At 68.4% G+C, this 55,847-nt stretch carries 50 protein-coding genes and 2 pseudogenes (1 of these 52 running past the window's edge); 27 read left to right on the top strand and 25 right to left on the bottom strand.

What is annotated here, in order from left to right; genetic code table 11:
- The 3 genes and pseudogenes from DAT35_RS27335 to DAT35_RS27345 form a co-directional block, all read left to right on the top strand.
- Positions 1 to 1,409, top strand: a pseudogene (locus DAT35_RS27335) (hypothetical protein); the annotation flags it as partial.
- A gap of 159 nt (positions 1,410 to 1,568) precedes the next feature.
- Positions 1,569 to 2,459 carry a DUF2381 family protein gene (locus DAT35_RS27340; RefSeq protein WP_158501900.1) on the top strand — a complete coding sequence of 297 codons (891 nt, stop codon included), beginning with the start codon at positions 1,569 to 1,571 and terminating at the stop codon, positions 2,457 to 2,459.
- Positions 2,460 to 2,671: 212 nt separating this feature from the next.
- Positions 2,672 to 3,022 carry a DUF2019 domain-containing protein gene (locus DAT35_RS27345; protein WP_108070351.1) on the top strand — a complete coding sequence of 117 codons (351 nt, stop codon included), beginning with the start codon at positions 2,672 to 2,674 and terminating at the stop codon, positions 3,020 to 3,022.
- 363 nt (positions 3,023 to 3,385) lie between these two features.
- Here DAT35_RS27345 and DAT35_RS27350 read toward each other — a convergent pair whose 3' ends face one another.
- From DAT35_RS27350 to DAT35_RS27360, 3 genes are all read right to left on the bottom strand, one after another.
- Positions 3,386 to 4,186, bottom strand: coding sequence for a hypothetical protein (locus DAT35_RS27350; RefSeq protein ID WP_108070353.1), 801 nt, complete (start codon positions 4,184 to 4,186; stop codon positions 3,386 to 3,388).
- Positions 4,187 to 4,273: 87 nt separating this feature from the next.
- Positions 4,274 to 5,017 carry a hypothetical protein gene (locus DAT35_RS27355; RefSeq protein WP_233261742.1) on the bottom strand — a complete coding sequence of 248 codons (744 nt, stop codon included), beginning with the start codon at positions 5,015 to 5,017 and terminating at the stop codon, positions 4,274 to 4,276.
- A gap of 529 nt (positions 5,018 to 5,546) precedes the next feature.
- Positions 5,547 to 6,005 carry a hypothetical protein gene (locus DAT35_RS27360; RefSeq protein WP_108070355.1) on the bottom strand — a complete coding sequence of 153 codons (459 nt, stop codon included), beginning with the start codon at positions 6,003 to 6,005 and terminating at the stop codon, positions 5,547 to 5,549.
- A gap of 451 nt (positions 6,006 to 6,456) precedes the next feature.
- Between DAT35_RS27360 and DAT35_RS27365 the strand changes: the two genes are divergently transcribed.
- From DAT35_RS27365 to DAT35_RS27390, 6 genes are all read left to right on the top strand, one after another.
- On the top strand, positions 6,457 to 7,002 hold the full coding sequence (locus tag DAT35_RS27365) for a PDC sensor domain-containing protein (protein ID WP_233261743.1): 546 nt from the start codon (positions 6,457 to 6,459) through the stop codon (positions 7,000 to 7,002).
- Between the two features lie 4 nt (positions 7,003 to 7,006).
- Positions 7,007 to 8,905, top strand: coding sequence for a methyl-accepting chemotaxis protein (locus DAT35_RS27370; protein WP_108070357.1), 1,899 nt, complete (start codon positions 7,007 to 7,009; stop codon positions 8,903 to 8,905).
- A 135-nt stretch (positions 8,906 to 9,040) separates the two neighbouring features.
- Complete coding sequence (locus tag DAT35_RS27375; protein WP_108070359.1) at positions 9,041 to 9,505, top strand: (2Fe-2S)-binding protein; 465 nt, start codon at positions 9,041 to 9,043, stop codon at positions 9,503 to 9,505.
- A 2-nt stretch (positions 9,506 to 9,507) separates the two neighbouring features.
- Positions 9,508 to 11,739 carry a xanthine dehydrogenase family protein molybdopterin-binding subunit gene (locus DAT35_RS27380; protein ID WP_108070361.1) on the top strand — a complete coding sequence of 744 codons (2,232 nt, stop codon included), beginning with the start codon at positions 9,508 to 9,510 and terminating at the stop codon, positions 11,737 to 11,739.
- Positions 11,736 to 12,872: an XdhC family protein gene (locus DAT35_RS27385; protein ID WP_108070363.1), complete on the top strand. Its 1,137-nt coding sequence runs from the start codon at positions 11,736 to 11,738 to the stop codon at positions 12,870 to 12,872. The genes DAT35_RS27380 and DAT35_RS27385 overlap by 4 nt, the downstream gene beginning before the upstream one ends.
- An 8-nt stretch (positions 12,873 to 12,880) precedes the next feature.
- On the top strand, positions 12,881 to 13,501 hold the full coding sequence (locus tag DAT35_RS27390) for an NTP transferase domain-containing protein (RefSeq protein WP_108070365.1): 621 nt from the start codon (positions 12,881 to 12,883) through the stop codon (positions 13,499 to 13,501).
- On the opposite strand, the gene tsaB is transcribed toward DAT35_RS27390, so the two are convergent.
- The 5 genes from tsaB to uppS form a co-directional block, all read right to left on the bottom strand.
- On the bottom strand, positions 13,488 to 14,222 hold the full coding sequence (gene tsaB, locus DAT35_RS27395; RefSeq protein ID WP_108070367.1) for a tRNA (adenosine(37)-N6)-threonylcarbamoyltransferase complex dimerization subunit type 1 TsaB: 735 nt from the start codon (positions 14,220 to 14,222) through the stop codon (positions 13,488 to 13,490). The two genes, DAT35_RS27390 and tsaB, sit on opposite strands and share 14 nt — an antisense overlap.
- 14 nt (positions 14,223 to 14,236) lie before the next feature.
- On the bottom strand, positions 14,237 to 14,656 hold the full coding sequence (locus tag DAT35_RS27400) for a septal ring lytic transglycosylase RlpA family protein (RefSeq protein WP_108070369.1): 420 nt from the start codon (positions 14,654 to 14,656) through the stop codon (positions 14,237 to 14,239).
- Positions 14,657 to 14,663: 7 nt separating this feature from the next.
- Entirely contained in the window at positions 14,664 to 16,295 is a 1,632-nt protein-coding gene (rseP, locus tag DAT35_RS27405; RefSeq protein WP_108070371.1) for an RIP metalloprotease RseP, read from the bottom strand.
- 82 nt (positions 16,296 to 16,377) lie between these two features.
- Entirely contained in the window at positions 16,378 to 17,205 is an 828-nt protein-coding gene (locus tag DAT35_RS27410) for a phosphatidate cytidylyltransferase (RefSeq protein WP_108070373.1), read from the bottom strand.
- Positions 17,202 to 17,999 carry a polyprenyl diphosphate synthase gene (gene uppS / locus DAT35_RS27415; protein ID WP_108070375.1) on the bottom strand — a complete coding sequence of 266 codons (798 nt, stop codon included), beginning with the start codon at positions 17,997 to 17,999 and terminating at the stop codon, positions 17,202 to 17,204. Before uppS ends, DAT35_RS27410 begins: the two co-directional genes overlap by 4 nt.
- Positions 18,000 to 18,264: 265 nt before the next feature.
- Between uppS and DAT35_RS27420 the strand changes: the two genes are divergently transcribed.
- Together DAT35_RS27420 and DAT35_RS27425 are read left to right on the top strand one after the other, a co-directional pair.
- Positions 18,265 to 19,416, top strand: a complete 1,152-nt coding sequence (locus DAT35_RS27420) for a serine/threonine-protein kinase (RefSeq protein WP_108070377.1) — start codon at positions 18,265 to 18,267, stop codon at positions 19,414 to 19,416.
- The gene (locus tag DAT35_RS27425) at positions 19,413 to 20,369 is read left to right on the top strand and encodes an RluA family pseudouridine synthase (protein WP_108070379.1); all 957 of its coding nucleotides are present in this window, start codon (positions 19,413 to 19,415) and stop codon (positions 20,367 to 20,369) included. The genes DAT35_RS27420 and DAT35_RS27425 overlap by 4 nt, the downstream gene beginning before the upstream one ends.
- On the opposite strand, the gene DAT35_RS27430 is transcribed toward DAT35_RS27425, so the two are convergent.
- Positions 20,350 to 20,763, bottom strand: a complete 414-nt coding sequence (locus DAT35_RS27430; RefSeq protein ID WP_108070381.1) for a secondary thiamine-phosphate synthase enzyme YjbQ — start codon at positions 20,761 to 20,763, stop codon at positions 20,350 to 20,352. The two genes, DAT35_RS27425 and DAT35_RS27430, sit on opposite strands and share 20 nt — an antisense overlap.
- A 39-nt stretch (positions 20,764 to 20,802) precedes the next feature.
- Between DAT35_RS27430 and DAT35_RS27435 the strand changes: the two genes are divergently transcribed.
- Both DAT35_RS27435 and DAT35_RS27440 read left to right on the top strand, forming a co-directional pair.
- Positions 20,803 to 22,017: a DNA polymerase IV gene (locus tag DAT35_RS27435; RefSeq protein ID WP_108070383.1), complete on the top strand. Its 1,215-nt coding sequence runs from the start codon at positions 20,803 to 20,805 to the stop codon at positions 22,015 to 22,017.
- 73 nt (positions 22,018 to 22,090) lie between these two features.
- Complete coding sequence (locus DAT35_RS27440) at positions 22,091 to 22,498, top strand: GFA family protein (RefSeq protein WP_108070385.1); 408 nt, start codon at positions 22,091 to 22,093, stop codon at positions 22,496 to 22,498.
- A gap of 12 nt (positions 22,499 to 22,510) precedes the next feature.
- Here the strand turns inward: DAT35_RS27440 and msrB are convergent.
- A pseudogene (gene msrB / locus DAT35_RS27445) lies at positions 22,511 to 22,969 on the bottom strand (peptide-methionine (R)-S-oxide reductase MsrB); the annotation flags it as partial.
- A gap of 419 nt (positions 22,970 to 23,388) precedes the next feature.
- Between msrB and cglD the strand changes: the two are divergent.
- The gene (gene cglD, locus DAT35_RS27455) at positions 23,389 to 26,883 is read left to right on the top strand and encodes an adventurous gliding motility lipoprotein CglD (protein ID WP_158501901.1); all 3,495 of its coding nucleotides are present in this window, start codon (positions 23,389 to 23,391) and stop codon (positions 26,881 to 26,883) included.
- Between the two features lie 6 nt (positions 26,884 to 26,889).
- Here cglD and pcnB read toward each other — a convergent pair whose 3' ends face one another.
- The gene (pcnB, locus tag DAT35_RS27460) at positions 26,890 to 28,620 is read right to left on the bottom strand and encodes a polynucleotide adenylyltransferase PcnB (protein ID WP_108070973.1); all 1,731 of its coding nucleotides are present in this window, start codon (positions 28,618 to 28,620) and stop codon (positions 26,890 to 26,892) included.
- A gap of 77 nt (positions 28,621 to 28,697) precedes the next feature.
- Between pcnB and DAT35_RS27465 the strand changes: the two genes are divergently transcribed.
- Together DAT35_RS27465 and yjjX are read left to right on the top strand one after the other, a co-directional pair.
- Positions 28,698 to 29,717: an NAD-dependent epimerase/dehydratase family protein gene (locus DAT35_RS27465; RefSeq protein ID WP_108070392.1), complete on the top strand. Its 1,020-nt coding sequence runs from the start codon at positions 28,698 to 28,700 to the stop codon at positions 29,715 to 29,717.
- Between the two features lie 17 nt (positions 29,718 to 29,734).
- Complete coding sequence (yjjX, locus tag DAT35_RS27470; RefSeq protein WP_108070394.1) at positions 29,735 to 30,283, top strand: inosine/xanthosine triphosphatase; 549 nt, start codon at positions 29,735 to 29,737, stop codon at positions 30,281 to 30,283.
- A gap of 28 nt (positions 30,284 to 30,311) precedes the next feature.
- Here the strand turns inward: yjjX and DAT35_RS27475 are convergent, their stop codons facing one another.
- On the bottom strand, positions 30,312 to 31,331 hold the full coding sequence (locus tag DAT35_RS27475) for an aldo/keto reductase (protein WP_108070396.1): 1,020 nt from the start codon (positions 31,329 to 31,331) through the stop codon (positions 30,312 to 30,314).
- A 118-nt stretch (positions 31,332 to 31,449) separates the two neighbouring features.
- On the opposite strand from DAT35_RS27475, the gene DAT35_RS27480 reads away from it, so the two are divergent.
- Positions 31,450 to 32,352, top strand: coding sequence for a LysR family transcriptional regulator (locus tag DAT35_RS27480; protein WP_108070398.1), 903 nt, complete (start codon positions 31,450 to 31,452; stop codon positions 32,350 to 32,352).
- Position 32,353: 1 nt separating this feature from the next.
- On the opposite strand, the gene DAT35_RS27485 is transcribed toward DAT35_RS27480, so the two are convergent.
- A complete protein-coding gene (locus DAT35_RS27485) occupies positions 32,354 to 33,247 on the bottom strand; it encodes a hypothetical protein (RefSeq protein ID WP_233261745.1) in 894 nt (297 codons plus the stop codon).
- A 187-nt stretch (positions 33,248 to 33,434) separates the two neighbouring features.
- On the opposite strand from DAT35_RS27485, the gene DAT35_RS27490 reads away from it, so the two are divergent.
- Positions 33,435 to 35,216 (top strand): serine hydrolase, encoded by a 1,782-nt coding sequence (locus DAT35_RS27490; RefSeq protein ID WP_108070400.1) that lies wholly within the window; start codon positions 33,435 to 33,437, stop codon positions 35,214 to 35,216.
- A 45-nt stretch (positions 35,217 to 35,261) separates the two neighbouring features.
- Here the strand turns inward: DAT35_RS27490 and DAT35_RS27495 are convergent, their stop codons facing one another.
- The gene (locus tag DAT35_RS27495) at positions 35,262 to 35,741 is read right to left on the bottom strand and encodes a GFA family protein (protein WP_108070402.1); all 480 of its coding nucleotides are present in this window, start codon (positions 35,739 to 35,741) and stop codon (positions 35,262 to 35,264) included.
- 239 nt (positions 35,742 to 35,980) lie between these two features.
- On the opposite strand from DAT35_RS27495, the gene DAT35_RS60025 reads away from it, so the two are divergent.
- The 3 genes from DAT35_RS60025 (at position 35,981) to DAT35_RS27505 (ending at position 37,560) form a co-directional block, all read left to right on the top strand.
- Positions 35,981 to 36,541: a hypothetical protein gene (locus tag DAT35_RS60025; protein WP_199243013.1), complete on the top strand. Its 561-nt coding sequence runs from the start codon at positions 35,981 to 35,983 to the stop codon at positions 36,539 to 36,541.
- A gap of 32 nt (positions 36,542 to 36,573) precedes the next feature.
- Positions 36,574 to 36,966, top strand: a complete 393-nt coding sequence (locus DAT35_RS60030) for a GIY-YIG nuclease family protein (protein WP_233261746.1) — start codon at positions 36,574 to 36,576, stop codon at positions 36,964 to 36,966.
- A gap of 69 nt (positions 36,967 to 37,035) precedes the next feature.
- The gene (locus tag DAT35_RS27505) at positions 37,036 to 37,560 is read left to right on the top strand and encodes a hypothetical protein (protein WP_233261747.1); all 525 of its coding nucleotides are present in this window, start codon (positions 37,036 to 37,038) and stop codon (positions 37,558 to 37,560) included.
- A gap of 1 nt (position 37,561) precedes the next feature.
- Here DAT35_RS27505 and DAT35_RS27510 read toward each other — a convergent pair whose 3' ends face one another.
- Complete coding sequence (locus DAT35_RS27510; protein ID WP_108070404.1) at positions 37,562 to 39,001, bottom strand: ELWxxDGT repeat protein; 1,440 nt, start codon at positions 38,999 to 39,001, stop codon at positions 37,562 to 37,564.
- Positions 39,002 to 39,206: 205 nt separating this feature from the next.
- Here DAT35_RS27510 and DAT35_RS27515 point away from each other — a divergent pair, with 205 nt between their 5' ends.
- Entirely contained in the window at positions 39,207 to 40,625 is a 1,419-nt protein-coding gene (locus tag DAT35_RS27515; RefSeq protein WP_108070406.1) for a glyoxal oxidase, read from the top strand.
- 21 nt (positions 40,626 to 40,646) lie between these two features.
- Here the strand turns inward: DAT35_RS27515 and DAT35_RS27520 are convergent, their stop codons facing one another.
- The 6 genes from DAT35_RS27520 to DAT35_RS27545 all read right to left on the bottom strand — a co-directional run bounded on the left by DAT35_RS27520 (position 40,647) and on the right by DAT35_RS27545 (position 47,304).
- Complete coding sequence (locus DAT35_RS27520) at positions 40,647 to 41,429, bottom strand: NAD(P)-dependent oxidoreductase (RefSeq protein WP_108070408.1); 783 nt, start codon at positions 41,427 to 41,429, stop codon at positions 40,647 to 40,649.
- Positions 41,430 to 41,461: 32 nt separating this feature from the next.
- Entirely contained in the window at positions 41,462 to 42,499 is a 1,038-nt protein-coding gene (locus DAT35_RS27525; RefSeq protein WP_108070410.1) for a phosphatase domain-containing protein, read from the bottom strand.
- On the bottom strand, positions 42,496 to 43,524 hold the full coding sequence (gene plsX, locus DAT35_RS27530; RefSeq protein ID WP_108070412.1) for a phosphate acyltransferase PlsX: 1,029 nt from the start codon (positions 43,522 to 43,524) through the stop codon (positions 42,496 to 42,498). Before plsX ends, DAT35_RS27525 begins: the two co-directional genes overlap by 4 nt.
- A gap of 122 nt (positions 43,525 to 43,646) precedes the next feature.
- Positions 43,647 to 45,650, bottom strand: a complete 2,004-nt coding sequence (gltC, locus tag DAT35_RS27535) for an adventurous gliding motility protein GltC (RefSeq protein ID WP_108070414.1) — start codon at positions 45,648 to 45,650, stop codon at positions 43,647 to 43,649.
- Positions 45,647 to 46,480, bottom strand: coding sequence for an outer membrane beta-barrel domain-containing protein (locus tag DAT35_RS27540; RefSeq protein ID WP_108070416.1), 834 nt, complete (start codon positions 46,478 to 46,480; stop codon positions 45,647 to 45,649). Before DAT35_RS27540 ends, gltC begins: the two co-directional genes overlap by 4 nt.
- Positions 46,477 to 47,304: an outer membrane beta-barrel domain-containing protein gene (locus DAT35_RS27545; RefSeq protein ID WP_108070418.1), complete on the bottom strand. Its 828-nt coding sequence runs from the start codon at positions 47,302 to 47,304 to the stop codon at positions 46,477 to 46,479. Before DAT35_RS27545 ends, DAT35_RS27540 begins: the two co-directional genes overlap by 4 nt.
- Positions 47,305 to 47,606: 302 nt before the next feature.
- Between DAT35_RS27545 and cglC the strand changes: the two genes are divergently transcribed.
- The 5 genes from cglC to ybaK all read left to right on the top strand — a co-directional run bounded on the left by cglC (position 47,607) and on the right by ybaK (position 51,893).
- Positions 47,607 to 48,107 carry an adventurous gliding motility lipoprotein CglC gene (gene cglC, locus DAT35_RS27550; RefSeq protein WP_146209903.1) on the top strand — a complete coding sequence of 167 codons (501 nt, stop codon included), beginning with the start codon at positions 47,607 to 47,609 and terminating at the stop codon, positions 48,105 to 48,107.
- An 84-nt stretch (positions 48,108 to 48,191) separates the two neighbouring features.
- On the top strand, positions 48,192 to 49,592 hold the full coding sequence (locus tag DAT35_RS27555; RefSeq protein WP_108070422.1) for a VWA domain-containing protein: 1,401 nt from the start codon (positions 48,192 to 48,194) through the stop codon (positions 49,590 to 49,592).
- A 219-nt stretch (positions 49,593 to 49,811) separates the two neighbouring features.
- Positions 49,812 to 50,273 (top strand): 5-(carboxyamino)imidazole ribonucleotide mutase, encoded by a 462-nt coding sequence (purE, locus tag DAT35_RS27560; protein WP_108070977.1) that lies wholly within the window; start codon positions 49,812 to 49,814, stop codon positions 50,271 to 50,273.
- Entirely contained in the window at positions 50,270 to 51,412 is a 1,143-nt protein-coding gene (purK, locus tag DAT35_RS27565; RefSeq protein ID WP_108070424.1) for a 5-(carboxyamino)imidazole ribonucleotide synthase, read from the top strand. The genes purE and purK overlap by 4 nt, the downstream gene beginning before the upstream one ends.
- A gap of 4 nt (positions 51,413 to 51,416) precedes the next feature.
- Positions 51,417 to 51,893 (top strand): Cys-tRNA(Pro) deacylase, encoded by a 477-nt coding sequence (ybaK, locus tag DAT35_RS27570; RefSeq protein WP_108070426.1) that lies wholly within the window; start codon positions 51,417 to 51,419, stop codon positions 51,891 to 51,893.
- A gap of 3 nt (positions 51,894 to 51,896) precedes the next feature.
- Here ybaK and DAT35_RS27575 read toward each other — a convergent pair whose 3' ends face one another.
- From DAT35_RS27575 to DAT35_RS27590, 4 genes are all read right to left on the bottom strand, one after another.
- Positions 51,897 to 52,910, bottom strand: coding sequence for a zinc-binding dehydrogenase (locus DAT35_RS27575; protein ID WP_233261748.1), 1,014 nt, complete (start codon positions 52,908 to 52,910; stop codon positions 51,897 to 51,899).
- Between the two features lie 103 nt (positions 52,911 to 53,013).
- Entirely contained in the window at positions 53,014 to 53,436 is a 423-nt protein-coding gene (locus DAT35_RS27580; RefSeq protein ID WP_108070428.1) for an arsenate reductase ArsC, read from the bottom strand.
- 37 nt (positions 53,437 to 53,473) lie between these two features.
- Complete coding sequence (locus DAT35_RS27585; protein ID WP_108070981.1) at positions 53,474 to 55,240, bottom strand: hypothetical protein; 1,767 nt, start codon at positions 55,238 to 55,240, stop codon at positions 53,474 to 53,476.
- 94 nt (positions 55,241 to 55,334) lie between these two features.
- Positions 55,335 to 55,847, bottom strand: partial view of a PhoX family phosphatase gene (locus tag DAT35_RS27590; protein WP_108070430.1) — the 3' portion only. Its footprint extends 1,494 nt past the window's final position; the window shows 513 of its 2,007 coding nt (coding positions 1,495-2,007); its start codon lies off the right edge, out of view; it ends in the stop codon at positions 55,335 to 55,337.

A 55,847-nucleotide genomic window follows, 5' to 3' on the forward strand; every position in this document is an offset into this window, starting at 1 on the left:
CGCGGGTGCCGAGAGCGCCGGGTGAGGTGTGCCAGCGCATGCTGCGCAAGCAGCCCGGGGAGAGGTACACGGACGCACGGGCGGTGGACGCGGCGCTGGAAGAGGCGTTGAAGCAAGCGGACGAGACGTGGGAGGTGCCACTGTGCGAGACGTGGGGCCCCCACCACGCCACCACCGATCGGCAGAAGGACATGTGGGCGGGCGGCGACCTGCTGGCGTTGTACGAGCGCCTGGCCTCCTACGCGCAGCGGCCCGTGCGGGGCAAGCCACGTCCGCTGCACGAGGTGTCCACCCTGGGCTCGGCCGGAGAGGAACCACCCGGAGAGGTGGAGCCGTTGCCCACGCCCGCCGTGGAGCCCGCCCCGCCTCCGGCATCTCTCGTGGACGAGGTCCAGGTGGCGCCCGCTTCGCGCGAGGAGTCGGAGAGCGCCGCGCCCCCGGCCGCACCGGTGGCCACGGAGGAAACATCGCCCACGGCCCTGACTGTGGACACGGCGCCGCTTCCCAGCGAGGAGCCCATCGTGGCAACGGAGCCGCCGCCAGCCCCGGCCAGGCCCGCCACGCGCTCGCGACGGGCGCTCCTGGCCGCCGGTGCTCTCTTGGTACTGGGTCTGGGCATGTGGCTCGCCTTGCGTCCGCCCCGTGCCTCCGAAATCCTCACCTTACCAGTAGGGACACCCTGGGCAAACCTACCGCCGGAGTTCTACCCCGTGACCCTGGAGCCGGACAGCCAGGAAGTGGCGCCCTCGAGCAAGCGGCCGGAAGGTGACGGAGGCGCAGCGCCGGAAGCGGCACCAACCCCTGCGCCCGTCGCCCGTGCGACGCCCTCCAAGGACACGCGCGTGAAGACTCCCGCCAAGGCTCCCGCCCCCCAGCAGCCCAAGCCACAGCCGAAGAAGACGAGCAGTGCGGCCGGCACGGTAGGTGCGCTCGCGGCCACCTGCACCCTGGCCTCCGGGTGCGTCGGCCCCACCACCACGCCCCAGGTGCGGCCCACGCCCCCGCCCGCCGCCGATTGCCCGCCCCGCGCCGTGGAGACCATGAAGGAACTGGGCATTCCCCCGGGGACGACGAGGGGCGCCGGTTGGCCGGAGAACGTCTATAACAAGTACGTCACCGTGCATGAGGGCCCGGTCACCACATTCGAAATCGACCAGACCGACACGAAGCTGCCCCCGGGCACCCTGCTCTCCGGGGAGATCTTCTTCGGCGAGACCCGCATCTACGGGCGCTTCACCCAGGCCCGCACGCCCGGTGGTGACACGTACCCCGTGTGCATGGTGCTCACCAATCGCGAGGGGGACATCGGCATCGGACGCATCGGCATCGAGTGGAAGCCAGGTGGAAAACCCGGCACGGCCCAGGTCATTTTCTCTCAAGGGGTGAAGGCGGTGGAGCGCTTCGAGTAGGCGGCCTGACAACGGCTGGCTGGACAGTGGCGAATGAAGCAGGGGCCAACGTCCTGAGTCCCTGGTATTCTGGCCACTCCGGAGGTTGTGCCACCCATGCCCGTCCCGTCCCCCACTGCCGCTCCCCTGTTGTTCGCACTCCTCAGTGGCAGTCCCCTCATGACCCCACCCGTGCCCGCCCCCTGGGACGTAGGGGCCGCGCGCTACGTCGAGTTGACGGCGGAGGGAGCCGGGCAGGAGCACGAGGTGGACATCAGCCCCGGCCGCACCACCAGCTTCGTGTTCAACGCGCTGCTGCTGAGTGGAGGGGTGGTGCTGGAGGAGCGCGAGCTCTTCCACCTCGTGATGGTGGACGAGGCACACGGCGCAATCACGCTCCTGCCCTCGGGCGCGCTGCCGCCGGGCAAGCAGTTGAGGTTGACGGTGCGCTTCGCGGACGGCGCGGTCCCAGCAAGCGTCACCTTCCGGCTGGTACTGCACCTCCACCGGGCGGAGCCGCAGGTGAATGTGTACCGCCAGCCCCGCTCCGCCGAGTCCTACCAGCAGGAGTCCCGGCAGGAGCGCGAGCGGGCCGAGCGGTGCGAGACAAAGCTGGCGCGTGCCGAGGCAGAGAAGAAGAGCCCCGGGGGACTCGTGGGCGCGCTCGAATCCCGGCTGGTGTGGGACACGAAGGGCATCGAGGCGCTGGGCATCTTCGACATCATCACCCAGCCCCTTGAGGAGTTGCTCAGGGTGAAAAAGGCCTACAGCTACCACGCTCAAGGGCGGGTAGCGGTGGACGTGGAACTGATGAACACGGGCTCCCAGTCCTGGACACCGGAGGGAGCGGAGTTGGTGGGCAGGGGCGGAGCAAGGCTCAATGTGTTGCACGTATGGCCCCTGGAGCCGATTGCCCCGGACGAACGGAGGCGCGTGCGCATAGAGGCCGAGGCCACGGAAGAGCAGGCCCGGGGCACCTACGTGCTCAAGCTGTGGGAGGCGGACGGGCCGCGAACCGTCACCGTGCGAGGCGTGACGTTCCCACAGGTAGACACACGGACTCACGACTGATGGCACGGGTGGCATTGACAAGATGCAACAGGTCCTCGTCCACGGCTAGACTTGGCGCGTCCCACCGCCGGAGGAGTCATGTCATCCATCCCCATCCCCTGGAGCAGGATCACGGAGCTCGCGATATTGCTGCGCGCCACACGCGAGAAGCTGGAACTCACCCAACGGCAGGTGGCCGAGACTATTGAGAACATCAGGAATGGAGTGTGGAGATGAATCTAGAGGAACTGGTGGGAGATTTTGCCCAAAACATATCGGCGCAGACTGACGCAATCTGGAGTCGGGATGCAAAAACGGGAAACGAACACGCCAAACGCTACGTTGCTGCCTACAAGAAGTTGCGCAATCACGGCGACGCCGGGCGGGATGCCCTGGCGGTCCTTCTTGAACATCCGCGTATGGATGTGCGCGTAAAGGCAGCGATCTATCTGCTTTCAGAGCGGCCAACGCAGGCATTGCCTGTTTTGGAGGAGGCGGCAAAGAGCAAGGGCATGATTCCCTTCGAGGCATCCCAGGTGTTGAAATATTGGAGCGAGGGCACTTGGAGTCTAGACGTTGATTAGGCATCGCTGATCTCGCCAACTCGAAAAGAGCCGAACCAAGTGACGATATCAAATTCAACACAAAGGCCGCGAAATTGGCATGATTTTGAGAGATCGTGCCTGAAGCTGCGCGCATCGGCCCATCGTGTTCACCAGGATCGGAGCATCGTGCTCAGCGAGCTCGGCCCAGCAGGCTCACGCAGCTCGCGACGTTGCTGCGCGCCACACGCATGAACCTGGGGCTCACCAGCAGCAGGTGGCTAACACCATCGCCATCCCCGCCGGGGTGTACGGCCGCAGCGAACGGGGCGGCATGATGCCCAGCGTGACGACACCCAAGAAGCCATGTCTGCGATTGGGCTTGGACCATCAATTGAGATGCCCCTAATGCCGCCCCAACTCTCTGTCCCAGTCAGCCAACTGAATGGTCACCGTGTACTTGTAGGCGCTGGAGATGGACTCGAACTTCTTCAGGGGAAGCGCGGAGAGGCGCTCGCGCAGGAAGTCCGGGTCGCTAAGCACCTCGCGGTGTTTGAATTCGGTGTCCTCCTCCACCAGGACAGGCATTAGCCGGAGCACGGCCTCCAGGCAATCCTCTCGGGTAGCGCGCGCCATGCGCTCCACCGTCAGGGTCATGTGCTCGCGGATCGAGGCAGGGCCTCCGGGGCACCATGCCTCCAGGGTCTTGCGGTAGATATCATCCATGAGCTCTTCCAGCGTGTACTTCTTACCGAGCCAGAAGGCATAACGAGGGCCCTGCAACACATCCCAGAAGCGGAGCACCGAAGCGAGCCGGCTCGCCGTGCGCTCCGCGCTCCGCGGCGGCGGGGGGGATACGGCATAGTAGAGGGCGCCCCAAGGGGTGCTCAGGCAGAAGGACTCAAAAGCCTCCTCCGTGCGTTGACGCTCCTCCTTCGGGACGCCCTCATCCAAGTTGATGAAGACCTCGCCGAACAGATGCACCCACCAGCGTGTGCGGGCCGAATCGAATTCGGCCGCTGAGCGCACCACCAGCACCTCGTCCGGCGGCACCTGGCGCATCTGCCGGGGTTGGGGAAAGACACCGGTCTTGAGGTACTCCCGAGCCCACCAGCGGCCCTCGGCTCTCACCTTGCGGAGGATGGTGGCGGTGGAGCCGTAAAGTATCGCTGGAAACTCGAGCACCGGGGATTGTTCCGTGGTCATGGCTTTTCGCCCTACCACAGCGGTCAGATGCTCCTCAAGCGCCAAGCTCTTCGCGCGCTGCGAGGGCAGCAGACGCCTTCCGCCCGCTCAGCGGCAGTCCACAGGCAGGTAGACCTGGCCCTGGAAGCCCTTGGGACGTTCGCCCTTGTCATACGCAGCCCGGATCGCCGGCTCGGCCAACTCACCGTGATGCGCTATCTCTTCCCTGGTCAATTCCTCTTCCTTCTGGGCCACCCGCTCCTCCCAGGAAGCATCGGGCTTCTTGCGCCGGTAGCTCCAGCGGTACAGCGTCACTCCGGGCTCTGGCGTACGCCAGGACAACTGCCAGAGTGCGCCCCCGTTCTCGAATTCGAGGAAGAGGGACCCCTCGAAGCCGGTGCCTCCCGCGAGCTTCTTGTCAGGCTCGACGGCCTCATTCAAAGCCGCCAGGTAGCGCCCCGCCTGTTCTCTCCCTTCCCTGCGCGACTCCTCATTGTCCGGCTTGAGCTCGAACAGCACGAGGGCGCGGGTATCGGTGATGTCCGGGCACAAGAGCCTCACGAACTCTGGAAGACGCTCGGGGTTCCCCAACTCCCCCTCCTTCACGATTTTGGAGAGACTCGCGGTGTTGATGAAGACGGTATTTGAGGGATGCCGCACGACGTACTCGTTGCCAATGGCCGCATGTGCGGCCTTGCCAAGAAAAGCGCCCCAGGGCTCCTTGGAGTCCGGCTTACGGCCAGGGAGTATGGAGGAAGGCGGCTCCGCCTGGGCTCCAAGGGCCGCCACCAGCAACAGGAGAAAACCCGCCAGCCTCAAGGTGCTCCTCGTTCTGCTTCCACGCTCTTTCATGTCCAACATGCTCCTTCCGGTAGTGGGGCAACGTTGGAGAGGAAAACATGACGGGCTGACCTGCCGATGACGTGAGCGCGCGCCTGAGCGGGGGCGGCGCTCGCCGGGTGGCGGTGGACGTGGAACTGATGAACACGGGCCCCCAGTCCTGAACACCGGAGGGAGCGGAACTGGTGGGCAAGGGTGGAGCAAGGCTCAGCGTGCTGCGCATGGCCCCTGGAGCCGATTGCCCCGGGCGAGCGGGGCCGCGTGCGGGTAGAGGCCGAGGCCACGGAAGAGCAGGCCCGGGGCACCTGAACATCCGCGTATGGATGTGCGCGTAAAGGCAGCGATCTATCTGCTTTCAGATCGGCCAACACAGACATTGTCTGTTTTGGCGGAGGCGGCGAAGAGCAAGGGCATGATTCCCTTCGAGGCATCCCAGGTGTTGAACTTCGACTTTCGCCATTCTGGGCGCCTCGGAGGAAGAACGAGGCGCCCTCCCAGAAGAAGGTCAGAGAGAACCGATCAAAAAGGGCGAAAGTCGAGCTTAGTCCCCTCGCACCTCGAAGCCGGAGGTGACGTTGTTAGCGTCGGTCTGGAGGAAGGACAGCTCCTCCCCGTTCTTCGTAACGAAGATGTCGAAGTGCGCGGTGACTCCGAGGTTGTCGGTGACCGTCAGGGTGCCGCGACAGTCGGGCTCGAGGGTGTAGGTGCCAGAGTAGGTGAGGCGAATGATCTCGCCCTGGACGCTGACGGTCACCGCACCGGTCAAGGTCCCGTCCCCTTTGAAGAAATCATGACCGGCCTGTGAGAAGGGGACCCGCTCGGTCCCACTCAAGGTGTACCCATCGCTCGCATAGGCGTAGTTGCCCTTCAGCGTGCGCAGCTTGCACTGGGAATTCGTCGCAGGCTCCACCGCCAGAGTCTCGCCAGAGGCCTCGTGTGCAAGTCCCAGAAGACCGGCCGCGAGGACACTCCCCATGACATACCATTGGAATCGCTTCATGCACCCCTCCCTGGTTTCGGGCCACCATGGCCCGATGCACTGCTGACGAAGGATGGGTACAACCCGGGTTTTCTCAAACCGGACCCGGGTAGGCCTCGGCCGTGGAATGATGGACTGCCAAGCCCCTCACGGACAATTGCTGGCATGTCCGGGTGTACCTGCCCGAGGTGTTGCAACTCGAGGACGGAATCACTGACGGCCGCTGGTAGGCACCCACCCCGTGGGCATCCGCCGGAGTCGAGGAGTCCGAGGAGGTTCCGCCGCGGCCTCGGACCCAGAAGCATGCGCCCGCCCGGCGGCCCGCCTTCCCGTCCGCATGGAGGGGGAGCAGGAGCGGCCCGTCAGGAACAGGCCCACGGCACTGAATCCGGTAGACTGGGGTTAGGAAAACCGGTCACGGGAGGGCCCCCGGCCCACTCGCACGCAGCTCCGCACGGCCGGACGGTGATGCATGTCGATGTGGACGCTCGTCTCGTGGGTGTTGCTCGCGCACCTGCCGCCCGATGGCGCGGCTCAACTCGAGAAGGTGGACCGGTTGATGCCCGAGTTGCGGCGGCTCGCCTCGGAGCCCGCGCTGGTGCGCGAGGTGAAGCGGCAGAACGCGCAGCGCGTCCCCCTGGACTCCATCCAGAAGCTGGATGAGGAGTGGCGCGCCACCCCTTCCCTCACCCCCTTCAAGCGCAAGGTGCTGGGCAGTGAGAGTGCCCGCTCCCTCAGCCGCTATCGCGACCGGATGGGCCGGGTGGTGGCCGAGGCCTTCGTCATGGACAACCAGGGCGCGCTGGTCGGCGCCACGCGGCGGACCTCCGACTACTGGCAGGGCGACGAGCCAAAATGGCGCCGGTCCTTCAATGGCGGCCGCGGCGCGGAGCTGCGCGAGAAGCCCTTCTTCGACGAGTCCACCCAGTCCTACGTCGTCCAGGTCTCCCTTCCGGTGAAGGATGGCGCCCGCGTCATCGGCGCGCTCACCGTGTCCATCTCCCTGCTCGAGCTCTGAAACCATGAACCTCCCCTTCCTGGGTGACCTCAAGCTGCGGGGTCGCATCACCCTCTCCGTGGCGCTGCTGTCGGCCCTGTCCATCCTGTCCGTGTCGTTCCTGGGCCTGTCCTTCACACGGCGCACGCTGTCCAAGCAGATCCACTCCACGCTCCAGGTGGAGGCCGAGGGTCTCAAGGATCTGGTGGAGCGGACCCTGGCCGAGCGCGAAGCAAGCGTGCGTAGCTGGTCCGAGGACTCCATCCTGCGCGGCGCGCTGCTCTTCGACACCTACGACAAGAGCGACGCGGTGCTCGCGGGCCTGGTGAAGCGCCACCCGTCCATCAGCGGCTTCGTCCTCCTCGACGAGCAGGGCCGCGCCGTCTCCGCCAGCTCGGAGCAGGTGCGCAAGGCCTTCCAGAACCGGGAGCGCGAGGTCCGCGAGACGGCCTGGTACCGGGCGGCGCTCGAGGGCCGCTTCACCGCCGAGTCGCTCTCCGACGACAAGGACCCCGCCTTCGGCCGGCGGGTGCTGCCCCTGGCCGCACCGGTGCTCAGCCCGCTCAGCGGCAAGCGCATCGGCGTGCTGCTCGCCGCGTACAACTGGAGCCAGGTGGGTGACGTGGTGCGCTCCGCCGTGGAGCGCGCCCAGCGGCGTGGGCAGAGCAGCTTCGCCCTGGAGGTGCGCAAGGCGGATGGCTCGCTCCTCTTCGACTCGCGCCCCGCGGACGCCGCGCCCCTGGAGCACCCCGTGTCCGAGGAGGCCATCAACGGCACGGAAGAGCAGGACGTGGGAGACGGCTGGCACTTCGTGGCCCGGGTGGACGCTCGCGAGGCCTATGCCCCCCTGGCGGAAGCGGCCACGATCGCCCTGGGGCTGATAGGGCTCTTCCTCGGGCTGGCCATCGTGGGCTCGTGGTGGCTGGCGCGCAGCATCGCCCGTCCCATCACCGCGCTGAGCCAGGCGGTGACACACGTCATCCAGGAGGGGGATCTCTCGCACCGCGTGCAGGTGGAGACCCGGGACGAGGTGGGCGAGCTGGCCCAGGCGTTCGCGCGGATGATGGACCACCTGCGCGAGACGACCCTGGGACTCCAGCAGGGCACGCAGGTGCTCACCGGGGCCATGGCCGAGCTGGACAAGGCCGCCGAGTTGCAGGAGCGCAACCTCGCGCGCCAGGCGTCCGCCATCCAGGAGACGCAGGTCACCGCGCAAGAGATTCGCCAGACGTCACAGATGGCGGCGGAGCGCTCGCAGACCGTGCTGGAGGTGGCCTCCCGCGCCGAGCAGGTGGGCAACGCGGGCGAGTCCACCCTGGCCGCCAGCCTCCAGGGCCTCCACGAGTTGCATGAGAAGGTGGGCAAGCTGGCCACCACCATCATCTCGCTCGGCGAGCGCACCCAGCAGATCGGCAGCATCGCCCAGACGGTGAAGGACCTGGCCGACCAGTCCAACATGCTGGCGCTCAACGCGGCCATCGAGGCGGTGCGCTCGGGCGAGCACGGCAAGGGCTTCGGTGTGGTGGCCCGTGAAATCCGCGCCCTGGCCGACCAGTCCATCGACTCCACGGACCGAGTGCGCGAGCTGCTGGATGACATCGGCCATTCCATCCAGGCCACGGTGGTGATGACGGAGAAGGGGCAGCGGCAGATGCAGGACGGGCTCGCCCAGATACGCGCCAGCGGCGAGAGCCTCCGGGAGCTCACCGCCATCGTGCGGGACAACGCCGGGGCGGCCCGGCAGATCGCCGTCGCGGTGAACCAGCAGAACGCGGGCATCTCTCAAATCTTTACCGCCGTGACGGACCTGTCCTCGCTGATGGACGAGACGATGCAGGGCGTCCAGGCCATCACGCGGGCCACGGGCTCGCTGCGCGAGGCGGCCGAGCGCATGGAGACGGTGGCGCGCACGTACCGGGTGTAACACCCACGCCACTGGCGAAGGGGGGCGGGGACCACAAAAGAGCTTGGCGGGGCTCTCGGTCCCCGTTAACTCCTGCACTCCTGAATTTCCACGCTCCGGACGAGCCCCCCCAACCGTCGTCCGGAGGGAGATCGCATGGCGCAGACTCTGAAGGTGAATGGCAAGGAAGTGACGGTCGAGGCGGAGCCCGGAACCCCTCTTCTGTGGGTGCTCAGGGAGAAGCTCGGGCTGCTCGGGACCAAGTTCGGATGTGGCCAGGGCCTGTGCGGTGCCTGTACGGTGCACATCAATGGAGCCGCGGTGCGCAGCTGTCTGCTGCCGCTCGTCGCGGTGAGTGGCGAGGTCACGACGATCGAGGGCCTCAGCTCCGACAACAGCCACCCCGCGCAGCGCGCGTGGATCGAAGCCGACGCGCCCCAGTGCGGCTACTGCCAGTCCGGGCAGATCATGTCCTGCGCCGCGCTGCTCAAGGCCAAGGCCAAGCCCACGGAGGCAGACATCTCCGCGGCCATGACGAACCTGTGCCGCTGCGGCACCTACGGCCGCATCCGCAAGGCCGTGCAGATCGCCGTCAAGCTCAACTCCGAGGGGGAGGTCTGACCATGAAGACCGACCAGGAGAAGAACAACCCGGTGGTCCTCTCCCGCCGCTCGTTCGTCCAGTCGAGCGCCGCGACGGTGGCGGGCCTCGTGCTCGGCTTCCACCTCCCCGGCAACCCGATGCGCCGCGCCGAGGCGTTCGCCGCGGGGGCCTCGGCGGAGAAGGACGCCCAGGGAGCCAAGGAGGCGAACCTCAACACGTGGCTGCGGATCGCCCCGGATGGAATCATCACCATCTACGTGGCGCGCAGCGAGATGGGCCAGGGCATCTTCACGGCGATGCCCATGCTCGTCGCCGAGGAGCTCGAGGCGGACTGGAGCAAGATTCGCGTCGAGCCGGCGCCCTCGGGCGTCGAGTTCAACTACAGCGGCCATCCCATCGAAGTCACCGGAGGCAGCCAGAGCATCCGCAGCACCTGGGAGATCCTCCAGCGCATCGGCGCCACCGCGCGCCACCTGCTGATCACCGCCGCCGCCCAGCAGTGGGGTGTGCCCCCGGAGTCCTGCCATGCCGAGCAGGGCCACATCCTCCACAAGGCGAGCGGCCGCAAGGCCGGTTTTGGTGAGCTCTCCACCCTGGCCGCCGCGCTGCCCGCCAGCGCCATCCCCAAGGAGCCGAAGCTCAAGACGGCCGCCGAGTACAAGATCGTCGGCAAGCCGCACAAGCGCCTCGACACGCCCGCCAAGGTGTCGGGCCAGCCCATCTTCGGCATCGACGTCGTCGTTCCGGACATGCTCTACGCGGCGGTGCGCCACTCGCCCGTCTTCGGCGGTGAGTGCTCGAACTTCGAGGAGCTGGCCAGGTCGATGCCCGCGGGCGCGACGCTGGTGAAGTCCACGGGTGCCGTCCTCGTCGTCGCGGGGAGCTGGTTCACGGCGAAGACGCTCGCCGGAGGCCTCGAGGTCAAGTGGAGCAAGGGCGCCACGACCGGGGTGTCCTCGGAGTCCATCGAGAAGAAGCTCCGCACCGCCGCGAACGGCAAGAAGAACCCCGTCGCGGCGACGAAGGGCGAGCCCGACAAGGCACTGGGCAAGGCGAAGACGAAGCTCGAGGCCGAGTACTCGACGCCCTTCCTGGCCCACACGCCGATGGAGCCCCTCAACTGCACGGCGCACGTGAAGCCGGACGGAATCGAGCTCTGGGTGGGCACGCAATCGCACACCCTCACGAAGATCGTCGTCTCGAGCGTCACGAAGGTGCCGCAGGAGCAGATCGTCGTTCACACCACCTACCTGGGCGGTGGCTTCGGCCGGCGGGCGGAGAGCGACGTGGTGCTCCAGGCCGTCGAGGCCTCGAAGGCGGTCGGCAAGCCCGTCAAGCTCATCTGGTCGCGCGAGGAGGACGTCCAGCACGACTTCTACCGGCCGGCGAGTCTGGTGAAGTTCAAGGCCGGACTCGGTGAGGACGGACTGCCCGTGGCCCTCACTGCGAGCATCGCCAGCCCGTCCATCATGAAGCGCTGGACGCAGTTCGGCGGCGTCGGCAAGAACGGCATCGACGGCACGACGATCGAGGGCCTCGCCGACTTCCCGTACGAGTGCCCGAACCAGCACGTCCAGGCGGCCATCGTCGACACGGGCGTGCCGGTGGGCTTCTGGCGCTCCGTCGGCAGCTCCCACAACGCGTTCTACGTGGAGAGCTTCATCGACGAGCTGGCGCACGCGGCGAAGCAGGATCCGTACAAGTTCCGCCGCGCCCTCCTCGAGAAGTCCAAGCCGCGCTTCGTCAAGGTGCTCGACACCGTGGCCCGGATGTCGGGCTGGGAGACGCCGGCTCCGGAGGGCCGCTACCGCGGCATCGCCATCGCCGAGAGCTTCGGGAGCATCGTGGCCGAGGTGGCCGAGGTGTCGGTCTCCGCGGATGGGCGGCCGGCCGTCCACAAGGTCTGGGTCGCCATTGATTGTGGCCGGTACGTCAACCCGGACACAATTGTCGCCCAGATGGAGGGTGGGGTCGTCTATGGCCTCTCCGCCGCGTTGCGCGGGCAGATTACGCTCCGCAATGGCCGCGTCGAGCAGAGCAACTTCCACGACTACTCGATGCTGGCGCCCCATGAGATGCCGGAGGTCGCCGTGGAGATCGTCGAGAGTGGTGAGGCCCCTGGCGGAGTCGGAGAGCCCGGCACGCCGCCCATTGCCCCGGCCGTGACGAACGCCATCTTCGCCGCGACGGGCAAGCGCCTGCGCACCCTGCCCATCAGCAACCACAAGCTCACCGGGGGCAAGCCGTCGTGAGTGTCAGCGAGCTCCTCACCGTGATGGAGGAGGCCGCCGCGGCCCGCGAGCCGCTCGTGTTGGGGACCCTGGTCCGCACGAGTGGTTCCACCTACCGCCGGGCCGGGGCGCGGCTCCTCGTCACACCGAGGGGCTTGCCCGTGGGATTGATCAGCGGCGGTTGTCTCGAGCCGCAGATCGCCAAGACGGCGCGCGAGGTGCTCACCACGGGCGCCTCGCGCCGCCTTCGCTTCGACATGACGGGCGAGAATGATGGGCTCGTGGGCTACGGGCTCGGGTGCCGGGGTGCGCTCGACGTCCTGCTCGAGAAGATCGAGCCCTGGCGGCTCGATGCCGAGACCCGCCGGCTCCTGTGCGGGATGAACACCAGCCACGCGCCGCGGGCGCTCGTCGTCGCCTTCGATGCCCCACCCGCGCTCGAGGGCCTCCTGGGCACCATCCTGGAGGAAGAGGGAGACGCCGGCCCCCGCTCGTCCGCCACCGCGGCCCTGCGCGAGGCCTCTCGCGGGCTCGCCCGTGAAGCGCTCGCGACGTCGCGCCCCTTGAGGCGGACGTTCAGCCTGCCGGAAGGCAACGTCGAGTGCTTCGTGGACCTCGTGCCGCCCGCCCTCCACCTCACGGTCTACGGCGGGGGCCCGGACGCGGTGCCCTTGATCTCCATCGCCCGTCAGCTCGACTGGCGGGTGACGGTACTGGACCATCGGCCCGCGGTCTGCGACCCAGCCCGCTTTCCGGGTGCCGAGCGCGTGATTCACGCGCATCCCGAGCACGCCGCCGCGCACGTGCCCACCGGGAGCCATTCGGCCGTGGTGGTCATGAGCCACAACTACTTCGTCGACCTGCGCCTGATCCCCGAGCTGCTGAAGCTCGATGTGGCCTATGTCGGGTTGCTGGGCCCCAAACGCCGGGGCGAGCAGCTCCTGCGCGAGATGGCCGATGTGTTCGTCCCGACTCCGGAGCAGCGCGCCCGCCTCTACAGCCCGGTGGGGCTCAAGCTCGGCGGTGAGACGCCCGCCGCGATTGCCCTGTCGATCGCCGCGGAGATCCAGGCCGTGCTCTCGCGCAGCGAGAGCGTCCACCTCCGTCAGCATGACGGTCCCATCCACGTGGCCGAGTCCGACGTGGTGAACTGAAAGCGCGAATGAGGCCCCCGGGCGTCCCGTCCTTCTCCGCCGTCGTGCTCGCAGCCGGCGCCTCGTCACGCCTCGGAACGCCCAAGCAGCTCGTGCGCATGGAGGGTGAGCCGCTGGTGTCCCGGGCCGCTCGCGTGGCGAACGAGAGTGGAGCCCGGAGCGTCATCGTCGTCACGGGAGCGTCCAGCGAAGCCGTAGCGGAAGCGCTCGGCGGCGCCCGCGTCCGGCTCGCGTTCAACGCCGGGTGGGCCGAGGGGCCGGGCACCTCCATCCGCACTGGCGTCGAGGCCCTGCTCGCCGATGCCTCCCGGCCCCGGGAAGAGCCGGCCGTGCTGATGTTGTGCGACCAGCCCTTCGTCTCTCCGGAGCACCTCCGCGCGCTCGCGGAGCACGTGACGCGAGGACATGCTGCCTCGGCCAGCGACTATGGAGGGGACGGCGGTTTCGGAGTGCCCGCGGCGTTCGCGGCGGAGCTGCTTCCCGAGCTCCTCGCGCTGAGCGGGCAGCAGGGCGCCAAACCGGTCCTGATGCGGCACCGCGCCCGCCTGGCGCTCGTGCCCTTCGCCGAGGGACTCCTCGACATCGACACCCCGGCGGACCTCGAGCGCCTCGGCCTCAGTCGTCCTTGAGGCGCGCGGTGGGCGGAGGCCCGGGCAGCGGGGGGAACTTGGGGTTGCGCTCGGGCTCGGAGGCCCGGACGTAGTGCGGCTCCAGGGCGAACATCGCCTGCACCGATTGCTCCTCGGGGAAGCGCACCAGGTGGGCCAGTGCCACCGCCGAGGGGAAGGCGGGCGCGCCCAGCAGCCGTGAGGGCGCCACGCCATGGGACTCCAGCGCCGCGCGGTACTCGGACAGGGCAGGCCCCAGGGCGAGTGCCTCCGGCTCGGCGGCCATGCGCGCGGCCACCTCCTCCGGGCTCATCGCCTCCTCGGGGCCAAGTGCCTCCACGCGCTGCCCCACGCGCCGGTAGGGGCCCAGGTAGAGGTCATCCTTGCGCGCCACCGCGAGCGCGAACAGGGGAGGACCCTCGGGGCCCTCCAGGGCCACGGCCGCGAGCGATGAGGCCCCGGTCACCTTGAGTCCCGCCGCGTAGGCCAGGCCCTTCACGCAGGACAGGCCGATGCGCAGGCCGGTGAAGGAGCCGGGGCCCAGACCGATGGCGATGCCCTCCAGGGACTTGAGCGCCACCCCATGCCGCGCGAGCAGCTCGCCGACGATGCCGGGCAGCACCTCGCTCTGCTTCCTGGGAGGACCCACCACCGCGTGCTCGAGGACGCGGATCCCCTCCCCTTCCCGCTCCACGAGGGCCAGGGACAACGTGAGGGTGGAGGTGTCGAGCGAGAGGAACATGGGGGGCTTCTACCCTAGGAGGTCCGGTCCGCGCAGCGATAGAGGCGCACCCGGGCGAGCCCCTTGTCCATCATGCCGAGCTGCTTCGCCGCGGCGGTGGACACGTCCACCACGCGCCCCTGGACGAAGGGCCCGCGGTCGTTGACGCGCACTTCCACCGAGCGCCCGTTCTCCATGTTCACCACCCGGAGGCACGAGCCGAAGGGCAGCTTGCGGTGGGCGGCGGTAAAACCCTTGGGGTTGAACTTCTCGCCGCTGGCGGTGGGCCGGCCAGCCAGCCCCGGGCCGTAGTACGAAGCGAGCCCCTCTTCCAACCAGGCCCGGGACGGGGGCGGCTTCTCCGGTTGCTCCTCGGGGGTGGGCCGGGTGGCTCGCGTCGCGCAGCCCGCCAGCAGTCCCATCCCCACCGTCACGCCCACGAGCAGTCGCCGCATCTCACCTCTAGCGGGTCACGTCGTTGTAGAAGGCCATCACCATCAGGGCCACCAGCAACACCAGGCCCACGACGTTCGCCATCTCCCGCACCCGCATGGAGATGGGGCGGCGGCGGATGCCTTCCCACACGGCCGCCAGCAGCCCGAAACCATCGAGGATGGGGATGGGCAGCAGGTTCATCACGCCCAGGTTGATGGAGATGACGGCCATCAGGTGCAGGTAGCTCTCCAGGCCCTGCTCCGCGCTCTTGGAGGCCAGCTGGTACATCATCACCGGCCCGCCCAGCGTCTTCGTGGACATCTCGCCGGTCACGATGCGGCCGATGACCTTCACCATCTGCTTGATGATGGTCGGCACGATGACGACGGACTGGCGCAGCGCCTCGGGGACGCTGATGTGCACCGTCACCGTGTCCGCCGGGAGCAGCTCCGCCGAGGAGGGGTACCAGGGCCGCACGCCCAGCTCGAGCCGGGAGGACTCCTGCCCGAACTCGTCCTTGCTGGTGCGCATCGCCTGGGTGAGCGTCTGCGTGTGTTCCTGCCCGTCCGCCGCCGAACGCCAGGTGAGCTGGAAGGGTTTCTCCTTCAGGTTGCTCAGCTCGCCCGCCAGCACGTTGAAGGAGCGCAGCGGCTCGCCATTGAAGGAGACGAGCTTGTCCCCCGCGCGGATGCCGGCCTTCTCCGCCGCGCTGCCGGGGCTGACGGCCACCACGTACAGGTCCGAGGACTCCACGCCCAGGGCCGAGAACCCCTCGCCCTGCTGCCTCGGGACCGACACCTTCGTCACGGAAGGCACCTGTCCCGTCACCGCGCCCACCTCCACCGGCTGCGAGCGCTGCACGGTGAGCTCCAGCGGCCCCTGTGTCCGGGCGACCTGCTCGAAGAAGGCGGCCTCGTCTGGAATCTTCACCCCGTTGATGGTCAGGACCCGGTCGAAGGACTTCAGCCCCGCCTGGGCCGCGGGCGAGCCCGGCGGCACTCCCACCACGGCGGGCTTGCGGGCGGGCTGGATGCCGATCTGCCCCCGCTCCACCGACTCGACGGGAGTGGACTCGACGACCTTGCGCGGCGTCACGTTGGCGATGAACTGCTTGCCCTCGCGCTCCACGGTGATGGGGATGGAGCGCTCGAAGCGGCCCACGAAGGCCCCGCGCAGCTCCTCGAAGGTCTGCACCTTGTCCCCGTCCACGGCGATGATGCGATCTCCGGGGCGGATGTCAGCGGCCGCCGCGGGCATCGCGGGGTCCACGTAGCCCACCCGGGTGGAGATGGCCTCGTGCGCCCCGACGAAGACGAAGAAGTAGATGAGGACGGGGAAGGCCAGACTGAAGAAGGGCCCGGCCGCCACGATGAGGGCCCGCTTCCAGGGCGCGGCGTTCAGGAAGCCCCGCTGGGCATCCTCGGGGCTCACGTCCTCGTAGGGCGAGTCCCCGGCCATCTTCACGTAGCCACCCAGGGGCAGCGCGGCCACCTGGTACTCGGTGTCTCCCTTGGTGAAGCCGAGCAGCTTCGGCCCGAAGCCGATGGAGAACCGGACGACCTTCACCCCGCAGGCCTTGGCCACGAGGAAGTGGCCCAGCTCGTGGACGGTGATGAGCACGCCGAGCAGGAGGACGAAGAGGCCGAGGTCTTGAAACATGGTCCCAACACTAACCGTGGGACCCATGCCCGACAATGCGCTTCGGAGCCCGGAGTCCGGTCGACCGGACAATCGGTGGCTGCTACGGAAGCAGGCCGCGAACGAAAGTGACGTAGACGAACACCAGGGGCGCGTTGAAGAGCAGCGCGTCGATGCGGTCCAGGATGCCGCCGTGTCCGGGAATGATACGGCCGGAATCCTTCACCCCGTAGGCCCGCTTGAGCATGGACTCGCACAGGTCCCCGATGGGGCCGAGCACGCCGCCGAAGAGGCCCAGCAGGACGCAGTCCGTCACCGTGAAGACGGGGAAGAAGAAGCCCCGGGCGACGAACATGCCGCCCACCGAGCCCACCAGGCCACCCACGAAGCCCTCCCACGTCTTGTTGGGGCTCACCGCGGGGTACAGCTTGTGACGGCCCAGGAAGCGGCCGGCGAAGTAGGCGGCGGTGTCGTTGGCCCAGGTGATGACGAGCGCGGCGATGACCCACGCCAGCCCATCCGGCATCAGCCGCAAGGCGGACAGGGCGGTGAGCCCCACCGAGCCGTACAGGAAGCCCGTCACCAGGTGGGCCACCCGCGTGGGCGCCTCCTGCAGCGGCCCCCGAATGAGGTGGTAGGTGAAGGAGAAGAAGAGGAAGAAGGCCGTCACCCAGAAGGCCCCCTCGCCGGTGCGCGCCGGATCCCTCAGGGGCAGGAAGGGCAGCACGCCCGCGAGCACCATGCCCACCCAGGCCGCCGGAGTCAGCGTCTTCTGGGTGATGGTGTAGTACTCGCCGGCGCAGATGGCCGCGGCCACGGCGAGCAGCCCCGCGCTGTACGCGCCTCCCTTGAGCAGCAAGAAGAGGACGATCGGCAGCAGCGTCAGTGCCGAGACGATCCGGATGACGAGGTTCTTGTTCTTCTCGTTCACGCCTTGGCCCGCTGGGAGTCCTCCCGCTTGACTTGCGCGGAGGTGAGTCCGAAGCGCCGTTCGCGCTGCTGGTATTGCGCCAGACAGCGCAGGAACGCCTCGGTCCGGAAGTCCGGCCACAGGACGTCGCTGAAGCACAGCTCCGCGTACGCCAGCTGCCAGAGAAGGAAGTTGGAAATGCGATGCTCTCCGCTGGTCCTCACCACCAGGTCCACCGGCGGCAGGTCATGCGTCCAGAGGAACGACTCGAAACCCTTGGTGTCCAGGTGCGCGGGCGACAACTCGCCCTTGCTGGCGGCCTCGGCCACCCGGCGCGCCGCCTGCACCAGCTCCTCCCGCCCACCGTAGGACAGCGCCAGCGTCAGCACCATGCCCTTGTTGCCCGCCGAGTCCGCCCGGAGCCTGTCCAGCGGATCCTTCACGAAGCGCGGCAGCTTCTCCACCTCGCCAATGGCGTTGAGGCGGATGCCGTTCTCCAGGATCTCCGAGCGCTCGCTCTCGAGGTACTCGCGCAGCAGATCCATGAGCGCGGCCACCTCCTCGGCGGGCCGGGCCCAGTTCTGGGAGGAGAAGGCGTAGAGGGTGAGGGCCTCGACGCCCACCCGCCGGGCGCAGCGCGTCACCTCGCGAACACTGGTGGAGCCCTCGCGGTGGCCCTCCACCCGCGGCAGGCCACGCATCTCCGCCCACCGTCCATTGCCGTCCATGATGATGCCCACGTGGCGCGGCAGGGGTCGTTCCTGGACGAGTCGCTCGAGGGCGGTCACAGAGGGTGGTGAGACAGGGCGTTCCATGAGGCTGCGCAAGATAGAGGTCCCACCGGGCTACGTCCACGGGCGTGTGCAGGAGTGGTCGCTCCAACGACCCGAGCGGTCGCCGTGCTGGCCGGAACGGCCCCCCACCGCCCCCGGGCCCGGGTCAGTGAGTCCCAGACCTACCCAACCCTGGCTACCCGGCCCCATGAGGCGTTGGAATGATTCTGTGACCGACAGCCAACACCCGCCCCGGCTGGCGCCCGTTTGACCCCGACCCAACAGGGTATCTAGGATCTCCGACTCGATGCGTCCCAAGCACATCGGTCCCTATCGCGTCCTCGAGACGCTCGGAAGCGGCGGCATCGGGACCGTCTACCGGGCATTGGACGTCAGGAGCAACGACTCGGTGGCGCTGAAGCTGCTGTCGGGCGGCCCGGCGATGGACTCGCGGGCGGCGAAGCGGCTGGTGCGTGAGTTCGAGACCCTGGTGGACCTGTCCCACCCCAACGTGGTGAAGGTCTATGACACCGGGGTCTTCCAGAACTCGCCCTATCTGGTGATGGAGCTCATCGAGGGGCTGACGCTGCGCGACTACCTGTCGCTGCGGGGCGAGGATCTGCTGTCTCCCACGAGCGCGTCCTCGGCCTCCGAGCTGCTCAGGCCAGGTGGAGCACCGGGCTCGGTCAGCGGGGAACCCGTGTCGGGCGAAGCCGGCCAGGAGCTGTTCGACCTGTCGGCCTTCGCCGAGGAGGCGCCGAGCGAGGACATGGGAGCGACGATGCGCTTTGGCACCTCGGGCTCGGCGGCGCGGCTGCCGGTGCCGGTGGAGCCGTGGCTCCTGTCGGACTCGGACGAGTTGGATCCGCTGGACTTCGAGCTGCCCTACGACGTGGCGGGGCCGGAGGCGGAGCCGGTGAAGCGGGAGACGGCGGCGCGGCTGGAGGAGCTGAACCGGCCGGAGCGGGTGGGCCGCCTGAAGGACGCGCTGCTGCAGATGTGCGAGGCGCTGGCCTACATCCACGCGCACGGGGTGGTGCACCGGGACCTGAAGCCGTCCAACATCATGGTGGACGAGGACCGTCAGGTGCGGCTGATGGACTTCGGGCTGGCGAAGCTCCTGGCGGACGACGCGGGGGTGACGCTGGACGGGCGCATGGTGGGGACGTTCCGCTACATGTCGCCGGAGCAGATTCTGGGCGAGCCGCTGGATGGGCGCTCGGACCTCTACAGCCTGGGGGTCATCCTCTACGAGTTGATGACGGGCCGTCCGCCTTTTGACGCGAAGTCCCCGGTGGACTTGTGGCACAAGGTGCTGGAAACCGAGCCCCCGCCACTGCTGGCCATCAACCAGAAGGGAGATCCACAGCTGGCCCGGGTGGCCCATCGCCTCATCCGGAAGGAGCCGGACGACCGGTTCCAGACGGCCGAGGAAGTGTACGAGGCACTCTCCGAGTGAATGAGAACACAACCGGGACGACGCACACGCTGGTGGTGGAGGCAGGGAAGGCGGGGCAGCGGGTGGACCTCTTCATTGGAGAGGCGCTGGGGCTGTCACGCGCGAAGCTGAAGCGGCTCTTCGACTCGGGCGCGGTGAAGGTGGACGGCCGGGCGGCGAAGAAGGGGCTGCTGGTGGCCGTGGGCCAGCGCATCTCCGTGGTGGTGCCGGAGGAGCGGCGCGAGGTAGTGCCGGAGCCGGAGGCGCCGCTGGCGGTGCTGCACACGGACGAGGCGCTGGTGTTCGTGGACAAGCCCGCGGGCAGGCCCTCGCACCCGCTGCAACCCGGAGAGACGGGCACGGTGGCCAACGCGCTGATAGCGCGCTACCCCGAGTGCGCCGAGGCCTCGGAGGACGAGCGCGAGGGCGGGTTGTGTCACCGGCTGGACATCGAGACGTCCGGGGTGATGGTGGCGGCGCGCTCGCGCGAGGCGTGGACGGCGGTGCGCGAGGCGTTCGGTGGGCGCGAGGTGGACAAGCGCTACTGGGCGCTGGTGACGGGGCCGCTGGCGGACGAGGGGGAGATCGAGCTGCCGCTGCGCCACCACCCGAGGCATCCGGACCGGGTGGAGCCGGCGCTGGACGGGGGCGAGGGCGCGAGGGAAGCGCACTCGGAGTTCCGGGTGCTGGAGCGCTCGGGGGAGTACAGCCTGGTGGAGGTGCGCATCTCCACGGGGGTGCTGCACCAGGTTCGCGCGCACCTCGCGGCGGTGGGAGCACCCATCGTGGGAGACACGCTGTATGGCGGGCGCGAGGAGCCGGGGCTGGAGCGCTTCTTCCTGCACGCGAAGGCGCTGGGGGTGACGCACCCGGTGACGAAGCAACAGGTGCGGGTGGAGAGCCCGCTGCCGCCCGAGCTGCTCGCGGTCCTCCAACGGCACGCCCTTCCCCTGCCTACTCGCCCATCACCTTGATGATCAGGCGCTTGCGGCGCTGCCCATCGAACTCGGCGTAGAACACCTGCTGCCAGGTCCCGAGGTCCAGCTTCCCCGCCGTGACGGGAAGAATCACCTGGTGGTGGATGAGCAGGGACTTGAGGTGGGCATCCCCGTTGTCCTCGCCGGTGCCGTGGTGGCGGTAGTTGGGCCCCTGGGGTGCGAGCTTCTGCAACCAGTCCCAGATGTCCTGGTGGAGGAAGGGCTCGTCGTCATTGACGAAGACACCGGCGGTGATGTGCATGGCGGAAACGAGCACCATGCCCTCCTGGATGCCACTCTTGCGGACGAGCTCGGAGACGGTATCGGTGATGCGAACGAGCTCGCGGCGTTCGCGGGTCTGGAAGGTGAGGTATTCGGTGAGGGTCTTCATGCGGAGTGAGCGTCAGAGGGGTCCACTACAGTGAGTCCGATGCGGGCCATCATCCACGTGGACATGGACGCCTTCTATGCGTCGGTGGAGCAGCGGGACAACCCGGAGCTGCGCGGCAAACCGTTGATTGTTGGCGGGGATGCACGGCGAGGCGTGGTGGTGGCGGCCTCGTACGAGGTGCGCAAGTACGGCGTGCGCAGCGCCATGCCCATGGCACGGGCAATGAAGCTGGCCCCCCACGCGGTGGTGGTGAAGCCGCGCTTCAGCGCGTACAGCGACGCGAGCGAACAGGTGTTCTCCATCTTCGAGCGGTACACGCCGCTGGTGGAGCCACTGTCGCTGGACGAGGCCTTCCTGGACGTGACGGCGTCGGTGGGGCTGTTCGGAGCGCCGGCGGACATGGCGAGGCGGATCCGCAAGGAGATCGCCGCGGAGACGGGCCTGCCCGCGTCGGCGGGGATCGCCGCGGTGAAGTTCGTGGCGAAGATCGCCTCGGACGTGGCGAAGCCCAACGGTCAGCGGGAGGTGCGGGCGGAGGAGACGGTGGCGTTCCTCGCGGGGCTGCCCGTGGGCCGGCTGTGGGGGGTGGGGCCGAAGACGGAGGAGGCGCTGAAGCGCTCGGGGCTGGAGACGATCGGCGACGTGGCCCGGCGGGACGTGGCGTGGATGGAGGCGCGGTGGGGCTCGAGCGGACGGCACCTGTGGGAGCTGGCCCAGGGCATCGACCCCCGGGAGGTGGTGCCGGACCGCGAGGCCAAGAGCGTGGGAGCCGAGGACACCTTCGACGAGGACCTGACGGGGATGGAGGCGCTAAGCCCGCACGTGCACTCGCAAGCGCTGCGAGTGGGGCGCCGGCTGAGGCGCGCGGGGGTGAAGGGACGGGTGGTGCAGCTCAAGGTGAAGTTCGCGGACTTCACGCTCATCACCCGGAGGACCACCCTGCCCTTGGCGACGGATGACGGGCAGACGCTCTACCGGGTGGCGAAGGAGCTGCTGGAGAAGGCGCACGAGGACAAGCCCGTGCGGCTGACCGGCGTCTCGATGCAGGAGCTGGGAATGGGGAGCGGAGAAGAAAGGCAGCTCGGCCTGTTCACGGAGCCGGAGAAACCGAAGAAGAGCGACAAGCTGAACGCGGTGCTGGACCGGATCGCCGAGCGCTTCGGGACGAAGGCGGTGACGACGGCGGACATCGCGGGCACCTCCGAGGCGGACCCGGACCCGGAGCGCCCCAAGAAGCCCAAGCGTCCCAACTAACCTGACATAAGGCTGTCACTCCCTGGGGGCACATTAGGTTCAACAGTTCGCCACACCCACCAGGGATGACGCCATGAGCACCAAGACATTCCACGGTAGCTGCCACTGCGGCAAGGTTCGCTTCGAAGCCAACATCGACCTGAGCGCCGGCACTGGCAGGTGCAACTGCTCGATCTGCGCCAAGACCCGGAACTGGAGCGTGATCATCAAACCCGATGCCTTCCGGTTGCTCTCGGGGGAGGGAGACCTGTCGGAATACCGGTTCAACACCCGAAGCGCGCAGCACTTGTTCTGCAAGCACTGCGGCGTGCGCCCCTTCGGGCGGGGCGACATTCCGGAGATGGGCGGGGCGTACGTCTCGGTGAATCTCGCCTGTCTCGATGACGCAACGCCCGAAGAGCTCGTCAGCGCGCCGATCAAGTACATGGACGGGCGCAACAACAACTGGTGGGTGCCCCCCGCGGAGACCCGCCACCTCTGAGGCCCGTCCGGCCTACCTGCCCGGCTGCTCCTCCTGGAAGAGCGGCAGGTAGCGGCCGTAGCCCTCGGCTTCGAGCTTCTCCACCGGCACGAAGCGCAGCGCCGCCGAGTTCATGCAGTAGCGCAGGCCGGTGGGCGGCGGGCCGTCATCGAACACATGGCCCAAGTGCGAGTCCGCGCCCTTGCTCCGCACCTCCGTGCGCCGGCCGAAGAACGAAAAGTCGTCCTTCGTGACGATGTTGCCCGGCTCCAATGGCCGCGTGAAGGACGGCCAGCCGGTGCCCGAGTCGTACTTGTCCAACGAGCTGAACAGCGGCTCACCAGAGACGACGTCCACGTAGATGCCCGCGGCATGGTTGTTCCAGTACGCGTTCCGGAAGGGTGGCTCGGTCCCTTCTTGCTGTGTCACCTCGTACTGCAGCGGCGAGAGCGTGCGGCGCAACTCCTCGTCGCTCTTCTTGTCATGGGGCTTCTGCTCTCTCATCGGACGTGCCTCCGAGGCCGTGGACGGGTTGCTCGCCGCGCCCCCCTCCTGCGCGAGCGCGGGGTCCGCACATCCCACGAGGCCTAGCAGCGCGACGAGCAGGGAACCCCTCCGCATCGGTATCTTCATGGGCGCGGACTCCTAGGAGAAAGGGCCGGGCTCTGGAGCCGGCGGTCTCCTTGAATGAAACGCATGACGCGCCATGTCGGTTACAGACAGCGGCATGGGCAGGCAGGCACGCCCTCGCTGGACCCTGCGCCTCTTTGGCCGCTCGCTTCTCCACACGGGCCCGGAGGTGCGGCCCGACAATTCCAAGCCGGCATGTGGTACGCGATTGTTAATCTGCCCCCGCCAGCACGCGGCTGAGAAGGTCCTCAGCGATGCCTGTGCAGAGGGGGTTTCATTTCGTGTCTTCTGTTCGTGAATCGCAATCACCCCGTGGAACACCGTTCCTCGGGATATCCCTGCTCGTAGCCATCCTGACGACGGCCACGGGCTGCCCGCAGCCAGAACCGAAGTGCCACTACAACTCGGAATGTGCTGAGCCGAACCTGTGCATCCAGGGCGAATGTCGCCCCGAGTGCCTCCAGACGGTGGACTGCTCGGAGGGCTATGTCTGCCAGGGCTCCCGGTGCGTCCGGAGCAACCCCGGCGAGGGCAACCCCGACGGTGGCAACACCGATGGTGGCAATCCCGACGGTGGCAACACCGGTGACGCGGGCACCGCGGATCCCTCGTGCACCAACGGCACCCAGGATGGAACCGAGACGGACACCGATTGCGGTGGTTCCTGCGGCAAGTGTGCCGACACGAAGAAGTGCGAGGGCGCGAGCGACTGCGTCAGCGGTCTCTGCCAGGCCCACGTGTGCACGGCCTCCCGGACCGTGACCCTCACCGTGTCCGGCAGCGGCGGCGGATCCGTGACCTCCACCCCTACGGGGCTCGCCTGCACGGGTTCGTGCGAAGCCCGGTTCGCGAGCGAGACGACCGTCACGCTCACGGCCACGCCGAATGACACCTCGACCTTCACCGGTTGGTCTGGAAGCGACTGCTCGGGCACGGGCACCTGCACCCTCGCCCTCAACGCCGACAAGAATGTGACGGCCACCTTCACCCTCCACGAGGAGGTGCCGGATGGCGGCCCGGTCGTCCCCGATGGCGGCCCGGTCGTACCGGATGCTGGCCCGGGCTCACCGGATGCTGGCCCGGGCTCACCGGATGCTGGCCCGGGTGTTCCGGATGCTGGCCCAGGCGCACCGGATGGCGGCGGCGGCCCGACGCCCTTGCCCACGGATCCCACCGACCCGAACAACACCTTCAAGGACACCGACTGTGATGGCCTGAGCGACGCGGTCGAGTTCACGACGGATCGGGGCAATGGTCAGCACACCCACCCGGGTCTGGCGGATACCGATGGGGATGGGCTCCAGGACGGGCTCGAGCTGGGCATCAACACCCCGGTGCCGGGCACGAACTGCACCTTGCCACACGACGCGAACACCGCGCTGAACACGAACCCGGTCAACCCGGACACGGACGGTGACGGACTGAGCGACGGCGTGGAGGACGCGAACAAGAACGGCAGTGTGGATGACAACGAGACCCACCCCCTGCGCAAGGACACCGACTGTGACGGGCTGGTCGATGGTCCGAGCACCGGGAGCGTGAAGGGCGAGGACCAGAACGCCAACGGACACAGGGAGCTCAACGAGACCAACCCTCTCCAGGCGGATACCGATGGTGACGGCATCCTGGACGGCGTGGAGCTGGGAGCCACCACCAACGTGGACCCGGTGGCCTGCACCCACTTCCTCCCGGACATGGGCCCAGGCACGACCACGGATGCGACCGACCCGGACACCGATGGGGACGGGATCATCGATGGCGCCGAGGACTCCAACCAGAACGGCAGGTTGGACCCTGGTGAGCTGGATCCCCTGACACCTGATGCGACGGGACCGGCCGGCCAGGTCTGCACCACCAGCAATCTGCGCCCGGTGTCCTTCCAGTCCGAGAGCGGGCCGGACATCAAGCTGGCGCTGCCCCCCTCTTTCACCGAGGTCGTCCAGATCAGGTCGGGCACCGACGTGAAGGGACTGGTGGGCTACGACAGCACCACGAAGACCACCTTCCTGGCCTTCCGCACCACGCCGCCCGCGGGTGCCACGGACCCGCTCGGCGACGAGGAGGCGCTACGGCCCTCCATCGCATCCAAGGGCGCCCTGAGCAACCGCACCGCCCAGGTGTTCAAGACCTGGGAAGGTTTCAGTGCCGTGCAGGCCTTCTATGACCAGGCGGGGACGACCACGGATCTCAAGAGCCGCACCAATCAACTGGTGGACGCGCTGGTGCCCGGCAGCACGGGCCGTCTCAACAGCACGGCGGCGGGTGTCACGGGCGACTTCCGGCTCCAGACGCTCTTCGTGCACCGCTCGCCCCAGAGCCTCGTGGTGCTCATCGCCGTGGCCCCCCTGGCCAATATGACGGGCAGCTACCGCGACAGCCCCGCGGCCTTCTCCGTCAAGAACCTCTCGGATGGCTCCGCGCTCGCCCAGTTCGGCGAGCCCACGGGGGTGCAGTGCGAGCGCTTCACGCTCAACTCGTCGAAGGTGGACTTCCTCTTCGTCGTGGACGACAGCGGCTCGATGGTGGCCTCACAGATGTCGCTGGCCGCTGCCGCCGAGTCCGCGGTGAACGCGCTCAACGCCTCGTCGCTGGACTGGCGCATGGCGATGGTCACGTCGAGCTACCACCAGAGCGCCTCGGGCAGCACGGCGAACGTGGCCAAACTGCGGCGCTTCACCCGCAACGTGAACAAGGTGAAGTCGTGGCTCACGCAGGACAGCATCTGCTCGGGGGGCGCTTGCAGCGGGGTCCCCACGGTTCCCGCGCCCGCTCTCTGCCCCGGCGATACCTCCCAGGGCGCCAATGGCGGCTGTTGGGTTGGCATCAGTGGCAGCGGCACCGAGGGCGTGCTCGGAGCGGCCCGCAGGGCCATCGATGACATGACGCCGGGCACGGAGCCGGGCGCCGCCGAGTCCGATACCCTGGCGCGCAAGGATGCCGCCCTCGTGGTCGTGCTGCTCGGGGACGCGGACGATCAGACCACCGGCTACAGCACCACCACCCAGAACTGCGGTACGGGGGGAACAGCTGACAAGGCAGGAACCGGCTGCGAGAGCGTCACCAACTTCATGACCTTCTTCGGGACGACCTCGGAGTTGCCGGCGCCTGTCAACAAGACGGGCAAGCACATCCCCGTGCACGGCATCGTGTGCCCGTCCGGCCAGGCCTGCGGCTGCTCTTCGGGGACCTGCGACCTGTCCAACTCGACGCGTGAGTTCAACCCGCAGCCCGTGGGAGGCATGTCGCAGCAGCGCCACGCCGCGGTGGTCAACGCCTCGGGCGGCGTGCTCGGCTCCATCCTCGACACCGCATCCATCGGGGCTTCCATGGACGCGATCATCAACGACACCATCGGCAACGCGGGCTACAAGACCCTCAAGCCGCCCATCGGTGCGTCCATCAAGGTGGCCATGGAGAACGTGAGCAACCCGGCGGTGTGCACGGCGGCCCACGACATCCCGCGCAGCACGGTCAACGGCTTCGACTTCGATGGCAGCGCGCGCACCCTGTCCTTCTTCGGCGCCTGCCGCCCCGCGGCCGACACCACCCAGGTGGCGGTGTCGTACCAGTACTGGGTGAACTCGGTGGAGGCGCCCGACGGCCGCGTGCCGTGCGTGAATGACCCGAACTACACCCCGAACGAGCCGGACTTCTGTCTGGGCCCCCACCTGGAGTGCAGCGCCGCGGGCAACCAGTGCGTCTGCAAGCCCGACTGCGGTGGCATCTGCGGCTCGAGCGCGCTGTGTGACATGGCGCGCTGCGCCTGCAAGCCGTAGGGAGGGTCAACCCTCGTCGGACTCGGACTCACTGTCCGAGTCCGCACTGGGCTCGGCGCTGAACTCGGCGTCATCGCCCGAGTCGGCGTCGTCACCGGAGTCCTCGGACCCCGCGTCCGAGGTCTCACCACCGGAGGCCCCAGCACCCCCCGAGGCAGCGGCGGAAGCACCCTCCCCTGCCCCGGTCTTGCGTCCACCCCGGCGCCGGCGCCGACGACGCTTGCGCGGGCCCTCGCTGCCCTCGGACGCGCCTCCCTCGGTGGACTTGACGGAAGGCACCTCGCCGCGCTTCCACGCCTCGAGCGCCTCGCGGTGCTGGCCCGTGGCCTCGACGGAGATCTCGAAGACGACGAGCGCGTCGTTGAAGAGCGGGTGGCGGCGGAACGCCCCGGTGCGGCGGCGACGCTCGCCCGTCAGGGTGCGCTGGGCGATGAGCAGCAGCCGGCAGCGCTCGGCGATGCGGCGGGGCAGCCGCGCGGACTGGACGAACTCGGCCAGCAGGTCCTCGATGCCCTGGGCCACCGAGGGGCGGATCGCGGGGTCCTGGCTCTCCACGATGGGGCCCGCCTGGGCGATGGGCACGAGCAACGCCGCGAGCAGAATGGCGTCATCCAGCGGCTCGCCCGAGGACACGCGCCGGTCGAGCGCCTCCGCGTAGGCGTAGAAGGTCTCCTGGCCCTTGCGGCCGTTCTCCTTGAAATAGGCGGCCACGGGTGGCAGGAGGATCTTCAGCGCATCCAGCGCGGCCAGCAGCCGCAGGCTGGGCGCGGCCACCCCACCCCGGATGAGACGGAAGGTCTCCTCCAGCAGGCGCGCGGGGGCGCAGCGCGGCAGGTCCTCGACGGCCCCCTCCATGGCGGCGTAGGTGCGCGACTCGATGTCCAGGCCCAGCTTGGAGGCGAAGCGCACGGCGCGCAGGATGCGCACCGGGTCCTCGCGCATGCGGATCTCCGGGTCGCCAATGGTCCGGATGTAGCGCTCGTCCAGGTCGCGCCGGCCGCGCACGTAATCAATCACCCGGCCCTCGGCGACGTCGTAGAAGAGGCCGTTCATGGTGAAGTCGCGGCGACGGGCGTCCTGCTCGGCGGTGCCGAAGACGTTGTCGTGCGTGATGAGGAGATCCTGCGACTCCTCGGCCTCTCCCCCCTCCTCGCCATTCTCGGCGCCATTCTCGGCACCGGTGTCGGCCCCGCTCTCGGCCCCGGAGGCGTCGAGCTCGGTGGGGTTGGCGCGGAAGGTGGAGACCTCGATGATCTTCCCACCCTTGAAGTAGATGTGGGCGAGCCGGAAGCGCCGGCCGATGAGGCGGCAGTTGCGGAAGATGGCGCGCACCTCGCCCGGGTGGGCGCTGGTGGCGATGTCGAAGTCCTTGGGGGTGCGCTCCAGCATCAGGTCACGCACGCAGCCCCCCACCAGGTAGGCCTGGTGGCCATGGGCGTGGAGGCGGTGGATGACCTTGAGGGCGTCCGGGTCGAGCTTGTCGGGGTCTATCTCCGCGGGCTCGCCGGAAGGGGTGGTGTCGGGGAGGAACTCGGTCTCGGGAAGGGAATCCTCGGAGAGAGTCTCCAGGAGGGCGGACATGGGTGGGGGGTTCTCCTCCGCGGGCTCGGGGACCGGCAATGCCTCGAGAGGGTCCAGGGACCCTGCCTCGGAGACCACAGCCTCGCGCGCGTCATCGGGCGCAGACTGGAGCGTCGGTTCACCGGCTGGCGGTGTTTCAGTGGAGTCTCGCGTCATCTCGCGGTTGACGCCCCGAAGGGGGGGCATCTATGGGGCACGACCTATAGCGCATCCTCCCCGGGAGGGAGTAGCACATGACGACATTGTTGACGGGGGCAACAGGGCTGGTAGGGGCCAACCTCGCCCACCTGCTGTGCGAGCAGGGAGAGCGCCCCCGGCTGCTCGTCCGGGAGCGCAGCGACCGCCGGGGGTTGCGCGGGCTGAGCTACGACGAGGTGCTCGGCGACGTCCTGGACGCCGAGTCGCTTCGCGGGGCCATGAAAGGGGTGGAGCGGGTCTACCACGTGGCGGGCATCGTCCGGTTCGATCCCTTTACTCGGGAGGATGTGTCCCGAATCAACGCCCGGGGAACGCGAAACGTTCTGGACGCGGCACGAGCGGCGGGAGTGCGGCGGGTCGTGGTGGTGTCGAGCGTGGCGGCGGTCGGCCATGGGACGCTGAGCGAGCCGGCCACCGAGGACAGTCCCTACAACTACCCGGGGGACAACCCCTACCACGAGTCCAAGCGGGAGGCCGAGCGCCTGGCGCTGGAGGCCTCGGGGCCGGCGCTGGAGGTGCTGGCGGGCAACCCGGGCTTCGTGCTCGGGCCCTACGACGTGCGGCCGTCCACGGGGGAGCTGCTGCTGCTCGTGGCGAAGGGCATCGTGGCGGTATACCCGAGTGGTGGGGTCAACGTGGTCAACGCACAGGATGTGGCCCGGGGGCTGCGGCTCGTCATGGAGAAGGGACGCCCGGGGGAGCGCTACATCCTGGGGGGAGAGAACCTCCCCTTCCGCGAGTTCCTGACGCTGTGCGCCGAGGAGGCGGGGGTGCCGCCGCCGAGGATTCCGCTGCCGGACGGGGTGGTGAAGGCGGTGGGGAGGTTCGGAGACGTGGTGGGGCGGCTGTCACCGGACCTCTTCAAGCACGTGAACACGGCGTTCCTGCAGGCGCTGCCGTTGCCGGCGTACCAGTCGTCAACGAAGGCGATGCGGGAACTGGGCTATCAACCGAGGCCCGTGCGGCTCGGCATCCGCGAGGCGCTGCGCTGGTTCCAGGAGGAAGGAATGCTCCCGCTGGACCAACCGCTCACGCCCCGAGGCGTCGTGGGTTGAAGGAGGAATGGAGTCCCATGAGCATCATCATCGCCGTCGGCTCGACGAACCCGGCCAAGACCAGCGCCGTGAAGGCCATCTGTGAGCGGGCCTTCCCCGGCTGCACGGTGATCCCCATCGACGTGCCCAGCGGGGTGCGCGAGCAACCCATCGGCCCCGGAGAGACCTCGACGGGGGCACGCAACCGGGCCCGGGCGGCGCTCGGTGCCGTCCCGGGAGCGCAGATGGGTGTGGGCCTCGAAGGAGGCGTGGACCCGGACGGGAGCCTCATCAACGGCGTGGCCGTGGTGGAGGTCGGGGGCCGGGAGAACCTGACCTGGGGCGTGCGCTTCCCCCTCCCCCCGGCGGTCGTCGCCCGGGTGTTGAACGGAGAGGAGCTGGGGCCGGTGATGGACCAGGTCTCCGGCCGCACCGAGAGCAAGAAGCACCTCGGAGCGGTGGGCATCCTGAGCAACGGCCTCTTCACGCGCGCCGAGATGTGGCAGGGCCCGATGGCCTGCGCGCTGATGCCCTTCCTGCACCCGGAGCTCTACCCCGCTCCAGCGCCCTCCGCGTCCGGCTCTTGATCTTCCCTCGAGAGGGGCGAACCCCGAATCAGGCCGCGCTCTGGGCGACCGGCCCTTCCGGAGAGTACGGGCGCGTCTCCACGATGGCGCGCTCGATGTCCTGGAGGTCGCGCTCGGTGAGGTGCAGCTCGCTGGCACCCACCACCCCGTCGATCTGCTGGGGAGTGCGCGCTCCGACGATGGCCCCCGTCACGGCCGGGTCGCGCAGCGTCCACGCGATGGCCACCTCCGCCACCGAGTGGCCATGGCGCGACGCGATGGGACGCAGTTGCTCGACGAACTGAAGGTTGCGTGACAGCGCGGGCTCCTGGAAGTCGACGGCGCCCCGGCGCCAGTCACTGGGCGCCAGCGCCTGGATGCGCTCTCTCGACATCCGGCCGCTGAGCAGCCCGGACTGGAGCGGCGAGTAGACGATGACTCCCACGCCCTGCTGGTGGCACCACGGCAGCAGCTCCTTCTCGATGCCGCGGCGGACCAGCGAGTACGGAGGCTGGAGCGAACCAATGGGCGCGATGGCCTGGAGGGGACGCATGTGCTCGACGCCGAAGTTCGAAACGCCGAGGTGGCGCACCTTGCCCTCATCCTTCAGGGCGGCCAGCGTCTCCCAGGCCCGCACCAACACGTCCGTCGGCGTCGCCACGCCATCCCAGTCGGGCCAGTGGATTTGATACAGGTCGATGCGCTCGACCCCCAGCCTGCGCAGGCTGCCCTCGACCTCGCGGCGCAGGGAGGCAGGGGTGAGGTCGTGGTGAATCTTCCCGGCGTCGTTCCACAGCAGGCCGCACTTGGTGAAGACGAGGGGGCGCTGCGCGGACGTCCAGGACTTCAGTGCCCGCGCGACGACCTCCTCCGAGTGCCCGAGCCCGTAGACCGCAGCGGTGTCGATCCAGTTGATGCCCGCCTCCAGCGCCCGGTGGATGGAGTGGATGGAGTGAGCGTCATCCTGGGGCCCCCAGCTATAGGACCAGCCGTCTCCACCAATGGCCCATGCGCCAAACCCGATGGGCGTGATGTCGAGGTCGGTCGCTCCAAGTCGTCGTGTCCGCATGTCGTGTGTCCTCTCCGGGAGGAAGTCCCGTTGGCGGAGGAACCGTAATGAGCAGGGGCCCGAGGGATTAGAAGCCACCGCGGCATGACGGTCGTTCCACGATGGTATGAATGGAGGGATGGACACACTGGGTGGCATCGAGGTCTTCGTGGCCACGGTGCGGGGTGGCAGCTTCGCAGCGGCCGGACGGAGGTTGGGACAGACGGCGTCGGCGGTGAGCCGGCGCGTGGCCCGGCTGGAGGCGGAGATGGGGGTCCAACTCTTGGCGCGGACCACGCGCTCGCTGCGCGTCACGGAGGCGGGCGCGGCCTTCTTCGAGCGCTGCGTGCGCATCCTCGACGAGTTGGGCGAGGCGAGGGATGCCATCTCCCGGAGTCACGCACGCCCCATGGGCCGGCTGCGCGTCGAAGCCCCGGTGGCGCTCGGCCGGAGGGTGGTGGCCCCCCGGTTGCCCCGCTTCCTGCGTGAGAACCCCGAGGTCCAGGTCGTCCTCACGCTGCGGGACACGACCATCGATCCGGTGGTCGAGGGCGTCGATGTCACGCTCCGCATCGGGGAGTTGCGGGACACGGACCTGGCCGCGCGGCGCCTGGGCGAGTGCGCGATGGTGGTCTGCGCCTCGCCGGGCTACCTCCGGGCCCACGGGGTGCCGGAGTCCATCGAGCAGCTCCACCGGCACACCCGGCTGGGCTTCATTCGCGACGGCGCACCCATGCCGTGGCGGCTGGGCGAGGGCGACGGGCTCGAACCGAACGGCGCGCTGTCCTCCAACGACGCGGAGACACTGCGCACGGCGGCGCTCGAGGGACACGGGCTCATCTACCTGCTGGATTTCCTCGTCGAGGAGGAGCTGCGGTCGGGACAGCTGGTCGAGGTACTTCCCGGGCTGCCGAGGCCCCGCCGGCCCATCCACGCGCTCTACGCCCGGAGCCGGCCTCCCGCGCCCCGGATTGGTGTCTTCCTCGACTTCCTCCAGCGGGTGCTCGCGTCCGGCCGCGTGGCACCCGCGAAGGACACATAGGTCAACGGCAGGTGCCGCAGTCCAACTTGCAACTGTCCGAAAGGTTGTTGTTACCGCAGGACTCGGTGGACTGACAGATGCCGTCACCGCACGTGTAGATGTCCTGGTAGCGGATCCGGGTGGTGATGGGGCGGTAGGTGACCCCATTGTAGGTGCACTGCGAGAAGTACGTCCCCGTGGCGTCATGCGGGCAGATGGAGTGGCAGCTCCCCACATGGATGAGCGGCGGGCATGCGTTAGCGCCCGTGAGCGCGCAGGCGCGGAGGCTGCTCTGGTTCGGGGACAGCAGGCCCTGGTCGTTGCCGACGAAGACCCCCTCGCCGTTGAAGAGGTTGCCGAAGAAGCAGGCCTCCCGCTGTTGGAAGTCCGCCAGCTCGGAGCCCGTGGTGGGGATGGGCTGCCCCAGCGCGTTGGAGCCCAGGAGGGAGACGAGGACCGAGCGCCCGTATTTGTTGACGAGGGCAGCCAGGCACGCGGAGACGACCTGCTGCTCCGCCAGGGTTGCTGGCGAGCCGTTGGACCAGCCCGGTGCCAGCCCCAGGCCGCCAGACCAGACATACGTGGTCGAGCCACTCGTGTACGTCCGGGTCTGTCCGGCTGGGACGGCGCAACGGACCAGGTACTTCATGAGGATGTCGGCCTCCGCCGGCTTCTGCTGGAACCAGGAGGAGAAGCTGCTGCTGGACAAGCCATTGAAGGCCAGCCCGTTGAACGCCAGTCCATTGAAGGCCAGCCCGTTGAACGCCAGCCCATTCATCGTCAGGCCATTGTCTGCCTCGATGGCCTGGGTCGCCGTACTGCCGGGCTCCTCGGAAGGACTGGTGGGCTCCTGCATCGGGCCACAGCCAACAGCGAGTGTCAGCAGGATCACTCCGAACAATTCCATGGTCTTCATGATGCCTTCCCTGGAGCCCGGAAGGAGGGCTCCAAAAGAAGTGTCTTCACTTCCGTCCCCCGAGTTTCCGCTCCATTTCCCGTGGAGGATCGCCGCGTGAAGTGCCGCACAGCGCAATAGGTCCCGGGGCCCTACGTAGAGCGGAAAACGGCATCGGCCCTCCCCCCCCACCGAAGGATCCTCATCCATGCCCTGCGCAGCTCGAGTCCACCTGGGAGCCCTGCTGCTCCTGATGTCGGTGTCGTACCAGTCAAGCGCGGCGGAGCCGGCCTCCCCAGTCAGCGCGGATCCCGCGGCACGGCTCGTGGGGGTCTGGGGAAGCGAGCGCGTCTTCGGCCCCGAGGTCCGAGGCGAGCTCACGCTCTTCCAAGACGGGGACACGTGGCAGGCCAGGATCGCCGGCTTCGAGGTGCCAGGGCGTCTGGAGAAGGGAACGCTCTCGGTGGTCCTGCCTGGGGGCCAGGGAGAATTTCGCGGGACGCTGTCTCCCAATGGGCAGAAGATTCGCGGCCACTGGATCCAACCCAAGGTCATCGTGGGCGGCACCCGGTACGCCACGCCCGTCGAGCTCCGTGCCCTTCAAAAGAACGTCTGGCGCGGTGACGTGGTGCCCCTGGACGACCGGTTCACGCTCTACCTGGTCGTTCAACAAGAGACGGATGGCACCCTCCGCGCCTTCCTCCGCAATCCCGAGAAGAACTTCGGCAGCCGGCTCTCGTTTCGCGTCTCCTTGACGGGCACGACGCTCCGGCTCGTGGACCCCCAGCAGCCCAACATGGCCTTCGAGGGGACCTACGATGAAAAATCCGAGCGGCTGACCCTCCCCATCCTGTTCCTGGGCCCCTTCGACTTCACGCGGCGCGATCGCAACCAGGCCCCGCGCCTCCATGCACGCACACCCGCTCCGGGTCCGTATTCCTACCGCAAGCCCATCGCGGAAGCGGATGGCTGGACGACGGCATCCCTCACGGAGGTCGGCATCGATCCGCGCCCCATCACCGCCCTGGTGCAACGCATCCTCGACACCGAACCCGGCCCCGGCGCGGCACCCGCCATCCAGGGATTGCTCATCGCACGCCATGGGAAGCTCGTCCTGGAGGAGTACTTCCAGGGCTTCGACAAGGAGAGCCCCCACGACCTCCGCTCCGCTTCGAAGACCTTCGCGCCCGTGCTCATCGGCATCGCCATCGACCAGGGAGCACCCCTTCGCGCCGAGTCACCCGTCTACCCGCTGTTCCCCGAGTACCCCAGCACCGCCCAACCGGACCCGCGGAAGTCCGCGCTGACGGTGGAGCACCTGATGACGATGACGTCGGGCCTCGCCTGCGACGACAACAACGACGAGTCCCCCGGCAACGAGAACCGGCTCCAGGACCAGGAAACCAACTGGTACCAATACACGCTGGATCTGCCACTCGAGCACGCCCCCGGGGGAGAGAACGCCGTGTATTGCTCCGCGGGCATCAACCTGCTCGGGGGAGTCCTCCGCAACACGACGCGCTCCTGGGTGCCGGAGTTCTTCGAGCGCACCCTGGCCACGCCTCTCCAGATACGCCGGTACCACATCAACCTGATGCCGACGGGTGATGCCTACCTGGGGGGCGGTCTCTACATGCGCCCACGCGATGCATTGAAGCTGGGGCAGCTCTACCTGGCGGGCGGCGTGTGGAACGGAAAACGGGTGGTCAGCCGGAGCTGGGTCGAGCGCTCCACGGCCCACCACTCGAACATGAGCACCGATAGAACGTATGGGTATGCCTGGTGGCGCCACGACATCCGCGTCGGCGATCGGACCTATGCGGAGTATGAAGCCGGGGGCAACGGCGGACAGTTCGTGATGGTCGTTCCCGAGCTCGACCTCACCGTGATGTTCACCGGGGGCAATTACGGTCAGTTTCCGGTCTGGAAGAAGTTCCGGGAGGAGTTGCTTCCGCAATTCATCCTCCCGGCCATCCAGGCCCGGCGTTGAGGCCCATTCCCCGAGGACCCCACTCGGCCTTCCTCCGGCCCCACCTCAGCGCTTGCTCGAGGAAGCCGGCCTCGCCGCCTTCTCCGCATACTCCTTTATCAGCCCTTCATATTCGTTGACCGCCGGCAGCTTCTCGTAGCTGTGAAGCGCTGGCGTGGTCGCCCAGGGGAGCTTCTCGCTCGTCCACGTTTCCATGAACGGCGTGAACCAACCGCGATCGTCGAGCATCGTCGCGCGAACGTTGACGAACCAGTCAATCCCCTCGGGCCGGGTGAACATCCAGCTCATGCAGTACGGGCAGAAGTAATGCCGGGACGCGCCATGGAGGCCGCCAATGACAGGCTCTCCCTTTGTGACCGAGAACCCTTCACTGGGAATCGCGGCACTCAAGGAGAAGGCGCTCGCGGTCATCCGCTGGCAGCCCGTGCAGTGGCAGGCCATGGTGAGCAGCGGCGGCGCGCTGATCCTCAGCCGCACCTGTCCGCAACGGCATCCGCCTTCCCAAGGTAGGTTCCAGTCGCTCATGATCTTGGTCCTTTTCCGTGTCCGTCTTCACTCGAGAGGACCCTCTCGGTCTTCCACCGAGCAGCCGTCCCCTCGCGCTTGCCAATGCGGCACGCCTCTGGTTACCTTCCTCGAAGGTGCCGAGGGGCGCCTACCCGAAAAAGACGACGTCACCCTCGCTTCATTCGCAGCTCGATAGTTCTCGATGAGTTCCTTCCATGGCCCCCAATCGGGTGAGGGCCGCCAACGAGGGACTTTTCATGGGAACCGACACTCGCGCTGCCACGCCCCTCCACGAATGCAAGGTCCGGGCATCGATCCTCCTCAAGGATTTGAGCTCCTCCGACCCGCTCCGTGCCCGGCGAGCCGTTGAACGGCTGCGCGCCCTTCCCCCCTTCGCCCGCCTCTCGCCGGAGGAGCTGCTCGCGCGCAAGGACTCGGTGCGCCACAAGCACGCACTGGCTGTCATCGCCCAGGAGCAGGGTTACGCCTCCTGGGTGGAGCTGAAGAAAGCCCGTGGCGAGGAGGCCCCGCCCCGCTTCGATTTCGAGGCCTTCTTCACCCGGCACCCGAGCGTCTTCCTCAACCGCTGGTTCGCATCCTACGCGGAGGCACTCGCCTCCCTGCGCTCCACGGGCGGATACCTCTTCCCCTACCGCCAGCAGTTCTTCGTCTGTGAATCCAACTTCCTGGCGGCTCGCGGTGTGGACACCGCGGATCCCGACTGGGAGCGGATGGGACGCAACTGGGTGGAACCGCTCGACCCCGCCGCCCGCGCACGTCTCGAGCAGAAGCTTCTCGCGCTCGACCTCGAGCGCTGACGCACCTCCCCTCTTCACGAAAGGAAGTCCGCATGTCCTCCGCTGATGACCGCGCCGTGCGCGGTGGTCCCGCCTCGCGCGCCGAATTGAAACGGGCCTACAAGGAAAAGCCTCCCCCGATGGGAGTCTTCGCCATCCGCAACCTCGCCAACGGCAAGGTGCTCGTGGGCTCGGGCCTCAACCTCCCGGGTGCGCTCAACCGCGTCCGCTTCGAGCTGTCGTGCGGAATGCATCGCAACCGCGCGCTGCAGGAGGACTGGCAACGCCTCGGGGCCGACAGCTTCTCCTTCGAGCAGCTCGACGTCCTCCCTCCCACGGAGGAGCCGCGCGAGGATCCGAAAGAGGAGCTGCGGGTGTTGGAGTCGCTCTGGCTCGACCGGCTCCGGCCCTACGGCGAGGCCGGCTACAACACCCCACCGGAGTGAGCCACAGAGCCCCTTCGCCTCGCGCTCCGAAGCAGGCAGAATCCTCCAGTCGACTCTGGAGACCTCTTCATGCTCGGTAGACTCCTTCTGTGGGCGCGACGCAACTCGCGCAGGGCCATTGCCCTGGCCCTGGCCCCTGGGCTCATCGCCCTCGCCTTCGATGCCGCCATCGCTCATTGGGCGGGGAAGGACTTCGACAACCGGCTGCAGGCGATTCCCGTGGTCCATGGGGTCGCCGGCTTCTTCCTCGTGCTGTTCGTCTGCATCCCGAGGTCCCGCGCGGTGTTCGCGTGGACGGCGCGCCTCGTGGGCGGCACGGGAGTCCTCGTCGGCCTGGCGGGGACGGTCTTCCACGCCTCCGCGCTGCTCAAGGAGCTGGACGGGCAATACACGGCCTCGAGTCTCGAAGGCGCCTTCTCGGTGGCGCCGCCCCTGCTCGCGCCGCTCGGCTTCACGGGCCTGGGCGCCCTGTTGTTCCTGCTGCCGAGCACGAAGCTGCTGCTCCGCCTGCGCGTCGGCTCCCCTCCGTCCGCGAGCACGGCCCCGGTCGAGCTCCACGAGCCCCAGGAGCGCAGGGACCGGAAGAGCGCGTGACTCAGCGATCGCGGTCGCAGCGCCCCCAGGGTTGGAATGGCAGGGCCCACAGCTCCCGGCCGTGAGTGTCATCCTCCGCGGCGAAGAAGACGTCCCAACCCGAGCGCACGAAGCTCCCCGGGTTCGACGAGGACGGCCCGGCGGAGAGCTCCTCGAGCGCCACCGTCCCTGAGCGCGTCCCGTCCGTCACCCACGGCTCCCGGCCGTGCCCCGCCGTCTCCGCGCTGAAGAACAGGTGGCCTTCGATGGCCGTCAACTCCTCGGGAGACGAGCCCGCCCCACCCCGCTCGAGGTCCGCGAAGAGCGTGGTCCCGGAGGCCGAGCCATTGCTCACCCACAGCTCGCGCCCGCTCGCGCCATCGTCGGCGGAGAAGAAGAGCCGGCGTCCCACGACGGTCAGGTGACTGGGGGAAGAACCCTCGGAGCCGGGCCGGATGTCCTTCACGCGCACCGTCCCCATCGCGGTGCCATCGCTCCGCCACAGCTCTCCCCCCGAAGACTCGTCCTCGGCGCTGAAGAACAGCCGTCCGCCCATCTCCGCGAGGTTTCCCACCTCCAGGAACGAGCCCAGGCTCACCGGGGGCCGCCCCCTGTCCGTCACCTCCAGATCGAACATGGCGTCGTCATGGGCCGCCCCCGTGACGAAGAACAGCCGTTTGCCCACGGGCGTCAGCTTCTCGATCATCCCGCCCGACGCCGGCACCCTTCGCAGCTCGACGGCACCGGGCCCTCCATCGCTCCGCATCAGCTTCAGGAAGAGCTCCTGGGAGGCGATGAGGAAATAGAGCGACCCATCCCCTCCACGGGTCAGCGAGTAGGGGCTCGTCCCCTCGGGACCGGGCTCGAGATCCTCGACCAGGAAGGTGCCCGCGGGCGTGCCATCGCTGCGCCACAACTCCCGCCCGTGATCCGGGTCTCCCGCCGCGAAGTAGAGCAGACCCTTGAACTCGAAGAGAGACCTCGGGAACGAGCCCGTCTCTCCGGGCCAGATGTCCTTCACCAGGTGGGTGCCCTTGAAGGTGCCGTCGCTCACCCACAGCTCGCGTCCGTGCTCCGGGTCCTCCGCCGCGAAGAAGATCCTGTCCCCCACCCGGACGAGCTCCGAGGGGGCCATCCCGGTGGGCCCGCTGGGAATGTACTTCACGAGTGCGGTGCCCTTCCCCTGGGTGCCACTGCTCTTCCACAGCTCTCGCCCCGCTCCGTCGTCGGCGGTGAAGAGGAGGAGGCGATCCCCATGCACCAGATCCTCCGGCTCCGAGCTCGCCGCTCCGGGAGCGATGTCCTTCAGGGCAACGGCCGTGCGCCCACAGGGAGCCCAGGAGCTCACCTCCTGAGAGGAGGTGGAGGCTTCTTCCTCCCACGAGGGAGGCTCGTCGGAAGGAGTCGGGGAGCAGCCGGCGAGCAGGGCCAGCACCACGGAGAACGGCCGCCAGCGTCTCATCGAATGTCTCCTGAATGGGAGGGTGGTCCACCAATCTGGGAGCACGCCGCTGCCCGCCCACCCGTGCAGCGGTCCGTGACGAGTTGCTGGCGCGCGACAGTCGCCCCGGGGCCGCGTTGGCCACTGGGCGCGCCCTCGAACCCCAGGGTGGATTGGCAGGCGGGCCCCTCCCCTTAGGTTCTGACGCCTGGACCCGGAGACCGCCATGTCGATGAAACGCTTCCTTCCCCGGATGCGGGGGCTCGTGGTGTCACTCGCCGCGTGCACGATGCTGGCCGCCCCAGCCGAGGCACAGACGCCCGCGGACGTCGGTCAGTGGTCGAGCGTCATGACGTGGCCCGTCTCCGCCACGCATACCCACCTGCAGCCCGACGGCAGGGTGATGTTCTTCGGCGAATTCTCCGAGGGGGATGATCCGCCGCGGCTCTGGAATCCCTCCACGAACGCCCTCAGCTCGCTGCCGTTGCCGGGCTACAACATCTTCTGCAGCGGGCACTCCTATCTCGCGGACGGGCGGCTGCTGGTGACAGGAGGGCACATCGAGAGTCACGTGGGGCTCCCCGACGCGAGCCTCTACAACCCCTTCACGTCCAGCTGGAGCCACCTGCCGAACATGAACAAGGGGCGCTGGTACCCCACCAACACCACGCTCTCCAACGGGGACGTGATGGTCCTCTCCGGGGAGGTCAACGGCACCGGCGACATGAACCTGCTGCCTCAGCGATGGCTGGCCGCCAGCGGAAGCTGGAAGGACATGACCACGGCGCAGCTCAAGCTGCCGTACTACCCGCGGATGTTCCTGCTGCCCAACGGCAAGCTCTTCTACGCCGGGCCTCAACGGGGCACCCGCTTCATGGACCCGAACGGAACCGGCTCCTGGACGTCGGGGCCCCTGAGCAACTTCGGCACGCGGAGCTACGGGCCCGCGGTGTTCCTCGACGGCAAGGTGACCCTCATCGGCGGGGGAGATCCGCCCACCGCCACCGTCGAGCAGATCGACTTCACCGTGGCCTCTCCCACGTGGCGGTACATGGCCTCCATGAGCACGCCCCGGCGCCAGCACAACGCGGTGATCCTGCCCGACGGCACGGTGCTCGTGGTGGGAGGCAGCAGTGGCAGCGGCTTCGACAACCATGACACCCCGGTCCTCCAGGCCGAGGTGTGGAACCCCGCCACCAACCAATGGAAGCGGCTCGCCAGCCAGCGCATCTACCGGGGCTACCACTCCACCGCGGTCCTGCTGCCGGACGGGCGCGTGGTGAGTGGGGGCGGCCGGAAGGAGCACACCGCGGAGGTCTACTCACCGCCCTACCTCTTCAAGGGAGCGCGTCCCACCATCGGCTCGGCGCCAGGGGTGGTGGCGCCTGGGACGAGCTTCTTCGTCGCAACCCCGGACGCGAGCCGGGTGACGAAGGTGACGCTGATCGCCATCGGCTCGGTGACGCACGCCTTCGACCAGAACCAGCGCCTGCTCACCCTGGGCTTCACGCGCACCAGCAACGGGATCACCCTCACCGCGCCCGCGAGCAACAACCTGGCTCCCCCGGGCTACTACATGCTCTTCCTGGTGAATGACGCGGGAGTCCCCTCCATCGGCCAGATGGTGCGGATCTCCGCCGGGTGACCTGAGAGTCCCCGCCGAGCCTCAGCGCAGGCCCGGCAGCCGCGCCTTGAGCGAGGGCAGCACCACCCGGTCGTCCATCATCCGCTGATCGAACACGAAGTGCTCGGAGGGCTCCACGTGCCACCGGCCACCGTACCGCTCGTTCAGCGCGAGGACGATCTCGTGGTACGTCCACCGCTCGTTGGCATCGAGCAGGTAGAGCCCCGGCTCCGCCCACGCGAGCGCCAGCAGCGCCCTCACGGTGTCATCCAGGAAGGAGCAGGCGGGGAGCCAGCGCGTGCTCGCCTCCACCCGGCCCTTCTCGCGCATCTGCGCCTCCAGCGAGGCCACCATGTTGTTGCCCGAGGGCTGATCGTCGATCTGCCACCCCAGCCGCGCCACGCGCGCCTCGGGGTTCTGCTGGAAGACCCGCTCCTCGGCGCGCCGCTTCTCGTACCCGTAGCCCTCGGGCGCCTCCGGCTCCGAGTCCACCGTGAAGGGCCCGCGCGCCTGATCCGAGAACACCATCGCCGTGCTGGAGAACACGAAGCGCACGCCCAGCTGCCGGGAGATCCACGCGAGCTCGCTCGTCCACTCGTAGTTGATGAGCCAGGACTCGTTGGAGCGTCCCGTGGGCCGGGAGGCCGTGGCCAGGTGGAACAGCACGTCCGGTGCCACCGAGCGCACGAAGCCCTCCATCGCCCAGTAGTCATCCACCGGGACGGAGCCACGGTCCCAGGGGAACACCTCGACACCGTGGCGCCGCAGGTGCTCGCTCAACCGAGAGCCGACGGTGCCGTTGGCACCCGTGACGATGGCCTTCATTCCCGTGTCTCCCGCTCGCGAGGCACCGTGCCCTACTGCGTCTTCCGCGCCTTGTGCGTCCGCGGGAGCGCGTGGTGGATGAGTTCCAGGTAGTCCACCGCCTGCACCGGCGGCGGAGGTGGCGGAGTCCCCAGCGCGGCGAGCCGCTTGGTGAACGCGGAGATGATGTCCGGCATCGGCCGCAGCGCCTGCATGAGCGCGTTGGGCCCCTCCAGCGCCTGCACCAGCGCCCCCGCCGCTGCCTGCAGGGGCAGTCCCCGGCGCAGCAGATCCTGGAGCGAGTTGGACAGGGTGATGATGTTGTGCCCCGCCGTCTGCACCATCTCCACGGCGATCTTGATGACCTGGGGCGCCGTCAGGTGGCCGTCGGCCATCAGCACCAGCGCGGCCTGGAAGTAGTTGAAGATGGGAACCACGCGCGGGCCGTAATTGGCGAAATGCGCGGGCGGCGTCAGCCGGTCCAGGTGGATGAAGATGCGCCGCACCGGATCCGACACCGGAATCTTCTTCCACGCGGCGCGCACCCGCTCGGCCTCGTCCGGGTACACCGCGGCGGCCTCGAGGATCTGATTGAGCACCCGCTCGTCCACGCGCCCGGCGACCATGTCCGCGAAGAGCGAGTAGATGAAGGCATCCGCCTCGGCATCATCCCCGAAGAGCACCTCCTCGGCCTCCACGGGCGCGTTGGCGCGGCTCTCCATGATGGCGGGCAGCTTGTAGCCAACCTGTCCGCGCAGCGCCCGGAAGCGCCCGCGCATCAGATTGCCCACGTTGTCCTTGAGGACGAACTCGTCCCACACCACCCCGTCCAGCTTGAGCTTCTCCTCCAGCACCGAGCGCATCTGCTTGGGGCTTCCGGAGACGATGCACAACCGGGAGTCCCCGTTGGACGCCAGCTCGCGGATGAGCGCGGACGCGCCCGGCACCGCCTGCTTCTCGTGGGCCTTCTGGAAGGCCGTGCGCAGCAGGTCCCGGAGCGAGTCGAACTCCGTCTGCAGATACGTCTTGTCCAGGTCCCAGCGGTAGATGCGCCGCGGGGGCCTGGGATCGATGCGATCCGGAAGGCTCACCGCGCCAGACCCTGCTGGATGGCCTTGCCGAGATCATTGGCCGCCGCCTTGGCGGCCACCTTGCCGGCGTTGGCGATGGCCCGCGCCTTCGAGCGGCCATGGGCCTTGATGAAGATCCGATCGAACCCGAGCACCGGTGCGCCCCCGTACTGCTCCCAGTCGGTGATGTCCTTGATGCGCTGGATGCCACCGGACAGCATGGCCAGACCGGCCCGCCAGCGCAGGCTCTCCTTGTACGCGTACTGGGCCAGCTCGACCACCGTCTCGTGCACGCCCTCGAGCATCTTCAGGCACACGTTGCCGACGAAGCCGTCCGTCACCACCACGTCCGCCGTGCCCTTTGGGATGTCCACGCCCTCCACGTTCCCGATGAACTGCAACCCGGGCATGTCCACGAGCCGCGCGTGGGCCTCCACCACGTGGCGAGGGCCCTTGTTGGGCTCGGTGCCGTTGGAGAGCAGCGCCACGCGGGGCTTCTCGTTGCGGGAGATGATGCGCGCGTACGCCGCCCCCATCACCGCGAACGTCACCAGGTCCTCCGGGGTGGCATCCACCGTGGCCCCCACGTCGAGGATGAGCGAGAAAGGGTCCTCCTTGTCGCCGCGGCGGGAGCGCGTGGGGTACACGGCCGCCAGCGCCGCGCGCCGCACGCCGGGCAGGAGCTGGAAGTGGCGAGCGCACGACAGCACGCACGCGCCCGTGTTGCCGGCGGACACGAGCGCATCCGCCTCGCCCTCGGCCACCAGCCGCGCCGCCACCGACACGGAGGCATCCGGCTTGCGCGCGAGCGCCTCGCCGGGCTTCTCGTCCATGGCGATGAACTCGGAGGCATGCTGCACGGAGATGCGCTCACCGTTGTGCCGGGTCTCGGCGAGCGCGTCGTCGATGGCGGTTCTATCCCCCACCAGCAACGTGTGGATGTGTGGAGACTCCAACGAGAGCTGCGCGGCCCCCCTGACTACCTCCGCGGGGCCGTGGTCGCTCCCCATCACGTCGAACGCAATGGTGACGAGCTTGGTGGCCATGACGGCAACATCCTACACGTTCGTGAAAAAGAGAGGGGGCCGGACCCACTCGGGTCCAGCCCCCGAAGAAGGGCGAGGTCAGGAGGCTCCCACCGGGTGGAGGGAGCCGCCCGCTGCCCGGCTCAGTTGCTCTCGCTGGCCTGGATGGTGCGGTTGGCGGTGTCGCGCTGCACGCAGCCCTTGGTGAGCGTGTACTGGTAGGTGCCCAGCTCGTCGCGCCAGTACTCACCCTCGTACGGCCAGTAGAGCTGGTCGTCCGCCACGGCCACCGAGAACTTGTACTTCTTGACGACGGACACCTGGCCGCCCGCCTTGAGCTGCTCCTCCAGGAACTCCTTCTCCTTGGAGATGGTCTCGAACTTGATGCGCAGGCCGTTGGCGAGCAGCTGCTTGAGGCCCACCAGCTCCGTCTCCAGCTTGCCCTTGGCCATGATACCGGCCTTGTCGATGAGGGAGGTGCGCTGCACCTTGAGACCCTCCAGCAGCTGCTTGGACAGCTCGGAGTAGCGGAAGGTGTCACCCTTCTCCGCGAAGGCGTCCATCTCGCCCTCCAGCTCGAGGATGGACTCGTTGGTCTTCTTCAGGTCCTGGTCCGTGAGGGCCAGCCGGAGGATGCGCTCGAGGATGACGTCCGTCTGGCTCTTCTCCAGCCCCTCCTTGTTCTTCTTCTGCACGTCGGAGAGGACGCCGTAGTACTCGCTGGCGGCCATCTGCTTCTTGGTGATCATCTCGAGCTGATCATGCACGGGCAGGTAGGTGCGCTCGAAGTCCTGGAGGATGAGGCTGGACTCGCGGTAGCGGCAGTTCTCGTAATAGATGACCGCCTTGAGGATCATCGCCTCGGGGAAGTACTCCTCGCGGAAGAAGGGCGAGGAGAGCGTGATGAGGTTGCCGAGCGCCTGCTCGTACTGACCCACGCGGTAGTTGGCCCAGCTGGCCTCGAACATGGCCTCCAGCCACTGCGACGTGCCGCGCTCCACCTTGTTGAAATAGAAGAGGGCGTAGCGGTTCTGCTGCATGCCGTAGTGGGTGCGCGCCAGCTGCATGAAGGCCAGCTCGCGCAGCTTCTGGTTCGTGGAGATCTGCTCGGCGTCCAGGCCGGAGGTGCCGCGGGTGACGCGGATGACCTCCTTCATGGCATCGATGGCGCCCACGGTGTTGATGTCCGTGCGCCGCTCCGCGGCGTTCCTCGCCCGGTTGCCGAAGCGGAAGTAGGACAGACCCTCGAGGAACTTGGCCCGCGGGTAGAACACGTCCGTCTTCGGGATGAGCAGCGCCAGGCGCTTCACCTCGTTGAAGCTCTTGTCCGCGTCCTCCGGGCGGCCCACCTGATCCAACGCCTTGCCGCGCACGAAGTGGTAGCGGGCCAGCAGGTAGTGGAACTCGGTGCGGAAGCGCTCGGGGAACTCCTGGTTGGCGTACTTGGCGATCTCATCCAGGATGACGGTCTCGTTCTTCGTCTTGCGGCTGATGAAGAAGAGCCACTCGAGGCTGGTGCGGAAGAACTTCGTCTCCGGACCGACGGCGAGGATCTTCGAGAACTCGCCCAGCGACGAGTGGTAGAGGCCCATGCGGTAGAGGGCCTTGGCCATCACGTAGCGCGCCTCCAGGTGGAGGCCGGCGAGCTTGGGATCCTGGAGCATCTCGAAGGAGCTCATCGCCGCCTTCTCGTACTCCTCGTTCTTGAAGAGGGAGATGGCCACGTCCAGACGCTGGCGATCACCGCTCTTGCCGGAGACGTCCACCGCGTCGAAGGACATGGTGGGCGCGGCCTTGGGCGCGCTGGTGGTGTCCGTGGTGAGATCCAACCCCATGGCCGGGGGCGTGTTCGCCGTAGGCGGAGGCGCCGCGGGAGTGGCCGGCGCCGCCGGGCTCGAAGCCGTCCCCGTGTCGGCGGGGCTGGTGGCGGAGGTGGACGTGTCACTCGAGTCCGAGTCGTCCTCGGCGGGCTGGGTGGCGGTGGGCTTCTTGCCGCCGCGCGAGGGCTTGCGCGTGGGCTTCTTCTTCTTCTTCTTGGACTGGGAGAGATCCAATCCCTCGAAGCTCTGGGCGGGCGAGGGCGTCGCCCACGCCAGCGTGAGCCCGAGGGTAGCGGCGAGGCAGAGGGGCCGGAGCAGACGTTTCATGACTCGGGGTGGGCCGTGGGGAAGAAGAAGGACACACCCAGCTCGAACATGAGCTGGTTGCGCAGCGTGGTGGACGGGTTGAGGGCCTTCTCGACGTAGATGAGGTCGCGGAACTCGGAGCGCACCGTCACCCAGCGGTTGAGGAAGAAGCGCATGCCGACGCCGACGTTGCCGCCCGCGGTGAGCTCGGACGTCTTGGAGGGCCCGCGGTACTGCACCGCGGTGGCGCCCGCGATGCCGTACAGGTCGAAGTGCAGGAACTGCTCCGAGAACAGCGACAGCTTGCCGTAGATGGGGGCCCACTGGAGGTCGAGCCCGCCCAGCAGGGTGATCTGCCCGGGAGCCGTGCCATCCAGCTGCTCGTAGGGGGGCTTGTGGCAGCCGCGGGTGGTGCTGCCGCCCTCGCCCTCGGAGAAGGTGCAGATCTGCGCGACACCGGCCACGGTGGGGATGGAGTAGCCCGCGCGCAGGCTCACGCCGAGCGTCTCCGTGGCGTGGTAGGTGAGCGTGCCGCCCAGGATGTACTTGGTGAAGAAGGCATCCGCCACGGAGAACGTGGCCGAGGGGCTGAGCTCGAAGCGGCCCTCCTTGAGGAACAGGTGGCCGGAGACGGGACGGACGCGCTCGCGCAGGGGCCCGAGCCGATCCTTGTCCACTTCCGACACGTCACCGGCCTCCTGCTCGGAGGAGCCAGAGGACGACGGGGCGGGCTTGGCGGCGGCGGGCTTGGCGGGCGCCGCGGGCGCGGGCTTGGCGGGCGCCGCGTCCTGGGCCAGGGCGGGCACGGGCGCCAGACAGAGCGCGAGCAGCAGACGGGTAGCGGTCTTCATTCGGCCTCCCGACCGGTCGACTTCATCGGGAAGAAGAAGGAGATGCCGGCATTGATCGTCATGAGGTTCTGGGTCGCGCCCTTGGTGGTGTTGAGGGGCTGGTCCACGTAGGACGTGTTGATGAGCGACACGTTCACGGCCAGGTAGTCACGGGCCACGAAGCGGATACCGATACCCAGGTCGGCGGCGAGGCTGGGACCGCGCCCCTCCGTGTTGGACATTTCGGTGTTCACCACGCCCATGCCGCCCAGCAGGTAGGCATCGAAGTGGAGGATGTCGTTGAGGAAGGCCACCTTGCCATAGAGCGGGCTCCACTCCACGTCGCCCATGGCCGACCACTGCGGCACCGAGTTGAAGATGCGGCTGTGGAAGGAGCGCTTGGCGATGCGCACGTCATCCGTGGACACCACCTGGATGCCGGAGACCCGCGCGGCCACGGCCAGCGTATCCGCCAGGTAGTAGGCCCCGCGCAGCGCGATGCCCACCTTGGTGTAGTACGGATCATTCACCGACAGGGAGATGGCGGGCGCCAGCTCGAAACGGCCCTTCTTGAGGTACACCTTGCGCTGGACGCTCTTGACGCGGTCGTCGAGCGTGACGTCGCGCTCGGCCGGCGCGAGCGGCTCGGCAGGCGGAGCCTCCGCCGTGGCAGGCAGCGGTGGCGGCTCCTCCGCGGGCGGCTCCGCGGCGTTTTCGGTCTCTTCCTGGGGCTTCTTGGCGTCACCGCTCAGATCGAGTCCGAGCCCCGTGTCTTCCTGTTTCTGGGCAAGTGCCGATGCTGGCGCGATGCACAGCGCGAGCACGATGGCCTGGAGGCGATTCACTTCCGGGAGCTCCGTGTCATGGGGGCGTCCGCACACCGGTTCCGTTCAGAATCGGCTGCGGATGCGACGACGCATCCTATCCGCCACACTCGCGACCCATCAACCGAACAAAGCTCGCCTGCTCTCTGTGTATGCACCGGAGGACGCGCAGCGCGTCACTTCGTGTATCCACTCGGTATTCTTGCAGAGGGGGCGGTCGCGATTCTCGCCGAGTGAGCATCCATGCGACCACGGTACTGGTTGGAACGGAGAGGCGCTGTGTTACGGTGGCCGCTCACATGTGTCTGACGAGGTGCACGTCGATGTCTTCGCGTCTGGCCCTGCTGGTGAGCGCCGTGCTGCTGTGCGGCGGGTGCAAGGTCACTTCCGATGTCGGTAAGCCATGCCTGTTGGTGAAGAAGGGAACCGGCTCCGACACCGCGCCCGTGTTGGAGGGAGACCTCAACGCGGGCCAGGACTTCATCTCCTTCGGCTCACTGGACTGTGAGGACCTGGTCTGCGTGAAGGACGCGGACATGGCCCTCGAGACGGTCGACATCGGGAATGGTCAGAAGCAGGTCAAGGGCTACTGCAGCAAGGCGTGCCTGGAGAACGCGCTCCAGGATCCCTGCGCCGTGACCGACCCGGAGGCCAGCGAGTCGGTGAAGAGCCGCATGGCCTGCCGCCCCCTGCTGCTGGATCAGAAGGCGCTGGACGACCTGCGCCAGAGCGATCCGGCCACCTACAAGGGGACGTTCGGCGACAACAACTCGCCGTTCTTCTGCGCGGGAAAGGCCACCAGCGCCAGCTCGGGCGGTAACTGACGTACACGGCGCGCGAGAAGGTGTAGAACTTTTTCGCGCGCCGGACGTGGATAGAAGGGCCCTCGCCGCAAGGAGCCCTCTGTCATGAACAAGACGGTCGCCTTCGTCTCCCTGGCCGCCGGACTCGCCCTCACCGCCCTGGTGCTGGGCCTGCCGCAGCTGGCACCGCCCCACCCCGCCACCCCGGTGCCTCCGCCCCGGCCGGCCACCGCCTCCAACGGCTCGCTCACGATGACGAGCCGACTGTCGCACCCCTACATCACCCCGGGCTCCTCGGACCTCTTCGTCACGGTGGACCTCACCGGCGCCGAGGTGCCGGGCTCCAAGCGCACCCCGGTCAACCTGGCGGTGGTCATCGACCGCTCGGGCTCCATGAGCGGCTACAAGCTGCAACAGGCCAAGCAGGCCGCGCGGCACCTCGTGGGACTGCTGGGCCCGGAGGATCGGCTGGCCATCGTGCACTACGGCTCGGACGTGAAGAGCCTGCCGAGCCTGTCGGCCACGCCCGCCAACCGGGAGCGGATGCTCCAGTTCATCGAGGGCATCTGGGACGACGGCGGCACCAACATCGGCGCGGGGTTGCACGCGGGCCGCTCGCACGTGGTGGCCGCGCGGGGCGACTACTCGGTCAACCGCATCATCCTGATGAGCGATGGCCAGGCCACCGAGGGCATCACCGATGACGCGGGCCTCACGGAGGTGGTGAAGGGCATCCGCGCCGAGGGCATCACCGTGAGCTCCATCGGCGTGGGCACGGACTTCAACGAGGACCTGATGCAGGGCTTCGCCGAGTACGGGGCGGGCGCGTACGGCTTCCTGGAGGACGCGGGACAACTGGCCACGCTCTTCCAGAAGGACTTGCAGCAGGCGGCCACCAGTGTGGCGCGCAACGTGGAGCTGTCCTTCACCCTGCCCGAGGGCGTGGTGCTGGGCGAGGTGCTGGGCTACCGCGCCCACCAGGATGGCCGCACGGTGCGGGTGCCGATGCCGGACTTCTCCTCGGGCCAGGTGGAGCGCGTGGTGGCACGGCTCACGGTGGTGGGCACGAAGCCGGGGAGCGCCGTGGACGTCACGGGGCTGAAGCTCACGTACACGGACCTGCTCAAGAACGCGGGCGTGGAGAGCGCGGCGAGCCTGTCCGCGATGGTGACGGAGCGGCGCGAGGAGGTGCTGGCGCGGCAGGACAAGGACGCCACGGTGTACGCGACCCGGGCGCTGAGCGCGAAGAACCTGAAGCTGGCGGCCGAGGCCCTGCGGGATGGGCGCAAGGAGGAGGCAAAGGGCTATGTGATCCAGAACCAGGCCCTCTTCGAGCAGGCCAGCCAGGTGGCGAGCCCCGCGGCGGTGGAGGCGGACCTGGCCGAGCAGAAGGCCGTCCTCCTGGATTACGAGCAGGCGAACGACGACGAGGCGCGGGGTGCGGCGGTGAAGCGCACGAAGAGTCAGGCCGCCAAGAGCTTCGGCAAGATCGGCTCCGTCTACTGAGTACCCCGTCTCGTGGAAGCCCCCTCTCCCGCTGAAGAGCGGGGGTGGGGGCGGTCCCTTGACCCCTCCCGGGCGATTTCACGGCCCCGCCATACGCTTCCGGTTGACCTGTGGAATCCCCCCACCCTATCTCCGCGTTCCTCGCACCTCCTGGAACCACCAGGAGGACGCACAGGAGACGAGAGCTTGAGCGCGGACACACCGTGGGTGGGCGTCATCATGGGGGGCAAGAGCGACCTGGAGCATCTGCGCCCCGGCATCGACGTGCTGAAGGAGCTGGGCATCCCGCATGAGGTGCGGGTGGTGTCCGCCCATCGCACGCCGGACTGGATGATGCAGTACGCGGAGACGGCGGAGGCGCGAGGGCTGTCCGTCATCATCGCGGCGGCCGGAGGCGCGGCCCACCTGCCGGGCATGGTGGCCAGCAAGACGCTGCTGCCGGTGCTCGGCGTGCCCATCCCCGCCACCGTGCTCAACGGCTTCGACGCGTTGATGTCCATCGTCCAGATGCCCAAGGGCGTGCCCGTGGGCACCATGGCCATCGGCAAGCCGGGCGCCATCAACGCCGCCCTGTACGCCGCCTCCATCCTGTCGCTCAAATACCCGGAGCTCCGCTCGCGGCTCGCCGCATGGCGCCAGGCCCGCACCGACGAGGTGCTCAAGGACAGGGAGATCGCATGAAGACGAGGACCATCCTCCCGGGCGGCACGATCGGCATCCTCGGTGGTGGGCAGCTGGGCCGGATGATGGCGCTGGCCGCTCGCACGCTCGGCTATCAGGTGCAGGCGTTGGATCCGGATCCCGCGTGCTCGGCCCGCTTCGTGGTGGACCAGTGCTACACGGCCGACTTCAGCAACGCGGAAGAGGCCGCCCGTCTGGCTCGCGCGTGCGACGTGGTGACGCTGGAGATCGAGAAGATCCCCCTCACCACCCTGCGCGCCGTGGCCCAGCAGGCGCCGCTGCGGCCGGGCCCCTCGGTGCTGGAGGTGGTGCAGAACCGCGGGCGGCAGCGCGCCTGGCTGGCGAAGCACGGCTTCCCGCAGGGCCCGTGGCAGCAGTCGGACACGGAGTCGGCGCTGGCCACGGCGGCCGCGCAGCTGGGCGGGCGCTGCTTCGTGAAGGTCTGCGAAGGCGGCTATGACGGCCGGGGCCAGTACCAGGTGAAGTCCGCCACCGAGTCCCCGGAGGCCTGGCGCGAGCTGGGTCAGCGCCCGGTGGTGGTGGAGGCCGCGCTGGACCTGGAGGCCGAGCTGTCCGTGCTGGTGGCGCGCGCGCCCAATGGCGAGGTGGTGGTGTACCCACCGGCCTACAACCACCACGAGGAGCGGATTCTCGACTGGTCACTGCTGCCCGGCCAGGTGCCACCGAAGGTGAGCACGGAGGCTATGGAGATCGCCCGCACCATGGCCACGGCGCTCGAGGTCGAGGGCCTGCTGGTGGTGGAGATGTTCCTACTCAAGGATGGCCGGCTGCTGGTGAACGAGCTGGCGCCGCGTCCGCACAACAGCTTCCACGCCACGGAAGTCGCGTGCCTCACCAGCCAGTTCGAGCAGGCGGTGCGCGCGGTGTGCAACCTGCCGCTGGGCTCGGTGGAGGTGGTGCGGCCCGCGGCCATCGTCAACCTGCTGGGCGACCTGTGGCTGCGCGAAGGCGGGCCGAAGTTCGAGGCCGTGCTGGCCATGCCGGGCGTGCGGCTGCACCTGTATGGCAAGCGTGAGGCGCGCAAGGGCCGGAAGATGGGGCACCTGTCCGCCGTGGGCTCCACCCCCGAGGAAGCGCTCGCCCGCATCAAGGCCGCCCGTCAGGCCCTCGGAGTGTGACGCCATGAAGACGAACGCGGCCCGGCTGTTGGACTCGCTCGGCATCCGCTACGAGCTGCGCGACTACGAAGTGGATCCGGAGGACCTCTCCGCGGAGACGGTGGCCGCCAAGGTGGGGCTGCCCGCGGAGCAGGTCTTCAAGACGCTCGTGGCACGCGGGGATCGCACCGGCGTGCTCATGGCCGTAGTGCCGGGCAATGGCGAGTTGGATCTCAAGGCGCTGGCGCGGCTGAGCGGCGATCGCAAGGTGGACACCGTGCCGCTCAAGGAGCTCCAGCCGCTCACGGGCTACATCCGCGGCGGCGTCACGGCCATCGGCGGCAAGAAGACGTACCCCGTGTTCGTGGACGAGACGCTCGAGCTGTTCGACGTCGTCGCCGTGTCCGCGGGCGTGCGGGGCACGCAGATCGTCCTCGCGCCCGCGGACTACCTGAAGGTCACCCAGGGCAAGGTGGGACCCATCTCTCGCGACAAGACGTAGGCCTCAACCCGGGACGAGCAGCACCTTCCCGGACGTCATCTCCCCCGCCGCCAGCGTCACCGCCTCCCTCGCCTTCGACAGCTCCAGCCGCGTCCGCACCGGCGTCTCCATCTCGCGCCCGAAGAGCGCGGGCACCCCCATGAGCGCCCGGATCTGCTTCGGTCCGAAGCGATCCTGGAGGAACCAGTCCGCCAGCCAGAAGCCCTCCACCCGCTTGCGCTCGAAGATGAACGCCGAGGGGTGGATGCTGCTCTCCTGCCCCGACAGCGAGCCGTACACCGTCACGCACCCACCGGCCGGCATCGCCCGCAGCAACTGCGCCGTCAGCGGCCCCGACACCGCGTCGAACGCCAGCGTCACCCCCAGCCGGTGGAACAGCTCGTGCAGCCGCTCCTCGAAGTCCGGCTCGCTGCTGTCCACCACGTGCTCCGCCCCCAAGCCCTCCAGCAGTTCCACCTGCTCCTTGCGGCGCACCACGTTCACCAGGGGGATGCGCTCGCGCACCGCCAGCTTGAGCAGCATCCGCCCCAGCGCGCTCGCCGCCGCCGTCTGCGCCACCGCCCGGTGCTTGCCCTGCCGCGCCATGTCCATCAGCGCCCACGCCGTGAACGGATTGACGAAGAGCGTCGCCCCCTGCTCGTCACTCACGTGCGCGCGCAACGGCAGGCAGTGCCCCAACGGCACCCGGATGTACTCCGACCACGTCCCGTCCCCCTGCGCCGTCCCGAACGCCACCCGCCTCCCCACCATCAGGCGCCCGGCGATTCCTCCCGCCGCCACCACCGTGCCGCTCGCCTCGAAACCCGGCACCGCGGGCAGCGCCTTCTTCAACCCGTACTGGCCTCTCATGAACATCAGGTCCGCGGGGTTGATGGGCGCCGCCGCCAGCCGCACCAGCACCTCGCCCGGACCCGGCTCCGGCACCGGGCGCTCCTCCACCCTCAGTGAATCCGGCCGCCCGTCGTACGCGGAGAGGACGACCGCACGCATGATCTCGGGGATGCTCGGTTGACCCATGCGTCAACCTTAGCGCTTCCCTCGCGAGCCCCCCGAGAGTCCCGAGGTAACAACCTCGTGAGGGACCCTTCGCTCTCCGTTCACTTCAGAACACTGGAGGGCCTCACGGCCGGGGTACAGCCTTCGTCCAACCCTCTCGGGCCAGGAAGGCCGACACGCGCGAGCGCACCTCGTCCCGAATCTGACGCACCCGCTCCACCGGCTTGCCCTTGGGGTCCTCCAGCGGCCAGTCCTCGCGCTCGAGGCCCGGCACGTAGGGGCAGGCCTCACCGCACCCCATGGTGACGAGCCACTGCGCGTCCCGGGCCAGCTCGTCCGTGAGGCGCTGAGGCCTGGCACCCGACAGGTCGATGCCCACCTCGGCCATGGCTGCAAGCACTTCCGGATGCACGCGCTCGCCGGGCTGCGTGCCAGCGGACACGGCTCGCGCCTGCTCCTCGTCGGCCAGCGCGTTGAAGAAGGCCGCCGCCATCTGCGAGCGGCCGGCGTTGTGGACACAGGCGAAGATGACGGTCCGTGGAGCCATGTCTTCGTTCTACCAGAGCAGGCGTGGCCGCCCTTCCTCAGCGCGAAGCGGTCTTCGCCGGGCCCACCCAGCCGGGGTGAACGGCTTCGCTGATTCCCGTCGCCCCGTCCTGCTCCAGCCGGGCCCTCACCTTCGGAGGTGCCCCGACCATCACGTCCCGCCCGCGCTCGAATCGCTGGGCCTTCACCAGCCCCAGATAGGCCCTGTCCAACAGGAGCGCCCGGCGCGGGGATGGAACGAGCAGGGTCGAGATGTCCTTCGTCAGCGCCTTCACCGCATCGGGCTCGAGCGTCCCGTCCCGCCGGAAGAAGCGAGCCTGCACCTCGTCATTGCTCCGGTAGTCGTCTCCCCCGCCCACCTGCTCAAGCCAGTGCGCATACTCGCCCCGGCCATCGGCGCGCTTCGGCTCGGGTATCCCCTTCAGCCCCCGCTCTCCCCAGTGATACCAGCCCTCCTGGTACGCCGAGCGCGGGTCGAGCTTGCGCGCGAAGCTGAACGTGCTGTCCGTGGTCGCGCCCACTCCGCCATGGCACCCGATGCAGGCGGTGGTCTCCTCGACGTTCTGGGGACGCAGCGCTCCTCCCGAATCCTCGATGAAGGCCTGCATCAGCCAGCCGGTGCCCGTGCCCACCCCGCGCTCCACATCCGCGAGCACGACCTTCAGCTTGTCGGGGCGCTTCGTCTTCTCCCGGGCTTCCGCCTCGGCCGCCAGTTGGAGCGCGCTGTACGTCAGCCAGCGGGTCTTCCGCATGTAGCGCAGCTCCTTCATCCGCGCGGCCATGCGGACCTGACCCCCCTCCACATCGAGGTAGCGCAGGCTGTGGAGGAACTCGGTGCCTCGTGGATAGAGGCCGGCGGCGGGCCAGCCGTCCCGCGTCCGATCCAGCTCGGCCGCCTGACCCACGTATCCCAAGGGACGTTCAGGTTTCGGCGGCCACACGAAGGCCACGCGCTTCGCCGTCCCGAGCACGCCATCTCCGTCGAGATCCGCGCCGAGCTCGCGCTCGTCCGTGGGGGGCAGCGGCACATCCTCCCTGCGGATGAACGCCTCCAGGATGGCGAGATTGACGCGATACACGGCCTTGCTCTCGCGCCCGGCCCGATCCCTCCGGAAGGCGTCGGGAAGCCGGATGAACACGTCTCCCGCGCTCCCGTTGGTGGGCCAGAACATGCCCGGGAAGGGCGCATAGGCGAACGCGCGCCAACCCGTCATGCCTCCGTCCGGTGAATGATCAAACCCCTCAGAGTCTGGCTGGAACCAGCAGTCCGGGGTGTACCCGTCCCACCTGCCATCCCTGTTGCCGTCCCAGGCGGCGGGCGGATGTGCCAGCGCCGCGGCGAGCTTGAGCCCACCGCGTTCGTCCACGTAGTTGCTCTGCCGCACCCACGCCAGCAGCTCGGCCTCGGGCAGCTCCACGGGCGGCGGCGGCTGGAGCACGTTCGTCCAGCGATTCTCCTCGGCGGCGCGCGCCACCGTGAGGACCGTCTGGAGCTCGGCGTCCTCGATGAAGTTGGGCGCACGCGGCGTCTGGTGGCACGCGAAGCAGCCATTGTGCGTGCGGCCACCGGGCTCGTCCTGGGTGGCCGCGTAGCACTGCGCCGGCAGGTAGGCCGCCGGGTTCGAGAGCGGAGGTGCCTCCCGTTCGCGCGCCGGCATGGCGGCCTCGAGCGCCTCTCGCACCTGGACGACCGGCGCCGGTTCAGGCGGAGGGTGGCTCGAACCGCGCGAGCGCCACACGGCGGCGCCTCCAGCCCCGAGCAACCCGGTCATCAGCACCAGCCCTATCGCCCTTCGGCCGCCCATGTCCTGCTCTCCTACGTCGATGCCGCGGGGCATTGCCAGGAGCCTTCCCGGCAATGCCTCCACGGCGGTTGATTCAGCGGAGGGGTTGCGTGCTTCAGTTCATCGCCGGGAACGGGCCGATGTAACCGGTGTACGACTGCGCCGCGCTCGCATCCGCCCCGAGCTTGTCCGTATCGGACTCGCCGTAGGGGTGCTGCACCTGCGCCTTGATGTACGCGTAGCCGTTGATGTTCGGGTAGAAGTACACGCCCGTCGTCTCCGAACCGTACGGCGTGGAGAAGATGCGCGTCAGCTCACGCGTGACGAGGTTGTAGGCCCACACCACGTCGTTCTGGTGACCGTCGGTGGAGTCCTCGCCGATGATCAGCGTGTTGTACCCGTTGATGAAGGTCAGGTTGTCGGGATTGGCGATGCCGTTCACGCCGCAGACGTTCCCCGTCGCCGACTTGGCCACGCCGCTGCTGTCCGGAAGCGTGAAGGTGGGGTCGAAGTACGGGCTGCTGCTCGGATAGAGGCTGGCGCCGGGAGCCTTCAGCCACACGCCCTCGACGAGCGCCGAGGCGGACTCGACGACGTAGTTGCTCTCGATGGTCGCGTTGGGCGAGAC

Origin of the sequence: Vitiosangium sp. GDMCC 1.1324 (assembly GCF_003044305.1) — a bacterium.
Lineage (GTDB): Bacteria > Myxococcota > Myxococcia > Myxococcales > Myxococcaceae > Archangium.

Bases quoted from the DNA above. Each gene is read 5' to 3' on its own strand.
- DAT35_RS27340 (WP_158501900.1), top strand. From the start codon at position 1,569: ATGACCCCACCCGTGCCCGCCCCCTGGGACGTAGGGGCCGCGCGCTAC.
- DAT35_RS27345 (WP_108070351.1), top strand. From the start codon at position 2,672: ATGAATCTAGAGGAACTGGTGGGAGATTTTGCCCAAAACATATCGGCG.
- DAT35_RS27350 (WP_108070353.1), bottom strand. From the start codon at position 4,186: ATGACCACGGAACAATCCCCGGTGCTCGAGTTTCCAGCGATACTTTAC.
- DAT35_RS27355 (WP_233261742.1), bottom strand. From the start codon at position 5,017: ATGAAAGAGCGTGGAAGCAGAACGAGGAGCACCTTGAGGCTGGCGGGT.
- DAT35_RS27360 (WP_108070355.1), bottom strand. From the start codon at position 6,005: ATGAAGCGATTCCAATGGTATGTCATGGGGAGTGTCCTCGCGGCCGGT.
- DAT35_RS27365 (WP_233261743.1), top strand. From the start codon at position 6,457: ATGTCGATGTGGACGCTCGTCTCGTGGGTGTTGCTCGCGCACCTGCCG.
- DAT35_RS27370 (WP_108070357.1), top strand. From the start codon at position 7,007: ATGAACCTCCCCTTCCTGGGTGACCTCAAGCTGCGGGGTCGCATCACC.
- DAT35_RS27375 (WP_108070359.1), top strand. From the start codon at position 9,041: ATGGCGCAGACTCTGAAGGTGAATGGCAAGGAAGTGACGGTCGAGGCG.
- DAT35_RS27380 (WP_108070361.1), top strand. From the start codon at position 9,508: ATGAAGACCGACCAGGAGAAGAACAACCCGGTGGTCCTCTCCCGCCGC.
- DAT35_RS27390 (WP_108070365.1), top strand. From the start codon at position 12,881: ATGAGGCCCCCGGGCGTCCCGTCCTTCTCCGCCGTCGTGCTCGCAGCC.
- tsaB (WP_108070367.1), bottom strand. From the start codon at position 14,222: ATGTTCCTCTCGCTCGACACCTCCACCCTCACGTTGTCCCTGGCCCTC.
- DAT35_RS27400 (WP_108070369.1), bottom strand. From the start codon at position 14,656: ATGCGGCGACTGCTCGTGGGCGTGACGGTGGGGATGGGACTGCTGGCG.
- rseP (WP_108070371.1), bottom strand. From the start codon at position 16,295: ATGTTTCAAGACCTCGGCCTCTTCGTCCTCCTGCTCGGCGTGCTCATC.
- uppS (WP_108070375.1), bottom strand. From the start codon at position 17,999: ATGGAACGCCCTGTCTCACCACCCTCTGTGACCGCCCTCGAGCGACTC.
- DAT35_RS27420 (WP_108070377.1), top strand. From the start codon at position 18,265: ATGCGTCCCAAGCACATCGGTCCCTATCGCGTCCTCGAGACGCTCGGA.
- DAT35_RS27430 (WP_108070381.1), bottom strand. From the start codon at position 20,763: ATGAAGACCCTCACCGAATACCTCACCTTCCAGACCCGCGAACGCCGC.
- DAT35_RS27435 (WP_108070383.1), top strand. From the start codon at position 20,803: ATGCGGGCCATCATCCACGTGGACATGGACGCCTTCTATGCGTCGGTG.
- DAT35_RS27440 (WP_108070385.1), top strand. From the start codon at position 22,091: ATGAGCACCAAGACATTCCACGGTAGCTGCCACTGCGGCAAGGTTCGC.
- pcnB (WP_108070973.1), bottom strand. From the start codon at position 28,620: ATGACGCGAGACTCCACTGAAACACCGCCAGCCGGTGAACCGACGCTC.
- DAT35_RS27465 (WP_108070392.1), top strand. From the start codon at position 28,698: ATGACGACATTGTTGACGGGGGCAACAGGGCTGGTAGGGGCCAACCTC.
- yjjX (WP_108070394.1), top strand. From the start codon at position 29,735: ATGAGCATCATCATCGCCGTCGGCTCGACGAACCCGGCCAAGACCAGC.
- DAT35_RS27475 (WP_108070396.1), bottom strand. From the start codon at position 31,331: ATGCGGACACGACGACTTGGAGCGACCGACCTCGACATCACGCCCATC.
- DAT35_RS27480 (WP_108070398.1), top strand. From the start codon at position 31,450: ATGGACACACTGGGTGGCATCGAGGTCTTCGTGGCCACGGTGCGGGGT.
- DAT35_RS27485 (WP_233261745.1), bottom strand. From the start codon at position 33,247: ATGAAGACCATGGAATTGTTCGGAGTGATCCTGCTGACACTCGCTGTT.
- DAT35_RS27490 (WP_108070400.1), top strand. From the start codon at position 33,435: ATGCCCTGCGCAGCTCGAGTCCACCTGGGAGCCCTGCTGCTCCTGATG.
- DAT35_RS27495 (WP_108070402.1), bottom strand. From the start codon at position 35,741: ATGAGCGACTGGAACCTACCTTGGGAAGGCGGATGCCGTTGCGGACAG.
- DAT35_RS60025 (WP_199243013.1), top strand. From the start codon at position 35,981: ATGGGAACCGACACTCGCGCTGCCACGCCCCTCCACGAATGCAAGGTC.
- DAT35_RS60030 (WP_233261746.1), top strand. From the start codon at position 36,574: ATGTCCTCCGCTGATGACCGCGCCGTGCGCGGTGGTCCCGCCTCGCGC.
- DAT35_RS27505 (WP_233261747.1), top strand. From the start codon at position 37,036: ATGCTCGGTAGACTCCTTCTGTGGGCGCGACGCAACTCGCGCAGGGCC.
- DAT35_RS27510 (WP_108070404.1), bottom strand. From the start codon at position 39,001: ATGAGACGCTGGCGGCCGTTCTCCGTGGTGCTGGCCCTGCTCGCCGGC.
- DAT35_RS27515 (WP_108070406.1), top strand. From the start codon at position 39,207: ATGTCGATGAAACGCTTCCTTCCCCGGATGCGGGGGCTCGTGGTGTCA.
- DAT35_RS27520 (WP_108070408.1), bottom strand. From the start codon at position 41,429: ATGAAGGCCATCGTCACGGGTGCCAACGGCACCGTCGGCTCTCGGTTG.
- plsX (WP_108070412.1), bottom strand. From the start codon at position 43,524: ATGGCCACCAAGCTCGTCACCATTGCGTTCGACGTGATGGGGAGCGAC.
- gltC (WP_108070414.1), bottom strand. From the start codon at position 45,650: ATGAAACGTCTGCTCCGGCCCCTCTGCCTCGCCGCTACCCTCGGGCTC.
- DAT35_RS27540 (WP_108070416.1), bottom strand. From the start codon at position 46,480: ATGAAGACCGCTACCCGTCTGCTGCTCGCGCTCTGTCTGGCGCCCGTG.
- cglC (WP_146209903.1), top strand. From the start codon at position 47,607: ATGTCTTCGCGTCTGGCCCTGCTGGTGAGCGCCGTGCTGCTGTGCGGC.
- DAT35_RS27555 (WP_108070422.1), top strand. From the start codon at position 48,192: ATGAACAAGACGGTCGCCTTCGTCTCCCTGGCCGCCGGACTCGCCCTC.
- purE (WP_108070977.1), top strand. From the start codon at position 49,812: ATGGGGGGCAAGAGCGACCTGGAGCATCTGCGCCCCGGCATCGACGTG.
- purK (WP_108070424.1), top strand. From the start codon at position 50,270: ATGAAGACGAGGACCATCCTCCCGGGCGGCACGATCGGCATCCTCGGT.
- ybaK (WP_108070426.1), top strand. From the start codon at position 51,417: ATGAAGACGAACGCGGCCCGGCTGTTGGACTCGCTCGGCATCCGCTAC.
- DAT35_RS27575 (WP_233261748.1), bottom strand. From the start codon at position 52,910: ATGGGTCAACCGAGCATCCCCGAGATCATGCGTGCGGTCGTCCTCTCC.
- DAT35_RS27580 (WP_108070428.1), bottom strand. From the start codon at position 53,436: ATGGCTCCACGGACCGTCATCTTCGCCTGTGTCCACAACGCCGGCCGC.
- DAT35_RS27585 (WP_108070981.1), bottom strand. From the start codon at position 55,240: ATGGGCGGCCGAAGGGCGATAGGGCTGGTGCTGATGACCGGGTTGCTC.